The sequence below is a fragment of the candidate division KSB1 bacterium genome (assembly GCA_034506335.1).
Classification (GTDB): domain Bacteria; phylum Zhuqueibacterota; class Zhuqueibacteria; order JANLFK01; family Oleimicrobiaceae; genus Oleimicrobium.
On record JAPDPR010000034.1, the window covers coordinates 1 to 41,450 of the forward strand.

40 protein-coding genes are annotated in these 41,450 nt (G+C 60.0%); 8 read left to right on the forward strand and 32 right to left on the reverse strand.

Annotated features, from left to right (window positions below):
- Positions 1-1,975 (forward strand): hypothetical protein (locus ONB25_10320; GenBank protein MDZ7393274.1); only part of this gene is annotated, 1,975 nt, incomplete at its 5' end.
- Positions 1,976-3,008: 1,033 nt separating this feature from the next.
- Here the strand turns inward: ONB25_10320 and hisD are convergent.
- The 26 genes from hisD to ONB25_10450 all read right to left on the reverse strand — a co-directional run bounded on the left by hisD (position 3,009) and on the right by ONB25_10450 (position 28,259).
- Positions 3,009-4,274: a histidinol dehydrogenase gene (gene hisD, locus ONB25_10325; GenBank protein MDZ7393275.1), complete on the reverse strand. Its 1,266-nt coding sequence runs from the start codon at positions 4,272-4,274 to the stop codon at positions 3,009-3,011.
- Positions 4,262-5,554, reverse strand: coding sequence for a phosphoribosyl-AMP cyclohydrolase (gene hisI / locus ONB25_10330; GenBank protein MDZ7393276.1), 1,293 nt, complete (start codon positions 5,552-5,554; stop codon positions 4,262-4,264). Before hisI ends, hisD begins: the two co-directional genes overlap by 13 nt.
- On the reverse strand, positions 5,551-6,303 hold the full coding sequence (hisF, locus tag ONB25_10335; protein ID MDZ7393277.1) for an imidazole glycerol phosphate synthase subunit HisF: 753 nt from the start codon (positions 6,301-6,303) through the stop codon (positions 5,551-5,553). The genes hisI and hisF overlap by 4 nt, the downstream gene beginning before the upstream one ends.
- A complete protein-coding gene (hisH, locus tag ONB25_10340) occupies positions 6,297-6,893 on the reverse strand; it encodes an imidazole glycerol phosphate synthase subunit HisH (GenBank protein MDZ7393278.1) in 597 nt (198 codons plus the stop codon). Before hisH ends, hisF begins: the two co-directional genes overlap by 7 nt.
- Entirely contained in the window at positions 6,877-7,482 is a 606-nt protein-coding gene (gene hisB / locus ONB25_10345; GenBank protein ID MDZ7393279.1) for an imidazoleglycerol-phosphate dehydratase HisB, read from the reverse strand. The genes hisH and hisB overlap by 17 nt, the downstream gene beginning before the upstream one ends.
- Entirely contained in the window at positions 7,479-8,159 is a 681-nt protein-coding gene (locus ONB25_10350; protein MDZ7393280.1) for a TIGR01548 family HAD-type hydrolase, read from the reverse strand. Before ONB25_10350 ends, hisB begins: the two co-directional genes overlap by 4 nt.
- Positions 8,156-9,211, reverse strand: a complete 1,056-nt coding sequence (gene hisC / locus ONB25_10355; GenBank protein MDZ7393281.1) for a histidinol-phosphate transaminase — start codon at positions 9,209-9,211, stop codon at positions 8,156-8,158. Before hisC ends, ONB25_10350 begins: the two co-directional genes overlap by 4 nt.
- Entirely contained in the window at positions 9,208-10,062 is an 855-nt protein-coding gene (gene hisG / locus ONB25_10360; GenBank protein MDZ7393282.1) for an ATP phosphoribosyltransferase, read from the reverse strand. Before hisG ends, hisC begins: the two co-directional genes overlap by 4 nt.
- Positions 10,055-10,531 (reverse strand): type II 3-dehydroquinate dehydratase, encoded by a 477-nt coding sequence (aroQ, locus tag ONB25_10365; GenBank protein ID MDZ7393283.1) that lies wholly within the window; start codon positions 10,529-10,531, stop codon positions 10,055-10,057. The genes hisG and aroQ overlap by 8 nt, the downstream gene beginning before the upstream one ends.
- Positions 10,518-11,630 (reverse strand): 3-dehydroquinate synthase, encoded by a 1,113-nt coding sequence (aroB, locus tag ONB25_10370; GenBank protein ID MDZ7393284.1) that lies wholly within the window; start codon positions 11,628-11,630, stop codon positions 10,518-10,520. Before aroB ends, aroQ begins: the two co-directional genes overlap by 14 nt.
- Positions 11,593-12,144 (reverse strand): shikimate kinase, encoded by a 552-nt coding sequence (locus ONB25_10375; GenBank protein ID MDZ7393285.1) that lies wholly within the window; start codon positions 12,142-12,144, stop codon positions 11,593-11,595. Before ONB25_10375 ends, aroB begins: the two co-directional genes overlap by 38 nt.
- Complete coding sequence (aroC, locus tag ONB25_10380) at positions 12,128-13,297, reverse strand: chorismate synthase (protein ID MDZ7393286.1); 1,170 nt, start codon at positions 13,295-13,297, stop codon at positions 12,128-12,130. Before aroC ends, ONB25_10375 begins: the two co-directional genes overlap by 17 nt.
- A gap of 1 nt (position 13,298) precedes the next feature.
- Positions 13,299-14,177 (reverse strand): shikimate dehydrogenase, encoded by an 879-nt coding sequence (locus ONB25_10385; GenBank protein MDZ7393287.1) that lies wholly within the window; start codon positions 14,175-14,177, stop codon positions 13,299-13,301.
- Complete coding sequence (gene aroA, locus ONB25_10390) at positions 14,170-15,450, reverse strand: 3-phosphoshikimate 1-carboxyvinyltransferase (protein ID MDZ7393288.1); 1,281 nt, start codon at positions 15,448-15,450, stop codon at positions 14,170-14,172. Before aroA ends, ONB25_10385 begins: the two co-directional genes overlap by 8 nt.
- 4 nt (positions 15,451-15,454) lie before the next feature.
- Complete coding sequence (locus tag ONB25_10395; protein ID MDZ7393289.1) at positions 15,455-16,558, reverse strand: prephenate dehydrogenase; 1,104 nt, start codon at positions 16,556-16,558, stop codon at positions 15,455-15,457.
- Positions 16,555-17,580, reverse strand: coding sequence for a 3-deoxy-7-phosphoheptulonate synthase (gene aroF / locus ONB25_10400; GenBank protein ID MDZ7393290.1), 1,026 nt, complete (start codon positions 17,578-17,580; stop codon positions 16,555-16,557). The genes ONB25_10395 and aroF overlap by 4 nt, the downstream gene beginning before the upstream one ends.
- 35 nt (positions 17,581-17,615) lie before the next feature.
- On the reverse strand, positions 17,616-18,977 hold the full coding sequence (locus ONB25_10405; protein ID MDZ7393291.1) for a TrpB-like pyridoxal phosphate-dependent enzyme: 1,362 nt from the start codon (positions 18,975-18,977) through the stop codon (positions 17,616-17,618).
- Between the two features lie 55 nt (positions 18,978-19,032).
- Positions 19,033-19,860, reverse strand: coding sequence for a hypothetical protein (locus tag ONB25_10410; GenBank protein ID MDZ7393292.1), 828 nt, complete (start codon positions 19,858-19,860; stop codon positions 19,033-19,035).
- A 13-nt stretch (positions 19,861-19,873) separates the two neighbouring features.
- Positions 19,874-20,137 carry a chorismate mutase gene (locus tag ONB25_10415; GenBank protein MDZ7393293.1) on the reverse strand — a complete coding sequence of 88 codons (264 nt, stop codon included), beginning with the start codon at positions 20,135-20,137 and terminating at the stop codon, positions 19,874-19,876.
- Between the two features lie 652 nt (positions 20,138-20,789).
- The gene (locus ONB25_10420) at positions 20,790-21,161 is read right to left on the reverse strand and encodes a nitrous oxide-stimulated promoter family protein (GenBank protein ID MDZ7393294.1); all 372 of its coding nucleotides are present in this window, start codon (positions 21,159-21,161) and stop codon (positions 20,790-20,792) included.
- A gap of 79 nt (positions 21,162-21,240) precedes the next feature.
- Positions 21,241-23,517, reverse strand: a complete 2,277-nt coding sequence (locus tag ONB25_10425) for a cbb3-type cytochrome c oxidase subunit I (GenBank protein ID MDZ7393295.1) — start codon at positions 23,515-23,517, stop codon at positions 21,241-21,243.
- A gap of 42 nt (positions 23,518-23,559) precedes the next feature.
- Positions 23,560-24,999, reverse strand: coding sequence for a DUF438 domain-containing protein (locus tag ONB25_10430; GenBank protein ID MDZ7393296.1), 1,440 nt, complete (start codon positions 24,997-24,999; stop codon positions 23,560-23,562).
- Positions 25,000-25,075: 76 nt separating this feature from the next.
- Positions 25,076-26,230, reverse strand: a complete 1,155-nt coding sequence (locus ONB25_10435; GenBank protein ID MDZ7393297.1) for a hypothetical protein — start codon at positions 26,228-26,230, stop codon at positions 25,076-25,078.
- A gap of 105 nt (positions 26,231-26,335) precedes the next feature.
- Positions 26,336-26,881 carry a hemerythrin domain-containing protein gene (locus tag ONB25_10440; protein MDZ7393298.1) on the reverse strand — a complete coding sequence of 182 codons (546 nt, stop codon included), beginning with the start codon at positions 26,879-26,881 and terminating at the stop codon, positions 26,336-26,338.
- A 172-nt stretch (positions 26,882-27,053) separates the two neighbouring features.
- The gene (locus tag ONB25_10445) at positions 27,054-27,386 is read right to left on the reverse strand and encodes a cupin domain-containing protein (protein ID MDZ7393299.1); all 333 of its coding nucleotides are present in this window, start codon (positions 27,384-27,386) and stop codon (positions 27,054-27,056) included.
- A 12-nt stretch (positions 27,387-27,398) separates the two neighbouring features.
- Entirely contained in the window at positions 27,399-28,259 is an 861-nt protein-coding gene (locus ONB25_10450) for a 4Fe-4S binding protein (GenBank protein ID MDZ7393300.1), read from the reverse strand.
- A 136-nt stretch (positions 28,260-28,395) separates the two neighbouring features.
- On the opposite strand from ONB25_10450, the gene ONB25_10455 reads away from it, so the two are divergent.
- Positions 28,396-29,046 carry a Crp/Fnr family transcriptional regulator gene (locus ONB25_10455; protein MDZ7393301.1) on the forward strand — a complete coding sequence of 217 codons (651 nt, stop codon included), beginning with the start codon at positions 28,396-28,398 and terminating at the stop codon, positions 29,044-29,046.
- A gap of 270 nt (positions 29,047-29,316) precedes the next feature.
- On the opposite strand, the gene ONB25_10460 is transcribed toward ONB25_10455, so the two are convergent.
- The 6 genes from ONB25_10460 to ONB25_10485 all read right to left on the reverse strand — a co-directional run bounded on the left by ONB25_10460 (position 29,317) and on the right by ONB25_10485 (position 31,805).
- Positions 29,317-29,556 carry a zf-HC2 domain-containing protein gene (locus tag ONB25_10460; protein MDZ7393302.1) on the reverse strand — a complete coding sequence of 80 codons (240 nt, stop codon included), beginning with the start codon at positions 29,554-29,556 and terminating at the stop codon, positions 29,317-29,319.
- Complete coding sequence (locus ONB25_10465; protein MDZ7393303.1) at positions 29,553-30,143, reverse strand: sigma-70 family RNA polymerase sigma factor; 591 nt, start codon at positions 30,141-30,143, stop codon at positions 29,553-29,555. The genes ONB25_10460 and ONB25_10465 overlap by 4 nt, the downstream gene beginning before the upstream one ends.
- 118 nt (positions 30,144-30,261) lie before the next feature.
- Positions 30,262-30,600, reverse strand: a complete 339-nt coding sequence (trxA, locus tag ONB25_10470; GenBank protein MDZ7393304.1) for a thioredoxin — start codon at positions 30,598-30,600, stop codon at positions 30,262-30,264.
- A gap of 3 nt (positions 30,601-30,603) precedes the next feature.
- Positions 30,604-31,038 carry an OsmC family protein gene (locus ONB25_10475; GenBank protein MDZ7393305.1) on the reverse strand — a complete coding sequence of 145 codons (435 nt, stop codon included), beginning with the start codon at positions 31,036-31,038 and terminating at the stop codon, positions 30,604-30,606.
- A 3-nt stretch (positions 31,039-31,041) separates the two neighbouring features.
- A complete protein-coding gene (locus tag ONB25_10480; protein ID MDZ7393306.1) occupies positions 31,042-31,275 on the reverse strand; it encodes a DUF1858 domain-containing protein in 234 nt (77 codons plus the stop codon).
- Positions 31,272-31,805 (reverse strand): TlpA family protein disulfide reductase, encoded by a 534-nt coding sequence (locus ONB25_10485; protein MDZ7393307.1) that lies wholly within the window; start codon positions 31,803-31,805, stop codon positions 31,272-31,274. Before ONB25_10485 ends, ONB25_10480 begins: the two co-directional genes overlap by 4 nt.
- A gap of 377 nt (positions 31,806-32,182) precedes the next feature.
- Here ONB25_10485 and ONB25_10490 point away from each other — a divergent pair, with 377 nt between their 5' ends.
- From ONB25_10490 to ONB25_10515, 6 genes are all read left to right on the forward strand, one after another.
- Positions 32,183-32,941 (forward strand): helix-turn-helix domain-containing protein, encoded by a 759-nt coding sequence (locus ONB25_10490; GenBank protein MDZ7393308.1) that lies wholly within the window; start codon positions 32,183-32,185, stop codon positions 32,939-32,941.
- Between the two features lie 399 nt (positions 32,942-33,340).
- Positions 33,341-34,705 (forward strand): HAD hydrolase-like protein, encoded by a 1,365-nt coding sequence (locus tag ONB25_10495; GenBank protein ID MDZ7393309.1) that lies wholly within the window; start codon positions 33,341-33,343, stop codon positions 34,703-34,705.
- 91 nt (positions 34,706-34,796) lie between these two features.
- Complete coding sequence (locus tag ONB25_10500) at positions 34,797-37,781, forward strand: TonB-dependent receptor (protein ID MDZ7393310.1); 2,985 nt, start codon at positions 34,797-34,799, stop codon at positions 37,779-37,781.
- Positions 37,782-37,820: 39 nt separating this feature from the next.
- Positions 37,821-39,650, forward strand: a complete 1,830-nt coding sequence (locus ONB25_10505) for a hypothetical protein (protein ID MDZ7393311.1) — start codon at positions 37,821-37,823, stop codon at positions 39,648-39,650.
- 18 nt (positions 39,651-39,668) lie between these two features.
- Positions 39,669-40,616 carry a PorV/PorQ family protein gene (locus ONB25_10510; GenBank protein MDZ7393312.1) on the forward strand — a complete coding sequence of 316 codons (948 nt, stop codon included), beginning with the start codon at positions 39,669-39,671 and terminating at the stop codon, positions 40,614-40,616.
- A 38-nt stretch (positions 40,617-40,654) separates the two neighbouring features.
- Positions 40,655-41,450 (forward strand): hypothetical protein (locus ONB25_10515; protein MDZ7393313.1); only part of this gene is annotated, 796 nt, incomplete at its 3' end.

The window sequence follows — 41,450 nt, forward strand, 5'->3', positions numbered from 1 at the left end:
TCCCCTGGACACATCTGCGCGCTTTGCCTGGCCCCCCAACTTTTTTCTCGGGCTGGAGATGTCACCCGAACCAGGCAATCCCGATTCCGTCTCGCTGAGCGCAGACCTGAGTGTGGTGCGCGTCCACAATCTTCACCTGTCAGCGGATACTCGCTACGTGCTGGCAATTCTGGGTGCGCGAAGCAGCACTGGAGCCCTCTTGCAGACGCCGACGGTGATGACTTTTACGACTGGCTCCACGTTACCCACCGCCACCGTCAGCGGCAAGGTCACTCTCCCGGGCGGTGACGCCTCAGGAACACTTGTGGCCCTGTTCAGCAACCTCGGCATGGGGCCGGAAGCTTTGGCAGTGGCACTTCCACCCACAGGAAACTTCACAATCAACTACGTGCCCCCGGGGGTTTACTATCCAGTCGCCATCAAAGACGTGGACCACAGCGGGGACACGGACCCCAATCCAGCGGTGGATCTGATGGCCGCGTACGACCCCGACGGTGACGGCCTCCTCGACAACATTGTGGTCGAGGAAGGTGCCATGGTGACGGGGGTTGATCTGACACTCCACTCCTTTGCGCCTCTGACCGCCAGGCAGCGTTTTGACCAGGTTGTTGCACTAGCGCAGACCGGTGGACAGGACCCGCGCCTAGTGATGGTCGGTTGCCAGCATTTCTCTCCGTCCGGCGAGGCACCGCTGTGGTTCTACGTCTTCTGGGCACCAGGGGCAGACGCTGCTCTCGGGGTGATGGCAACATCCTTCTTTTTGGCCCCTTTTCCTTGGGAGGAAGAACTTCCGGACACGACTGCCCTTCCTGTGGACTGGGTGGACAGCGGGGTGGCTGCAGATTCGGCGGAAGCCAACGGGGGCGCCGAGTTCCGGGAGACCCACCCGGATGCAGAGGTTGAGGCTTTCCTGAGCCACATTGAGCTGCCGGGATCCGCCTCCCTGCTGAGGCCGTTGCCCAAGAATGGCGCCAGCGCCGCAACTGGACATCGGAGAGGCCTTCTCCAGCACGTGGACTTCCTGGTACAGCGGGGTGGACCGCCGCACTCGCTGCCTGCATCCTGCGCACTTGTCCAGGTGGGCGAGCTCCACCCTGCATGGCTGGTGCAGTACAACTCAGACCTCACCGGCGATTTTCTCGCGATCATAATGGACGCGCAAACTGCTCGTGTAATCTTCAGGTGGCCCCCACCAGTTCGCGTCACAACCGCCGCTTTCAACATCCCGGCCGCCGCTCAGGCCGCCCAGGGCTGGGCTTCAGATGCGCGGCTCGTTTGGCTGGGCAACCACCAGAGCAGCCTCACGCCTTCGGGCCAGTCGGAGATGTGGTACTACGCCTTTTACTCGCCGTCACTTGCCACCGGACACCTTTTCTTCTTCACTGGCGGGATGTTACTGGCGGACATGGATGCCGCGCTCCCCTTCACCGACCCGCTCCCTCAGGGTTGGATCGACAGCGACATAGCGGCAGCGGTAGCCGAAGCTCAAGGCGGCACCGCCTATCGCACGGCTCACCCGGACGCATGGGTCCAGGCTATGCTTGGACCAGGCTTCTACCCATGGGAGCCAGGCCGCCCTGTGTGGTGGCTGCACTATACCTCCAGCAGTCCCGAAGAGCTTTCATTGTGGATTGACCCTCTGAGCGCGCAGCTTCTCACCAACGTGGACAACCCATCAGAAGGCGAGACCATACCGCGAGCCTTCGCTCTGCTCCAGAACTTCCCAAATCCCTTCAACCCGCACACGGCGATTGCCTACCACCTGCCCCAAGCGGCAGAGGTGGAAATCCTCGTTCTTAACGTGAAGGGAGAAAAGGTGGCGACGCTGGCTGATGGTTTTCGCGCAGCAGGCTTCCACAAGGTCCTCTGGAACGGGACTGACGCCGCAGGCAAGCCGGTGGCAGGTGGCGTCTATCTCTGCCGCCTGAGCACCCCAGGCTTTGTGGCAGCGAGGAAGATGCTCTTGTTACGGTAGCAGACCCAGGGATGCGACGGCGAGACCGCTCTGCCAGCTCATCCCGATGAGGGAAGCGAATCTTCTGGAAAAGACGACATTAAGGAAGGGGGACTCACATCGTCGCAATGCGACCACGTGGGTGAACTAAGTTTTTGTGTGGGAAGCAAACGTGGGGACAGCTCTCTTCGGTGGTCTCATCTCTTGACGATGTTCGGATAGTAGCCCGGTCGCGCGGACCCATGTCCATCTCCGCAAGAGAAACCGATAGGCGCGCCGCATCTCCGGAAAGTATTTCGCTGCGAGCGTGCGATACAATGCCCCTGCGCTCTCACCGGGCCGAGAAGGCCACGCAAAGCGATGCGCGGCGCGATATTCCTGAAGCAACTGTTCGTCGAAGTGCTTTTCAGCCTCCCCGGCGATCGCGCGCACTATCCAAGCAACGCCGCCACAAGGCCCCTTCGGCGTTAGGTTTCGCCGCGTGCCGCACCGCGGAGACGGTCAGACTTACCCCTTTTGCGTCAATCTCCAACTTTCGGAAGGATCCACCAAGACACTAGTCGCTTCACACCTGCTATTCGTGGTGGGAGGCGCTTGCGCTTGACGGTCTTTTTTCGCCTAGGGCAGTTGGGGTCGAGTTGGGTGCGTGAATATGCCGGAGGCAGGTCAGGGATGATGCGGTCAGGTAAATGCCTTTATGCCCGCAGTCTACACTAACTGCATGGGTCTGGTGCGGAAGGCTTGAGCGCTCCACCCCAAGGACTTGCCTTGGGAGGAAGGCTCTATGCAGCCGTCAAGGTGCCCAAGCTGCCTCTTGACTGTGGACATAGGCACGGCGACCGAGTGCCGTCAGGCCGCGACCGCGGGGGCTTCGCAAGCGACGTTCGGTCTCCGGGCTGCGCCCAACAACTGAGAATGCGGCTCAATGCCGGTGTTGGCCTGAAGTACCAAGCCAACCATGAGCGCGCCGTCGGCGAGCGGGGACCATGATCTACCACCACGGGGGCACATGCGAGGTACCGACATCGGAGCTACGGGGCTGCCTCAGCGCCCTCTACCTTCTTTGCCTCATACGCAGAGAGCGCGCATGACCGGCGAGGCCTTCGGCTTCGGCCAGTCTTATTCCGTCTTCCAGGGGAGCTGTGGCGACCTTACCTTGAACCCTCAGCACCGTCTGCACCTTGAGAAAGTCGCGCACGCTCAGGCCACCCGTGTAGCGAGCCGCGCCATTGGTAGGGAGCACATGGTTAAGCCCACTGCTGTAGTCGCCCAAGGCCTCCGCGGCTCCCCCTCCGACGAATAGAGAGCCGTAGTTACGCAGCCCAGCAAGATAAGGTGCTGGATCGCACACCTGCAGCTCCAGGTGCTCAGGCGCCCGTTCGTTGGCCACCAGGATGGCCTCCTCGACCGAAGCAACCAGAATCATGGCTCCGTTTCTCTCCAGTGCCAGGCGGGCCGTATCAGCAGTAGGCAGGCTTTGCAGTTGACGCTCCACCTCATCGTGCACGCGGTTTGCCAACGTCGCACTGGTGGTGACGAGTAGCGGGCAGGCGTCAGGGTCGTGCTCGGCCTGGGCCAATAGGTCAGCTGCCAGCAGCTCGGGGCTTGCAGATTCGTCGGCGATAACCAATACCTCGCTTGGGCCCGCAACAAAGTCGATGCCCACCTGGCCGTAGACCTCTTTTTTCGCTGCGGTCACAAAGGTATTGCCAGGCCCCACAATCTTGTCCACGCGCCGTATTGTTTCAGTGCCGAAAGCCATGGCCCCAATCGCTTGCACTCCCCCGATGCGGTACACTTCGTCTGCACCGGCAATATCTGCCGCGGCCAATATCGCCGGATGCACGCTCCCCTGCCACGTGGGAGGCGAACAGACCACCACCTGCTCTACTCCGGCCACGCGTGCCGGCACCACGCCCATGTACACCGAGGAGATGAGCGGAAAGCGCCCTCCAGGCACGTACACCCCTACTCTGGCAATTGGCACGACCCGCTGGCCAATGAAGCACCCCGGCTCGATTTCCATGTCAAAGTCTTGGTAGGCAGCTAATTGGCGGGCGCAGAAGGAGCGCAGGCGCTCAACGCTCCGCGTGATGGCGGCGACCAACTCTGGCTCGACGCTTCTATAGGCTGCGGCAATCTCCTCGCGCTCCACCCGCAGACTCTGCAACTCGACACCATCAAAACGGCGAGTGAGTCGACGCACCCCTTCATCGCCGTGTTCCTTCACCTCCTCAAGCAAGGGGCGCACCGCCTCTATGGGCAAGGCCACACTTTTGGCGCTCGCCCGGCGAAACTCATCAGCAGTCACGACTCGCATCTCTTACCTTCACCGTCTTTTCGCTTTGCGTTCCGTGGAGCAATGCGTCGCCGCCGCAGCTCGCGGAAGACCGCCTCCACCGGCACGCCCTCCTTTGCCAAAAGCAGCGTCAGAAAGTAGAGCACGTCGGCTGATTCCCAGATCAACTCCTCGTGCGTGGCTGCACTCACCACCTCATTTGCCTCCTCAACGAGCTTTGCCCGCACCTGCTCGCCGGACAAGCTGGCTGAGTAAGAATCGGCTGGCGCCTCGGCCAGCCTCCGCACCAGCACATCGTAGAGCTCCTGCAGGGAAAAGCTTCGGCCACCGAAACAGGTATAATTGCCAGTGTGGCACGCGACCCCTTTCTGTTCAACAGTGAAAAGCAATGTATCGCGATCGCAATCCATCCGGGCGCGCACCAGTCGCTGCGCGTTGCCAGAAGTCTCCCCTTTTGTCCACAACTTTTGCCTGGAGCGGGAATAGTAGCAGGCGTTACCTGTGGCGAAGCTCTGCGCCAGAGAGTCGCGATTGCTGTAAGCGAGCATTAGCACCTGGCCGGATGTGTCGCACGCGATGGTGGGCACCAGACCCGTGCCCCAATCGACCGCTGCTGCGAAGGCTTCTGCAAGGGTCATCGCCCCGGTGTAGATGGCCATCCCCAACTGGACATCCGCATTCAGGGACGAAAGCCTGGCTACCTCCTCCGGCGAGGCGATGCCTCCCGCCACCGTGACCCGCATCCTTGCCTTCTCCACCACCTGCCGGACCATCTCCAGGTCGGTGCCGGACATCAGCCCTTCGCGCTCCACAGTGGTGAACAGAACCTCGCCTGCATATGCCTGCAACGTCTCCACCACGTCCAGAACCCGCACTCCTGTCCGGTGCCGCCATCCCCTGGTGACGACCTCGCCCTGGTAGGCATCCACCGCCACCACAACGCGGTCTTTACCCACCGCCTGGGCCAGTTCCTCCAAGAACGCCTTGTCGACCCCTTTGGCCGAAAAGGCTCTAGTGCCGACAATCACCTTGCTCGCCCCAGCCCCGAGGAGGCGCACGGCTTTCTCGACTGAGCGCACACCCCCACCAACCCGACAGTCAGCCACGGTGCATAGCTGCCGGATGAGGCGCTCGTTGTCGCCTTGCTCCAGCGCCCCATCTATGTCCACTACCGCCACCTCGCCATAGCGATCGAATTCCTTTGCCAGGGCGAGTGCATCGTCGCGCTCCAGCACCTTCTCCCGCCCCTGACGCAGTTGGACTACCTTCCCCTTGCTCAGATCAATAGATGGAATGATCATCGAATGGGCACACCCTTAGCTTTGAGATACTTCTTTATGTCCGCAACCGTGTATTCCCGGTAGTGCAAGAGCGAAGCAAGGAGTACCGCATCTGCGTGGCCGTCCACGATGGCTTCGTAGAGTTGCTGCAAAGTGCCTGCGCCACCGGAGGCAATGACGGGTACGGCGACAGTATCGGCCACGCGCCGAATCAGCTCTACGTCGTAACCTGCTCGTGTGCCGTCGCGATCGATGGAATTGAGGAGGATTTCACCGGCTCCTCGCTCTTCGGCCTCTTTGGCCCATCGCACGACGTCTATGCCGGTGTCCTCGCGCCCGCCTTTGACAAAAGCATGCCAGCCATTCCCAACCCGTTTAGCATCGATGGACAATACGATGCACTGAGAACCAAAGCGCATCGCTCCTTCAGTGATAAGGTTGGGCTCCTCCAGTGCGGCGGTGCAGATGGCAACTTTGTCGGCACCTGCCAGGAGCGCATCGCGCATGTCCTCAACAGTGCGGATGCCGCCTCCCACCGTGAGAGGCACGAACACGCGGTCGGCCACCCTTGCCACCACATCTAGGAGCGTGCGCCGGCTGCGATAGCTTGCGCCAATGTCCAAAAAGACAATCTCATCTGCACCCTGCTCGTTGTAGGCCATTGCCAACTGCACGGGGTCCCCTGCACGACGTACGTCCCGAAATCGCACCCCCTTCACCACATGGCCATCTTCCACGTCCAGGCAGGGGATGATACGCGTGGTCAACATCGTTCCACCCAATTGGCGAGCACCATGAGGCCGGCATCGCCGCTCTTCTCGGGGTGAAATTGTACGGCCCAAACGCGGCCACCTCCAACCGCTGATGCATAGCGCACACCGTACTCGGTCCACCCGATAACGTGGCGCTCGTTTTCGGGTTTGGCATAATAGCTGTGTACGAAGTAGAAGAACTCGCCTTGTGCCAGCCCTGCGAAGAGCGGACAATTCTCAAAGTTCACGTTGTTCCAGCCAATCTGTGGCACTCGTCGCGCATTGAACCGGTGACAGCCCCCGGCCAGCACGCCGAACCCCTCGACGCCGGGGGACTCGTCACTTCGCTCCAAGAGCAGTTGAAGTCCAAGGCAGATGCCCAGGAAAGAGCGCCCCTCTTGCACCCACGCGCGCAGCGGCATGAATAGTCCCGCATCGCGAAGCCGCTGCACTGCCTGACCGAATGAGCCCACGCCTGGAAGCACAATCCTATCCACTTCTTCCAGTTCGTCTGAGGTGCGCACTAGGCGGTGGGCCACACCAAGGTGAGAGAAAGCTTTGCTTACCGAGCGCAGGTTGCCGGCGCCATAGTCAACAATCCCGACCATCGATGATTCCCTTCGTGCTGGGGATCTGACCTGCAGCCCGGGGGTTGAGCTGACACGCCATGCTGAGGGCCTTACCGAACGCCTTGAAAATGGCCTCCATCTTGTGGTGATCGCTCCGCCCATACGGCATTCGCACTACCACGTTTGCACCCGCGTGCACCGCAAAGGCATAGAAAAAGTCCTCCAGCAAGTCAGTGTCGAGGTCCCCACAGAACTGTCGGCTAAAGTGGGCGTCGTACTGCAAGTAGGGGCGGCCGCCCATGTCCACTGCCACCACCGCCAGCGCCTCGTCCATGGGATAGACGAAGTAGCCGGCGCGATTGATGCCGCGCGCGTCGCCCAGGGCCTGCGCGAAGGCTTTGCCCAGAACCAGACCACAGTCTTCCAGCAAGTGGTGTTGGTCCACGTGTAGATCGCCGCTGGCGGTCATGACGAGGTCAAACAGCCCGTGGCGCGCCATGGCCTCCAGCATGTGCGTGAGCAACCCGATCGGGGTCGATACCTGTGCCTGTCCCGAGCCGTCAATCACGAGTTCAACGACAATGTCTGTTTCTCGTGTATGGCGCTCCACGCGCGCTGATCGCTTCACAAAAGTGCCTCCCGTACGCTGTTGACATCCGCGAGCACCAAGTGTGCACCGCGCTGAAGAAGAAGCCGCTTGTGGGCCTCACGCTCCTGCTCCGTACCGAACTGTGCGACACCTACTGCCATCAACCCTGCGCTCGCAGCCGCGGCAATGTCGTCGACCGAGTCGCCGAGGTACCATCCTTCAGTTGCCTGGAGTTCCGCCAACGCACGACATAGACCGTCCGGCTTGGGCTTTTGCCGTTCTGGCGGCAAGTCGTCCATGGTGACCACCGTGCCAAAGAAGGTGCGCATGCCGGCCCGCTGCAAGGTCCATTCCGCCTCCGCTCGCGGTCTGCCTGTGACTATGCCCAGGGCATACATGGCTGCCAAGCATTCGGCTACCTCACGCCGCAATAGCCACCGCTCGTTACAGATCAACCCGTCAAAGTTCTCGCCCAGGTACAGTCGCTGAAAAACGCGTACGACAACTTCGTAAGGGACCTCTACGCCCAGATCACGCAGAGCCTGCTGGGTCAGTTGCCAGTCGTTGTTGAAGCCCCCCGCGTCCTTGTATGCCTGGATGCGCACGGGGGACAGTTCTCGTCCCGAAAAGTACGCCACCGTCTGGGCGATGGCGAGCCGATAAGAGCGGGAGACATCCACGAGCACCCCGTCCATGTCAAACAGGACGGCCCTCACCCCAATTCCTCCAGGGAAGCAGAAAGTGCTGCGACAAACTGCTGGTTTTCCGCGGCAGTGCCGATGGTCACGCGCAACCATTGGCTTAGCGCTCCGCCGAAGGAGCGCACCAGCACGCCGCGCTCACGCAGTGCGCCGAATAGACGTGTTGCCGGCACATGTTCGTGGCGAAAGAGGAGAAAGTTCGCCCGCGATGGCACCACCACAAGCCCCCGCATCTGTTGCAACCTAGTAAGGAGTTTCTCGCGCTGATTGACCACTTCTCGAGTTGCCTGCTGCATGAGGGTCCTATGGGCGAGCACCACCTGGCCGGCAACCTGTTGGAAGACACCCACCGAGAACGGAAGTCGTGCCTTACCGATTTCTGCCACAAGCCCGGGAGGGCCGACCAGGTACCCCAATCGGAGCCCTGCAAGTCGCCAGCCCTTGGAAAAGGTACGCAGCACCACCAGATTGCCATGGTGTCGGAGCAGAGGCACGGCGCTCTCCCCGTGGAACTCGAAATAGGCTTCGTCCACACACACCAGGCAGTCGACGCGTGCCACGAGCCGCTCCATTTCATCGGGAAGCATGGACGTGCCGGTGGGATTGTTTGGCGAGGCAAAAATCACCAAGCGCGTCCCCTGAGCGGCCTCCGCCATGGCCTCCGCATCAAAGGAAAAATCCTCCCGCAGAGGTACCTCCCGCACCGAGACACCGAGTGTCGTCGCCACCCTGCTGTACACGGCAAACCCTGGCGACACGGTGACCATCACGTCGCCGCTCTCGCAGGTGGCGGCCACCACCGCTTGGATGAGCTCATTGGAGGCATTCCCCACCAACACCCATTCCGCCGGTACTTCCACATACTCGGCGATGGCCTTGGTCAATTCTTTCGCTTGGCCGTCGGGGTAGCGCTGCCAGGCGGTGGCGGCCAGACGCGCCAGAATCTCCTGCTTCACCGGTTCCGGAACATCAGCCGGGAATTCGTTCTGGTTGAGTTTGACAATCTGTTGCTCTTGCGGCACCTCATAGCGCGACAGCGCCAGCACCTGCTGCTTGATCAGCGTCATACGATCACTTTCCTGAACTCGTACTCCAGGATGTCGGTGGCGCCTAGTTTCTTCAGCATAGGAATAAGGCGAATAGTCTCTGATCGGCGTACGGCGGCCTTGACTGCGTAGCCTTGCTCACCGTAAAGCTGGGCCACTGTGGGGGCACGCATGCACGGGAGCAGTCGCACCACTGCCTCCAATTTCTCCGCCGGCACGTTCATCTCCAACATGACCCGCTCGCGCGCGTTGCGCACCGCCTCGAAAAGCGTTGCCAGCTCCTCGATCTTTTCCCGCTTGCGCTCATCGCGCAATGCCTGGGGATTGGCGATAAAACGCGTAGATGATTGCATGATGGTCGCCACCACTCGCAACCCATGTTGGCGGAGGGTTTGGCCGCTGGCCGTATTGTCGATGATCATGTCTGCGTCTTCCGGGGGAAATGCCTCGGTGGCCCCATAGGTGCGCAGCAGGATAAAGTTGTAACCCTGCTCTTCCAGGAATTGGCGAGAGATCCGCTCGTATTCCGAGGCAACCACGATGCGCCTTCTGCGAAGCTCTGTCTTTTTCATTGCCGCTGGCACCGCAGCAACTATGCTCACTGGGTCAAGGCCCAGGTCGATGACCTCTTCCACCTGCGCGCCCGTCTCCACGATCCAGTCAAGACCAGTGAAGCCACAGTCGTGCGAACCCAGCTCCACGAGCTGCGCGATGTTCTGCGGCTTCATGATCTTGACTTGGAGCTCCGGATCGTTGACTTGCGGCACATAATGGCGATCGTTCTCGCGCAAGGTAAAGCCAGCCTCGGCGAGAAGACGAACCACACCGTCGTGAATGCGCCCCTTAGGAATAACAAGCTTAATTCTACGCATGTCCTCCTCTGCTCTTGACAATCCGTATCAACTCGTCCAGCCCTCTGAGGTAGCTTTCTGCGCCGAGTCCGGAAATCTGCGCTGCGCACACGGGCGCGATGACCGAGACCCGGCGAAACTCTTCGCGGGCGTGAATATCAGAGAGGTGCACCTCCACTGCCGGCAAGGCCACGGCGCTCAACGCATCGCGCAGGGCATAGCTGTAGTGCGTCAGCGCGCCGGGATTGATGAGAATCCCGTCCGCCCATCGGCGCAGTCGGTGGATAAGGTCGATGAGCTTTCCCTCGTGATTGGACTGCACAATCTTCACGCGCACACCCACGCTGCGCGCGTGGCGTTTGATGAGCGCGTTGAGCCGGCGCAGGCTCATGGTGCCGTAGATTTCCGGCTCACGTTCTCCTAAAAGGTTAAGGTTCGGCCCGTGGAGCACCAGCACGCGCAGCATTCTTTCACCCCTAAGCCAGGACATGGGCAATCGCCCCTCGCAGCTCCTCGGCGCGCAGGTCAGTGACAACGTGCGGCCACCCCACATCTCGAACTGCTACAAAGTGCATGATTCGCGCCACATGCTTCTTGTCGCTGGCCACAAAGCGCAGCACCAGATCCGGGTCGATGCCGGCGGTGCGCACAGCGCAGGGCAGACGCGCCAAAAGGGCGTCGACCTGCTTGTAACGATCCTCCGAAAGCAGCCCTCGCTGCGCGGAGATCCAGGCGGCAGCGCGCATACCCAGCAATACCGCCTCACCGTGGCGAAAGGTCTTGAACCCCGTGGCTGCCTCCAACGCGTGGCCCACGGTGTGGCCAAAGTTTAAGACGCGCCGTATCCCGTTCTCCCGTTCGTCTACCCGGACAATACGCGCCTTGATCTGGCAGCATTCCTGAATGACCCAGGAAAGGAGTTCCTTTTCCTTCAAGGACAGCAGAATATCGAGCTTCTCCTCCAGTACGTGGAAGAGCTGCGGGTGCGCTATCACCGCGTACTTCAGCACTTCGGCAAAACCCGCACGGAGATCGCGCCTGTTGAGCGTACTCAGCACGGAGGGATCGCTCACTACGCATCGGGGGTGGTGGAAAGCCCCGATCGCGTTCTTTCCTGCAGGGTGGTTGATCCCGGTCTTTCCGCCGACTGCACTGTCAACTTGGGCCAACAGGGTCGTGGGCAGTTGCACCAGTGCTACACCACGCAGGAAAGTTGCCGCTACAAAGCCCGCAAGGTCGCCAATAACACCGCCTCCTAAGGCCACGATCGTCGCGCTCCGGTCAAAGCGCCACTCGAGCAATTTGCCCCACACACTCACGCACCGGCGAAGCGATTTACTCCTTTCCCCTGCGGGCAAAACTAAGGTGTGCACTTCTAGACCGGCGTTTTGGAGCTGCTCCGAGACCAGCGGAGCATACCGCGGCGCCACATTGCTGTCGCTCACCAGCGCCACCTGCGGCCCGGACAGGTGTGGTACCACCAATTGGGCCAGGTGCTGGAACGCGCCGGGCTCCACCCACACCGGATAGGCCAGCGTTCCTATTTTGACCTCAAACGCCCCCATAGTGGCGATGGAAGACCTCCACAAGTTGTTCCACCAACTCTTCGACCGTGGTATCGTCCTGCACCCCGATCACCACCTGGGCCCGCATGTAGCGCGGCTCGCGCAAGGCCAGCAGGCCACGGATGGCCTCCGCGCGTCTCTCCCCGGCTCCCACCTGCAGCAGAGGACGTGAGGTGTCAGCGTCAAGTCTCCGCTCCAGAGCTGTCGGAGAGCATTTCAGGTAGACTGTCACCCCGGTCTGTTGCATCCTCTGCCAGTTCTCGTCGTCCATAACAGCACCACCCCCCACTGCCACCACTTGCTTCCCTTGCCGACTCACCTGCTCAACCACCTTCCGCTCCAGGGCACGGAAGTATCGCTCTCCCCGCTCAGCAAAGAGCGCCGCCACCGTTTGACCGCTCTGCCGCTCGATGAGCTGGTCGGTGTCGACGAAGCGCAAGCCAAGTCGTTTCGCCAGGGATTGCCCAACGGTCGTCTTGCCTGCGCCCATGAAGCCGATCAAGTAGAGGGTAAGGCGCTTTCTACCTCTTGAAGACACGGCGCAGCTCCGGGAGTGAATCGCCACCAAATGCGTCGAGTATCGCGTCGGCCAAGACCAGGGCAACCATGGCCTCGGCCACCACGGCGGCTGCCGGGACTGCACAGACGTCTGCGCGTTCGCGGTGCGCTGGTCTTGCTTGGCCGCTCTGCAGGTCCACCGAGCGCAAGGGCCTGCCCAACGTAGGGATAGGTTTCATCGCCGCACGCACCACCACCGGTTGGCCGTTGCTCACGCCCCCCTCGATGCCGCCAGCGCGGTTGCTTGTCCGCTTTGGCGTGCCACCTCGCCCTGGGAGAATCTCGTCATGGAGCTGAGAGCCCAGCAGTGCAGCACCCTCCCACCCCATCCCCACCTCGACGGCTTTTATGCCGGGAATGGACATAAGCGCCATGCCCAGGAGTGCATCCAGACGGCGGTCCCAGTGCACGTAGCTGCCCAGCCCCAGGGGTACCCCGACGGCCACAACCTCCACCACGCCGCCCAGCGTATCACCGGCCTCACGCGCGCTGTCGATGGCCGCAGTCATGCGCCGGGCTGCCTGCGGGTCCAGGCAGCGCACTGGAGAGGCATCGGCCTTGGCACTGAGCCTTTCGCACCATTGCACTGCCTTGCGTCCCGCCAAGGCAGGGACCTTCTCAACCGCACGCCAACAACTCCAGTGCCCACCGATGGCACATACGTGTCCGGCTATGCCCACACCGAGCTCCGCAAGCAGTTGTCGAGCCACTGCCCCCAGTGCCACGCGCATAGCCGTCTCCCGCGCACTTGCCCGCTCGATAACATCGCGCAGGTCCTTGTGGCGGTACTTGGCGGCCCCTGCCAAGTCCGCGTGCCCAGGCCGAGGCACCGTCACAGGCTCCGGAGCGGACTCGCTTTTTTCCGCGTCCATGATCGTGCGCCAGTTTTCCCAGTCGCGATTGCCCAGGAGCAACGCCACCGGTGCACCGGTGGTCAAACCGTGCCGCACTCCTCCCACGATTTCCACCCGGTCTTGCTCGATCTGCATGCGCGCGCCTCGGCCATGGCCGGCCTGCCGCCTTTTGAGCTGCCGGTCGATCTCCTCCCCACTTACGGGCACCTGTGCAGGCATCCCCTCCAGGATCCCCACCAGCATCTTTCCGTGCGACTCCCCCGCAGTCAGATAGCGCAGCCTACCCATGAGCTCCTAACTCCTTGCTCAATCGCGCACGCAGGCGGTGGTAGAGACCATCCTCATCCGCCGGTCGCCTTCCGGACCATAAGGCCATCGCCTCCAGCCCCTGGAAGATGAACATCTCCAGGCCCGAGATAACCTGCGCGCCTGCCTTCTCTGCCTGCCTTATCATCGCGGTCCGGAGAGGATTGTAGACCAGGTCAAATGCCACCATACCGGAATGGAAAAAGGAACCCGGCACCGGAGACTGCCCGTGGTGGGGCCACATACCCACCGGGGTGGCGTTGACTACCAAGCCGGCCGTTGCAAGGCTCCTCCGCAACGCTTCCTCATCCCAGGGGAGAACCACCAGTTCGGTAGTATGACTGGTGCTGGAAAGTTCATGCACCAGCTGCTGCCCCCGTCCGATGGAACGAGCGTGCACCCGCACCCCAGCTGCTCCCTGCTGGGCGAGTGCCCACACAGCGGCACGTGCCGCGCCCCCTGCACCTAACACCACGACATTCTTACCTTGCGCACTCACGCCGTGGAGGCGCAAAGCTCGGGTAACGCCCACCACATCAGTGTTGTATCCGACAAGTCGCCCCTGCTCGTTGACTACCACGTTCACCGCGCCCAACGCGCGCGCCTCTGGTGCAAGCTCGTCCAACAGCGGCACGATGGCTTGCTTATGCGGGATGGTCACGTTCACCCCCATCACGCCGAGGGCCCTCAGACCCGCCACCGCCGCCGGTAGGTCGGCGGCACGTACGCGAAACGCGTGGTAACACCAATTGAGGCCCAGCGCCTCGATGAGCAGCCCTTGGAGCAGGGGGGAAAGCGAGTGCTCCACAGGATCGCCCACCAGGCCCAAAGTCCTCGTGCACGCGTCAACCATGCCGCAGTGCCTCAAGAAATGCGAAGAATCCCGGAAAGGAAATGTCCACGCATTCTGCCGAGCGAATCACGGTGGGGCCCTTGGCCACAAGTGCTGCCACGGCAAAGCTCATGGCGATGCGGTGGTCGCCAAAGCTCTCCAGACTTGCACCCCGGAGCTGCTGAGGACCGGGTATGGACAGCCCATCCTCCAGCTCTTCCACCTGGGCCCCCATAGCGCGTAGATTTGCAGCTACGGCCCTGATCCTGTCGCTCTCCTTGACGCGCAGCTCTTTGGCGCCACGGATGCGTGTGAGCCCCCGGGCCTGCGTGGCCACCACCGCCAGCACGGGCAGCTCGTCGATGAGCCTTGGCACCAGCGAGCCGTCCACCTCAGCCGCCCGCAGCGGAGCCCCCTCGACCAGCACATCGGCCACCGGTTCGCCCTCCCCGCGTTCATTGTGCACGGTGATGCGAGCCCCCATTGCGCGCAGAACGTCCAGGGCACCGGTGCGTGTGGGGTTTACCCCTACCCCCAGCACCTCCACGCGCGCACCAGGGACCATTGCAGCGGCAGCGATGAAGAAAGTGGCCGCAGAAATGTCACCTGGGACAGACAGACTAGTACCGCGCAGCACTGCTGGCCCGCGCACTCCTATGCCCCCGCCATGTCCCACCAGCTCTGCGCCAAAGAGAGGCAGCAGGCGCTCGGTGTGGTCACGCGTCTGTGCCGGTTCCACCACCGTAGTTTCGCCCGAGGCGTAAAGGCCAGCCAGGAGCACTGCCGACTTAACCTGTGCGCTGGCCACGGGCATGTGGTAGTCGATGGGACTGAGCGGTCCGCCCTCAATGACGAGCGGTGCCAGGCCACCCGGCTGCGATTCGATGCGCGCCCCCATGCGGGTAAGGGGCTCGATTACTCGCGCCATCGGTCGTTGCCGCAGGGAGGAGTCCCCGGTGAGCGTGCTCCTAAACCGCTGTCCCGCCAACACCCCGGCCAACAGCCTCAGCGTGGTGCCTGAGTTGCCGGCGTCCAATGGGCGTGAGCAAGGTTGCAGCCCTCGCGGTCCCACGCCGTGAACCACCACCTCTTCGCCATCGTGCTCAATGCGCACACCGAGATCCCGCAGGCAAGTCATCGTGCTCTGCACATCGCGCCCCGGGCAGAGGTTGTAGATGCGCGTCTTGCCCTCGGCAATGGCACCCAGAATCAGCGCCCGATGAGACACGGACTTGTCCCCTTGCACCATCATCTGGCCGCGCAACGTCCCGCCGGGGATGATCTCGTAATCCATGGGTCTACTCCACCCTCCTCGTGCGAAAGCCCAGTCCGCTGATCAGCTCTTCGGCGCGAGTGCGGCACCTTTCTGACTCAAACGCCAAACGGATGCTTCCGGCCTCCCCTTCCCGGACCTTGAGCACCTCTATATCCTTGATGTTGATCTGCTCGGCGGCCAGCGCTCCTGCCATAGCCGCGATCACACCCGGCCTATCTTCCACCTGCACCACGAGGTCAAAGTGAGGCTTGAGGAACCCTTTGGTGTCGCGTGGGATTGACAACCTGCTCCTCGCAGCGCTCTCAAACTCTGCCTCCAGCTCGCCGGCCAGCAGCTTGGCCCTTATGTCCTGCAGTGCGGCAATGTATTCGTCCACAAAAGGGACGATTTGTTCGAGGTTGGTGGCGAGCACGTCTTCCCACATCCGGTAAGGGCTGGAAGCAATGCGGGTCATGTCCCGGAACCCTCCTGCAGCCAGTTTCAGGACATGCGGCATGTCTGTCTGATGACGCGCCACCATGTTCATTAGTGCCACGGCCAGCAGCTGAGGAAGATGGCTCACGGCTGCTGCCACCCGGTCGTGGAGAGCAGGACTGGCGATCAGGACCTTGGCCCCAACCTTTTCCAACAGCCTGCCTAACGAGCGCACCACGTGGGTGGGCGTCTGATTTGCCGGCGTGAGCACCCACACCGCGTTTTCGAACAGAAGCGGGTCGGCGGCGCGTAGGCCTTGCCGTTCCGACCCAGCCATTGGGTGCCCCCCGACAAAGTACTGCCCGGGGGACAGCACCTCTTCAGCCCTTTGCACAATCGCCCGCTTACTGCTCCCCACATCGGTTACAATAGTGCCTGGCCGCACTGCCGCCGCCACGCGGGGCAACAGCCGCAGAATCTCGGCGATCGGCGTGGCCAACACCACCAGCTCCGCCTCGGCCACACACTGCTCAGTCCCCTCTTTGCCAAAGGCGACATCAACCGCGCCAAGCTCCTTAGCCAGGGCGGCAATAGAGTCCTCGTCCACGCCCAGGACTCTTGCCGTGGGGATCTTGCGTTTCAAAGCCATGGCCAGCGACCCCCCGATCACACCCAATCCGATGATCCCCACCTTCAGCTTATCCTGGCTCATGGTGCCTCCGCCACCCGCCTGCCGATGGCCCAGGCGATGATGCGCAGCTCCTCCATGAGGTGCGCGAACTGCTCGGGGAGCAGAGACTGAGCGCCGTCCGCGAGCGCCTCATCGGGTCTGGGGTGCACTTCGATGAGCAACCCGTCTGCCCCTGCCGCGACCGCTGCTCGAGCCATGGGCGCCACCTTGTCGCGCAACCCGGTGCCGTGGCTCGGATCGGCGATGATGGGCAAGTGGCTGCGTTTCTTCACCACCGGTATGGCGGAGATGTCCATCGTGTTGCGGGTGTAGGTCTCGAAGGTGCGAATGCCTCGTTCGCACAGGATAACCTCCGCGTTGCCGGCCGCCATAATGTGCTCTGCCGCCATGAGCCACTCCTCGATGGTAGCGGCCATGCCTCTTTTGAGCAGCACCGGCTTACCAGCGCGACCAGTCTCCTTCAAGAGGGAAAAGTTCTGCATGTTCCGCGCGCCTATCTGCAGGATATCCACGTACGAGGCTACTAGCTCCACATCGCGCGCCTCCATCACCTCAGACACGGTGGCCAGCTCATGCGCCCGCGCCGCCTCGTGCAGGTAGCGCAACCCTTCCTTGCCCAGGCCTTGGAAACTATAGGGCGAGGTGCGCGGCTTGAACGCTCCGCCGCGCAGGATGCGCGCACCCGACTTCCTCACCAGGGCCGCCACCTCGTGAATCTGCGCCTCGCTCTCCACCGCACAGGGGCCCGCCATCACCACTACCTCGTCCGCGCCAATCTCCACATTGCGCACCCGTACCACCGTATCCAAGGGGTGAAAAGCGCGGCTGGCCAGCTTGTAGGGCTCGGTGATGCGCAGCACCTCGTGCACCCCGCGCATGACCTCCAGCTGGCGCGTGTCCACCCCACGCTTGTCGCCAATGGCACCGAGGATAGTACGGTTCACCCCGGTGGAGCGATGCACGCGAAATCCCAGGGCGACCAGCTTTTCTTCTACTGCTTGAATCTCCTCGGCCGTGGCATTGTCGTCCATGACGACGACCATCACGCACCTCCGCCGCGTTGCTCCGATGGCGGCTCTCAGGACACCGCCGGCAGGCGCTTGAGCGCCTCCTGGACCTTTTCGATCGGGTAAGCGTAGTCTTCCAACTTGCCGCTGAGATAGCCCTCGTAGGCCGCCATGTCGAAATGACCGTGACCGCTGAGGTTAAAGAGGATGGTCCGCGCCTTGCCCTCCTTCTTGCACTGCAATGCCTCGTCGATCACCACTCTGATGGCGTGGTTGCTCTCCGGTGCCGGCACGATGCCCTCGTGACGGGCAAAGGTCACACCCGCTTGGAAGGTCTCCACCTGGTTTACCGCGCGCGCCTCCACTAGCCCCAGGCGATGCAGGTGGCAGACAATAGGGGCCATCCCGTGGTAACGCAGGCCACCGGCATGCACCGGCGGCGGCACAAAATCGTGCCCTAAGGTGTACATTTTGAGCAACGGCGTCAAACCGGCCGCGTCGCCATAATCGTAGGCATAGAGGCCCTTCGTGACGGTGGGACAACTTGCCGGCTCCACGTTGATCACCCGTAGGTCCGGGCGTGTGCCGTCGATTTTGTCCTTGACAAAAGGCAGGTAGAGGCCGGCGGCGTTGGATCCTCCTCCGATGCAGCCGACGATGATATCCGGGTACAAGCCGGCGAGCTCCATCTGGCGTTTGGCCTCGAGCCCGATCACTGTCTGGTGCAGCAGCACATGGTTGAGCACGCTGCCTAAGGAGTAGTGGGTGTCGTCGCGTGTGGCCGCCTCCTCTACGGCCTCGCTGATGGCGATGCCCAAGCTGCCGGGGCTATTCGGATCGCGCGCCAGCACCGCACGCCCAGCCTTGGTTTCGGTGCTGGGACTGGGCACACAGGTGGCACCCCAGGTCTCCATGAGCACGCGGCGATAGGGCTTATGCCGGTAGCTGACTGCCACCATGTACACCTTGACCTCCACGCCGAACAGCATCCCGCCCAGCGCGAGGGCACTCCCCCACTGGCCGGCCCCCGTCTCGGTGGTGATGCGTTTGATCCCCTCCTTCGCATTGTAGTAGGCCTGCGCCACCGCGGTGTTGGGCTTGTGACTACCAGCAGGGCTCACCCCCTCGTATTTGTAGAAGATACGTGCTGGGGTATCTAAAGCCTTCTCCAGACGTCTGGCCCTGTACAAAGGCGTGGGGCGCCAAAGGGCGTAAACGTCCCGCACTTCATCGGGAATATCAATCCAACGCTCAGTGCTCACCTCCTGCATGATGAGCGCCATGGGGAAGAGGGGCGCCAGGTCATTGGGCCCCACGGGTTTGCCTGTGGCCGGGTGCAGCACCGGCGGCAGCGGCTCCGGCAAGTCCGCCTGGATGTTGTACCATTGCCGCGGTATCTCCTTCTCCTCCAGCTGGTACTTGATTCGGTCCATCACGCACTCCTTTCGGCTTTACTACCCGTCTAACCTGGGTGCGTCCCAGGGCCAGTCACTCGTCGAAAATGAACGTCGGTTCCTGATAAAACCGGATAGATTTGCTCCTGATCTTTTCCGTCAGGTGTGCCTGCAACCATTGATTGAGCTCGGCCGTACTCTTGTCCCCCGCCAATACCCCCAAGGGTAGATTGAAAAACAGGGCCCTTTTCGGAACCAACACCCGCGTGATCCCGCTGGGTACTTTCACGTTATTGGTGGTCAGTTCGACAATTTCGGTCTTGGTAAAAGTACGGAAGGAGACCAATGCGCTGAACTCCGCATAGTTCCGGCGAAGGTGGTCAAGGTTGGTGTAGCTGACGCGATCCATGTAAGCGGAACCGTGGTAAAGCCGCGTCACCGCCCCTAGTAAGTGCACGATGTGGAAGACGTCCCCATTGGCGCATAGTGGCAATGTCGTGCCGTCCGGAAATTGGAGGCGGGCTATAACTTCCTCATTGGTCCCGTCACCAACCGCGAGCCCGTCGATCTTGGCCAGCTCGCGCGCAAAGTAGCTCCTGTCCAGCCGTTCCACCGCGTGATGCCACTGGGAAACCACCAACCCCGGATCAAAAAGGTCGATCTCTTGAACCAGGACATGCCGGAACCCGAGCCTGCGAAGCGCGGTGATGCGGTTGGCGCCGTCCAGCAAAATCCGCCGCTTGGCGCCGTTCACATCTGCCACAATGGGCGGGTTCCTGAGGATGCCGTCTCTTTCTATCTTGGACACCAGGAGTTCCGCGCGCTCCTCATCCGGTTCCTCGTGAAAAAGTATGTCGTCGATGGGAAGGATGGCAAGCCGCGGGAGCTCGCCAATCTTCAGCTGGTCGTTGATGTGCACCACGCGACCTCCTCCGTTATCTCTCCTGCAGGCCGCGACATGCGGCCACAATTGCCATGAAGATCTGCCGCAGCGCCAACGGTGGGAAGGGACCTTCTGCCTGCGTCTCTATCCGCGCGAGGATTGCCGCCTCCCGCTCCGGGTCGTGCGCTGCCAGTCCAAGGCGGCGCTTCTGTGCGCCGATGGCAATGGCGCAACGAGCGCGCTCATGAAGCAACCTGACAAGCTCCCGGTCGATCGCATCAATGCGCGTGCGCATCTCAGTTATCGATTCATCCATCGATCGCCTCCGGTGGGGGAACCTCAACCCTCGCAAAGCTCGAACACTAACCACAGATAACACAGGTTTTCAAAGACATCGGGCCGTTCGCCGCGCCGGCAGTGTCGTCCCTGTGATGCGCGCGACTCTGCTCGCCGTTGGCGGAGGCGACCCTGCGTCCAGCCCGATGGAACCACTCACCCGTACCGGTCACTTACGCCGGCAAAATCGATGTTGCCCCCATGGCTGCGTACACCCGTCCCACAACCCGCCCATCCAAATACTCTCAAGCAAAGAACATCTGTGAGTATCTGGGCCCATCTGTGGTTTCGCTTTACTCCGGGCTTCTCAACGATGCGTAAGAAGCCCCAAAAACAAAAGCCCACCACTTTGTGCTGTGGTGGGCTGAACTTGTGTGCCTTCTATCTTGGGGTGCTTCAGGTCAGGGACAAATTCCTCCCACCACTGATATGATAATACCAGTACCAAAACCAGTGATGAGAGAAATGTCGCTGCACCCGTTGCATGTTCCGTACAGTCCTGCTATTTCCGTCACAAACTTAGCCAAATATACGCAATCCCGCTGAAGATGTCAAGCTTTTTTTGCGTTCGCCTGAGCATCGCTTGCGTACTTGCCCCACCCCTCTGGGGGCAACGAGGCAGACCAGGAGGTTTACTCAGCCGCTTGGCCCGCCCCTGGTGCCGGGTAATCCACCGCTTGCCAGAGTTCCGCCACCGGCCGCAGGGTGTGCACCAGGTGGAAGAAGGCCAACACCGGGTGCCGGAAAAGCATGCGAGGCCCGGCATATCGCATGACCGCACGAATCCTGGCCCTCATCTCCGGCCGATAACAGTGCACCGCGCATTTTGCGCATGTCGGCTTATCTGCGCCAAAGGGACACCGTGCAAGCCGCTGGCGAGCATACGCCAGAAGCTCGGTGCACTGGCAACACAGGCCCTGCCATGTCCAGTGCACGCCGGCGCAGTACAAGTGGATCATCGCCGCTACCGTCTTTTCTTCGCGACGCATCCGCACATCACCCATATTCGCCTCGCGCACTCGATGCCCATCATACATGAGCCGGGGAGGCGCCGATTCACACCGGCTACCTCCCCGCAGTGCCTCACAACTCGGTGCCCAGCGCCTTCCACACAGAGTCGCCACCCTTGAGCGCGGGCGCCTTAAGCTTGGTATAGGTGGTGACCAGAAAACAAGCCAGCGGAATCACTCCCAGGACGATGATCACCAGGTCGGGTATCACGCGCACCTGTCCGAGCACCATCACCGGTCCGCGCTCGAAGAACGAAGCGTCCCGCGCCACGTGCAGGCCTTCCTTGAAGCTTGTCCACACCTGCATCACCCCCACGGGAAGCAGCGTCGCCAATGACATGAGCATCAGGCCACCGTTGAGCCCCCAGAAGGAGACGCGGAGGAGGCGGTCATTCCAGTGTGCCTTGCTGACCAAGCCCCGCCATGAAAAGAGCAGCAGCGCGATGGAGAGCATACCGTACGTGCCAAAAAGTGCGGTATGTCCATGGTTCATGGTGAGATAGGTCCCATGCTCAAAGTAGTTGACAATGGGCAAATTGATCAGGAAACCAAACACCCCGGCCCCCAGAAAGTTCCAGAAGGAAGAAGCCACCAGGAAGTAGAATGGCCAGCGATAAGGGAACTCCTTCCCCTGGGCGCGTACCGCTTTGTATTCCTTGAGTGCACGCACGACCAGGCCAAACAGGGGCACCGGCTCCATCGAGGAGAAGATGGCGCCCCACCCAAGCCAGAAGGAAGGCCCGCCGTACCAGAAGTAGTGATGCGCCGTCCCGATGATGCCGCTGATGAAGACGAGGGCAGCGGTGAAGTAGGCTACACGCAGAGCTGCCTTAGCGGTCACAAGCCCCATGGCCACCAACAAGGTCGAGATCACCCCAACGCCGAAGAACTCGAAGATGCTCTCCACCCAGATGTGCACCACGAACCACCGCCAGTAGTCGGCAAGGGTCAGGTGCGTGCCTCGGCCGTACATCAACCCAAAGCCAAAAAAGCCCACTACGAGAATGGCACTGAGCAGATAGAACCAGATGAGCGCAGTGAACTCGTCCTTGTGCTTCAGCCGCAGATGGTGGGCCACCGCCCTATAAACGATGAGAAGCCAAGCGATCAACCCCACGAACAGCATCACTTGCCACAGCCGGCCCAGCTCCAGATACTCCCAACCCTGATGGCCCAACCAGAACCAGGCATTCCCCAGCAAACCTTTGATGCTGAGCACCTCGCCAAACAAACTACCGACAGCCACCACGACTACCGCGACAAAAAGAATATTGACCAGCAGGCCCTGGCGCTTCGGCTCCCGCCCTCCCAGGATAGGCGCCAGATAGATTGCAGAAGCCACCCAGGTGGTGGCAATCCAGAAGATGGCCAGCTGCAGATGCCAGCTCTTGGCCCAGCTGTAGGGCATAAGCTTAGCGATCCATGAGACCCAAAAGCTGCCCGGATGTACTGTGTAGTGGGCTAAGAGCCCCCCGTAGGAGGTCTGCAGAAGAAAGAGAAGGATGACGACGACGAAAAACTTTGCCGCCATGAACTGGCTCTGCGTTATTGGCATGTCGATGAGCTTCTCGGCCAACGGCACCCCGCGCGCTTCCCCATACCAGAGCTCATAATGGTGGACCCAGTAGATGAACAAACCCAAGACGACAAACATTGCAAAAATGCCCCCAAGTGTCCACAGGTACACGCTGGTAGTCGGGACATTGCCGACACTCCGGTCCGGCGGCCAGTTGTTGGTGTAGGAATAGTCTTCACCCGGACGTTGCACCGAGGCGACCCACGCTGTCCAGAAGAAAAAGCGCGCGATTTGCAGCCGTTCTGCGGCATCTTTCACCGTCTGGGGCAAGAAACCGTAACGGGCATCACCCTGGCCGAGTGTCTGGTCCCAGTACTCCTGCACGCGGGCGAGAGCTTTCGTCTGTGCCACAGTGAGAACAAGGCGATCGGCTCGGGGGTCGTACCTGTTTTCTTTGACCTCCCACTTGGTCTTCAGGTCAACAAGTTCGCGATCTGCCCCCCCAAGGTCGGCGTAGCGGCGCCCGAACTCCCGGCTGGCTATTTCCTCGCGGAGCGTCTCGCCAATGAGATGAAGCGTCACGGCGGAGAACTCAGGTCCCCGTTGGGAGCCGTGTCCCCAGACGCTCCCATGGTCCATCAAGCCATGGCGTTGGTACACTTCCTGCCCTTGCAGAATGTCCTCACGGGTAAACACTACGTTCCCTCCATGGTCAGTGACGAGGCCCGGATAGGGCGCAAGCTGGCGCCTCGCCACCAATCCGCCACCCAGCAGAATAACCATTGCTACCACAAAGGCCGCGATGGCTGCCCACTTGAGCTTTGTCATTGACATGGCGCACCTCCAGAAGTTGATTTGTGCCTCTTGGGTTTGCCTTCACCAATCCAACAGCCGTTTTTCACCCTGGAGGGCCCTGATCTGGGTCACGTCCTGGGTTACCTCCAGGCACCCACGGTAGACACCCGCGGTATCCCTAATGGCGAAATAGCGAATATGGATAAACTTGCCGTTCATGGTGATCCAGAACTCTGCCATGTCCTTCTTGCCGGAGCGGAACTCGTCCAGTATCTGCTGCACGATGTGCACGCTCTTGGGCGGATGGCACTTCTGCACCTTACGACCGATCACCCCTGGGCTGCGTGGAAAAATACGTTCCTTACCTGCTGAATAGTAGACCACCTCATCATGCTGATTGACAAAGGAGATGTCTAACGGCAGGTGGGTCAGAATGAGGTTCACCTGCTCCGGGGTTAGGTTTCCGGTATCGAGGGAGAACGATTGTGCTGGTGGGCTTTCGGCCGCGGCGGGCTCAGCTGCCCTGGGCGTCCACGGCGGTGGGGGCGTAATCCAAGCAAAACCGATTTCCTCCTCGCCAGCCTTGACCCGTGCCCACTCCTCCGGGGTCAAAATTTCTAGGGCCAAAGGGAAAAGGACATGCTCTTCCTTGTAAATCATGTCGCTGATTTCCTGCAGGGCGCGCTCCAGTGTTGCCACGCCCTCCTGCGTTTGGCCTGCCCCCAGCTGCTGCGCGGCACTTTTCAGCGCGGCGCGGATGTCGTCGTGAATTGCCCACATCACCTGCGAGGGCCCTGACACCCCGTGCTTTTCCAGGAGGGGAAAGAGCTGGTTTTCCTTGCGCAGGTAGTGGAGGTCAACTTTGGCCAACTCATCGAGCAGGGATCGAAGCGTGGGGAGACTTTTGGCTACCTCACCCCCGCCGGTAAGCCCGCGCATCCGCTCCAGCAGCTCTTCCATAGCGCGGTTCTCCTGCATAAAGGTGTGCACCGGGTGACCAGGGGGGACACCGGGGAGCTCATGGCGCTCCAGTGCCTCTTTGAAAACCGCCACGTGCACGTCGCACAGGCGCCTAACCTCTTCCGCTGGCATCCCTTCCTCGATGAGCCGCTGTTCCATGGCGGCAATCTCGCTGGCGTCCACGTCCTTGATCAGCGCTTGGAATCGTTGGCGTGCCGTCTCCACATCGCGATCCTCGTGCAAATCGCGGATGATGGCTTTAAGCATCTCCAGCCGCTCACCAGCTTCGCTCACCACAACCGGCGTGGCCGCTGAGCTTTCGACCACTACCTCTTCGCCGGTGACTCGCCTGATCTCACTGGCCAGCTCGCCCAAGAGAAGGTCCAGCTCGATCCCACCGAGAGCCGCAGCCTGCGCCAAGGTGGCCACCTGGCCCACTGTCCTCCTCAATACCGGATTGCGTAACAGGGTGAACTTTTCCCAACGCGCGCTCAAAAAATCCAAGAGAAATGGGTACTGCCTTAGCAATTCCCCCACTCGTGTCGCGCCAGAAAGGTGCATCTGTAGTTTCCTCCTTCAGACAAAACCCTTTATGCAGCGCTCCGAGAACGGTTAGGGTCGTAACGGTGGGAGCAGCCTAATCCTCCCAGTCGTCATGAATCCAGCGCTTGTAGTAGAATTCGTCATCTTCGTCGGGGTTCAGCCGTTGCATGACCTCATAGAACCAAAAATCCAACGATGCCTCGTGGAGATCAAGCCTGGGAAACAAGTTGTCCACGCCCTTTTCCAATACGCGGCCGATGCGGTGCAGGAAGGCGGCGGCCAGCTCCGGAATGTCGATGAACGGCAATTCCTCGCGGCGACGGAGCTCGTCGTAGAGCAAGGCCATCAAGCGTCCACCGGGAATGTAAGCCAAGGCCCGCGTCTTCATCACCGGGAAAAAGACGTCGATGACTTTGCGTGAGGTCTTGTATGCGGCACGCGTTGCCGCCTGGACGATGTCTTTGGGCAAAAACAGGCTGGTGGAGTAGGGGCCATGCCTGCCGTACTCGGGCACGGCCGGATTCCGGCTGCAGTGGTCCAGACTGCCCCGCCAATCAGCGAATGCCGTCACCTCCACGTGAAAACCAGCCCTTTCCAGGGCGGAAGGGAACTGCACGGCGAGTAGCCCCATCACGTGCTTGGTGGTCTCGATCGCCTTGTCGCTGAGCGGCTCAAGCTCCCATTGGAAAAGGCCGTTGCGGTCAATGTCCTTCACGTAGACCGGCGGAAACCCGGGCAGCAATCCAGAGCTCGCCGAAGCCACGGTGTTGACATAGACCACCTCTTTTGCGCCCGCTTCGCGCAAGGCGGCAACAACGCGTTCGAAGGCCTGGCCCTCTGTAGCCAACCCATCGTTGATCCAGTGAAAGCGCGGGCCAAGCTCCAGTTCCCGGGCAATTCGCTGCATCTGTAGCCCAGTCTGGTAGCCCACCGAAAGGGAAAGGTCGCGGGCGATGACGGTAAGGCTCCCTTTCGCGCCCAGGCGGAACAAAGCCGCTACTGCCAAGGCTCCGCCAAGTCCTCGACCGGTGCCTCCAGCCAGCAGGAAGTGGCGGTTGGCCATCCAGTTTAGGTTGTAAATGCGCCGGTTCACCAGCAGCGTTTGCTCGGCCCGCGTTCTCTCGATGAATTCGCGCGCAACAGCTGGAAAACGCTCAGCCTCTGCCTTCGTGGGCCGACGCAAAGGGGGTGCACCGCGCCTGATGGGTAGCCCCGGTGCCGGCCGTGCAAATGGGCTCAGTATTTTCATCGTCAACGTCTCTCTCGAGTATCGACCCCTTCACACCCTAAGGCGAAGGGGCCCATAACAGAAACAACTTGTATACCTGCTCGCCAAGAACCCGGCGCCAGACCTTCAGGTCTTGCGCCCTACCAACTCCTGCGCCAGGCCATGGTATCTCTCATGCACCCCCTGCCCTATTTCCTCTTCTTCCACCCTCTCGAAGGTGGTGGCAAGTTCCCCCTCCTCGGAGGGAGTCAGAATCCTCTCAGCAAGAGGAAACAGAACCTGTTCCTCCTTGGCGATGTGGAAACGGAGGAGTTCAGCATAGTCGCGCAAGGCCTTGGCCACCTGCCTAGCTGCGGCCGAGTTGCCCTGACCCCAAGCCCTGAGACCCTCCTGGGCGCTGCGAAGAAAACCTCTACCCATTTCATGCTCTTGTAGCATCACCACCACAGGCCCGCGGGCAGAAGGTTTTGCACTCAGCAACTTGAAGAGGTGTTCCTCTTCCTTGCGATGGTGGCAGCGGTCGGCAAAGTTGCGGAAAAAGTCCACCATCTGCTCCACCCGTGCGTGGTCGACGTTTGCGGTGCGAACAATCCTCTCCGCTTCGAGTTCCGCTTGCTCCACCACCATCAGGATAATGCGGTGCTCTTCCATCAACGTCTGAGTAGGTCTCATCTGCCTCCCATCCATAGGTGCAGCAGCTCTGGTCTCTTTGTGCCACGGGCGGCGTTCCCTGGAGCCGGACGCCCACAAACCTGGTGCTCCCGCATCCTTCCCTGCAGGCAGGTGGCGGGACGCCCCGTTTTCTCTCCAAGTCAGTGGCCACAGCCCTCAGGCCGCTCGACTGTTAGGCGTGAATCATCGTCAGCACCATCTTGCAGCGTTCGTCCGCTTCGACCGCATGGGGCCGCCCAGCCGGCATGAGGATGGCCTGTCCAGCCGCTGTGCGAAACGCCTTGCCTTCAATGATAATGGTCGCCGCACCCTCGAGCACCTGGACGAGTGCGTCGAAGGGGGCGGTGTGTTCGCTGAGGCGTTGCCCCTTGTCGAAAGCAAATAGCGTGACCGATCCTCCTGCTGCCTGCACGACCGCCCTGCTAACGATGGCCTCAGGCTGGTATTCCACCAGCCCGGCAAGGTCACATGGCCACTGTGGGGATCCCTGCTCAGTCACCTTCATTTTACCTTCTCCTCATCCAGCCACGCGTGCTGCGCCTGGCACCAGCCAGTCCTCATGCAAAACCTCTCCTCGCAAACCGACTACGATATACTTGATACCGATCTTCCGCTGGGCCTCCGCGGCAGCGCGCTGGGCAAGGCGCACCAGGCCGCCACAACACGGCACTTGCATTACCATCACCGTCAGGGACTTTACCTGTGCCTCGTCAATAAGCACACGGACCTTTTCCACATAGATTTCTTGTCCCTCATCCAGCTTGGGACAGGCGATGGCGATAGTGTGACCACGGAGATAGCTGCGGTGAAAGTCACCCACGGCATAAGCCACGCAGTCAGCCACAAGCAGCAGGTCAGAGCCACGAAAGTGGGGTGCGCGCGGCGCAATGAGGTGGAGCTGCACCGGCCACTGCTGCAGGTAGGAAAAGGGTGCTGGTGACTTCTCATCCGCCGAGGGTTGTGGCGCGAAGCTCAGGGCGCGTGAGCCTGGACAACTGCCCTCGCGCGCTGGACCAGAGGACATACCCTCCGGCACCGGGATGTGGTGGAGACGCAGGTACTCCAGCGCGATATTCAGGCATTCCTCCTGACCATGCGCCGCGAGGTGCTCCAGGTGAGCTCTCACAGTGTTTGCGCCCTGAGCCACGATGGTGGCCATGACCGCGCGCTCGTCGTAGGCGCCTGATTCTCGTTCAATCACTGTGATTGCACCTTCCGGACAGTGCCCAATGCAGGCGCCCAACCCGTCACAAAAGAGGTCACTCACCAAGCGCGCCTTGCCATCGATGATCTGCAGCGCGCCTTCCGGGCAGTTGGGGATGCAAAGGCCACACCCCGTACACTTTTCCTCGTCAATGCTGATAATCCTACGCTTCATGAGCTCTCCATTTTGCCGTGGCATTTCTCCGATTGTCGTCGTAAATTTATGAGCGACAGGCAGGCCTTTCCTTGACGTGGGTCAAGAAAACGTCACTTTTTCTGCGGGGTGACAGGACAGGCCAAGGAGAACCACAATGGACCCTGAGCTTATTCTCAAAAAGATAGGGCTGTTTGAACGGTTCTCGCCGGAGAGCATACGGGCCTTGGCACAAATCTGCCTGCCCAAGCGAGTGGCAAAAAGGCAGGTACTGTTCTTGGAAGGTGACAGGGGGCACTCGCTCTACATCCTGGCCAGCGGGGCGGTCCAGCTTTACAAAACCGCCGCGGATGGTCGAGAGGTGGTCATCAAGGTGGTGAAGCCCGGCGAGTTATTTGCCGAAGCAATACTTTTCGAACAGGAATGCTATCCGGTGAGCGCAGTCGCCTTACGGGAAAGCGTGGTCTACCTCCTCCCCAAGCTTCAGTTCCACTGCCTTTTGGAGCAGGAACGCTTCCGTAACGAGTTCATCGCCAATCTTTTTGCCAAACTTCGCTTTCTCACCGAGCAGATGGTCCAGCGCTCCTCTGCCGACGCAGAAGAGCGGTTGTGGTGCTTTATTGAGGAACACTTCGGGCGTGTTACGCGCGTACTCTCTCCGCTTTCCAAGAAGACTGTGGCAGCAGCTATAGGCGCTACGCCGGAAACGCTCTCCCGTCTTCTGCTGAAACTGAGAAAAGAGGGAAAACTGCGCTGGGAGCGCCGGGTTGTCGAGATCGACCCACGTGTGTGGGAGCAGCGGCGATGAACCGTTTCTCGGTGCGTCACCCTAGCAGTTTCCAGTGCGCGCCTCCGCCAACACCTGCACGCTCAGGGCGATGCCACCTAGTTCACCCTGCTGGTCGAGCAGAGGTCATGCATCTTGCAAAAGGGCCTCGATGGCCGGCGTTCCAAAGGTAAGCACTTACGGGCCACGCTATTCTTTGTGCCGTGCCCGTCGCTGGGGGACCAGCCGTGTTCGAATGCAAAGGGGAGGAAAACGCCGGCGCTGATCTCGTCGGCTTGCCAGCTGCGGGCTTTAGCTCTGCGGTTTCTCCAGTTTGAGCACCTTCCACAATCTCAGGTCCACCTCTTCCGGCACATCCGCCTTGGGCAGGCACTGGAACAAGCGCACCGTCTTGCGCAGCGAATCCACCACCGCACAGCACTGCGGACACTCCTCCAGATGAGCCCTGATCATTCGACACTGCTCCGAATCCAGCTCCTCATCCAGCGCCGCGCAAATCTCATCCAACTTGTGCAAACATCTTGCGCTCACTTCTTACCCCTCTCCACATACTCAGCAAGACGATCGCGCAAAAATAACCTCGCCCGATGAATATGCGTCTTCACCGTCGCCACATTCAACTCCAACATCTCCGCAATCTGCTGCAGCGACAACCCCTCCATGTCCTTCAACACAAACGCCGTCTTGTACTTCGGCGGCAGCGCCTCAATCGCCTCCTCCATCACCCTCCGCAGCTCCGCATTCAACACCATCGCCTCCGGACTCTCAGCCAGCGAACGGTTGAACGCAGCAAGATCTCGACTCTCATCCAAATTGTACTCTTCCAACGAGTATACCGGCGTCCTCCGCTTGCGCAGCTGCATCAATGCAAAATTGGTGGCAATGCGATAAATCCACGTGCCCAACTGCGCATCCCCGCGAAAGCTGGGCAGCGCCTCCAGCACCTTGATGAATGTCTCCTGCATCACCCCCTCCGCCTCCTCCACGTTCCCCGTCAGTCGCAGCGCCACATTGTACACCATCTGCTCGTACTTCCGCACGATGGCCGCCTGTGCGCCACGATCACCCGCCTTGGCCCGCTCAATAAGCTCAGCTTCGCTTTCCTGCACCAACACCATGCGCCTTTACCGCAAACTCCGACTGAGTGCCTTGTGCGCAAGATACACAAACATTGGCAAAAAAGCAAGGCCAAACTCGGTTGGGTGCAGTAAAGGCGCAGGCGTGGATACCTTGGCGCTAGTTCTTTGCAGGGGTCAGGTGGCGGTCAACCATCTTTTTCAGTTCCTTTTCCGGCACGGCCCCCACAATCTTGTCTACCACTTGGCCGTCCTTGAACAAGATCAGTGTGGGTATGCCCGTGACGCCGTAAGTCATTGCCGCCTTGCCATGGAGGTCCACATTCACTTTGCCCACTTTCAGTCTCCCGGCATAATCCGCGGCCACCTTCTCCACCACCGGCGCCACCATGCGGCACGGCCCACACCATTCCGCCCAAAAATCCACCAAGACCAAACCCTTGTGTTCAGTCACCTCGCTTGCGAAATTAGCATCTGTCAGTTCTACTGGTTTTCCCATCTGTTACCTCCCTTGTTCTGCTTGTTTTGGTCGAATCTCTACATCAACAGAGATCTCACAGGCCTGGCGCAGCATCGCCGATACCGAGCAATAGGTGCTTTGGGAGAGCTGCACTGCCCTGTTCACCGCTTCCGGAGGGATATTGTCGCCGACCAACACGTACTTGAGTCGAATCGCTGTGAAAGTCTTTGGATGTTCCTTGGCACGATCTGCCTCCACTTCCATGTAGAAATCGTCGTATTTCACCCGCATCTTATCAAGGATGGAGGCCACATCCATACCAGTACACCCGGCCAGAGCCACCAGGAGCAATTCCATGGGCCGAGAACCGGCGTTGCTACCTCCCACTTTCGGGTCAGCATCCATCGCCACCCAGTGGTTGGAGTCCGCTTTGCCTACAAAGGTCAAACCTTGTACCTGCCGCACTATGGCCTTCATACCCTATTCCTCTGCAAGGTAGAGATTGAGCTCATGGACAAGGGCAGCTATCTCGGCCTCAGAAAAGCCCTTGTCGCGAGCACTGCTAGCCACCGTACCCCACACCGGTTCCCCGCATGCCAGGCACTTGATTCCGTGCTCCATCAAAAAGCGCACGGCGCGCGGGTACCTATTCACCAGCTCCTCGATGGGCGTCTGGCCCTCTACCAACGGCGCAGGCGTGCGCTCCTCACTCATCGTGCATCCCTCATCTTTTTCCTCCGCGCAAGGAGCGTCTTGATGTCGCGTTCAAACATTTGCTTCGGCGTGTAGCCCACGTATTTTTGGTGGATGTACCCCTCGTGGTCAATGACAAAGGTAGTTGGGATGCCCTCGATTGGTCCATAGCCCCTGAAGACCTCGTCCGTGGCAATTAGGTTGAGGTAAGGCACCCGGTGCTCGCGGACAAAAGAGCGTACGGCATCCACGCCATTGCGCGCCGCCGCAACCCCGATCATCACAAAACCACTGTCCGCGTACGCGCGATGTAGCTCCGCAAACTCTGGAATCTCCCTGCGACACGGTGGGCACCAAGTATCCCAGATATCCACAATGACCACTTTGCCGCGAAAGTCCGACAGACTGTGGGTCTTGCCGTCGAGATCCTTGAGCCGAAAGTCATAGGCCTTCTTCCTGCCCTCTTGCGCCTGCGGGGCGTCGTCTACCCAGGCCGCCGCCAGAAGCGCGACAACCAGCAACAAAGCCCTTGTGATGCTCAATGCCTTCATCTGGTTTGCCTCCCCTCGTTTCTCCCTTATCTGTCTGGCCAAAGGGTGCGTGTTGACCTCGGACCGCGACCTAATGAACACCGCACGACTCACATAAGCTCTTCCATTAGATAACGCGCGTTGGCAAAAGTTTCACCGGTACCACAGCCGGGAGAGACGGTATCCTGTGCCGAGCAACGCGCATGCGACTGCCTCCGGAGGCCCCCTTCACCGCGGAAAGGGATTCAGGCGCCAGGGGACTCTGAGAGGGAGGATGCATGGTATACAAGGAACTAAGGGGTTGAGGTATATGAGGGAAGAATTGCTTGAGGGGTTGCGAGCAATTAGTGTTGGGATTTAGGTTTTGTAGCATAATCCCTCTAAACACGGAGGGAGAGATGACCTACTACGGTGTGATGAGAGGCGTGGAGAACATATTCAACCTACGGCTGGCAATGGTCGAGCTTGCCACGGAGAAGGGAAGATCTGAGGCAGTCCGCCAGTACAACACGACCCGCAGGACAGCGCGGAAATGGGTGAGGCGTCACGAAGAGCAAGGGCTTACGGGACTTGATCAGAACAGGGCGCCGAAGCATATTCCTCACAAAACCCCGAAGGCGATGGAGGATCGGTTTATAGAGTTACGGAGGAATCATCCGGCGTGGGGGCCGGAGAGGTTAAAGATGCATTACGAGCTTCGCATCTCTGCCAAGGCAATAGCACGGATCATTCGCCAGGCGGGTCTTGTGAGGAGGAAGAAGAGAAAGTGGCAAAAGCAAAGGGACTTGAGGGAGGTGAAAAAGCAATCAAGACCTTTCCGGCTTATTACCATAGATGTCAAGGACCTTTGCGATGATATGGACAAGCACTGGCCGCCGATGATGAGGCTTCACCTGCCACGCGATGAATACAGTGCCAGAGACGTGCGGACCGGTGGGGGCTGGTATGCGTATGGGAGGACAAAAGAGTCCACCAATGCCGCCATATTTGCCAGCTATCTACTTTCTTCCCTGAAGCACTATGGGGTGGATATGAAAGGATTGACAATCCAGACTCCCAATGGGTCAGAGTTCATCGGGAGTGTGCGCAAGAGAGGTGAGAGCGCGTTTAAGGAGGTTCTTGATGACTTTGGGGTGAGGCATTGCCGGATATACTAGGCAGAGCGATGTGGAGACTTTTCATAAGCTGATAGAGGGTTCAGAAGGCTACAGGGACATGGATGAATTCATAGGAGAGTGCTCTGCCTATGAGCTTTATTTCAATTTCAGGAGAAAGACCCGGCATAGGGCACGGCGGACACCGGTAAACAGATACTCAAGGACAGTGGCGACAATACCTGCCCGCACGTGTTCAATCTCCCACCCGTGATTCTCGATCACTATCTCCACCACTTCACAAAGGGTGGCATGATGTGGGGTCAGTGACCACGCATCAACAATTTCCTACTTGAATTTGTGGAACCGGAGTTGTATCTTTGTCCCAACCGAAAAGCAGCAGGACAGGGGTCGTACCGGGTGGCCATCGGCCCCTTTTTTGCGTGGTCTTACGGGTGACTTGTGATAACCATACATCCTTCCGAAGCCCCAACCTTACTTGAACCGCTTGGGCAGGAGTTCGCGATCATCGAGAATCCGGCGTACGTGTTTCCCCCTTACGACGTGGTACCCCTTGCGCCAAAGATCCTCACGCCGAGAGAGCGCCTGGTAGCCGTGGTGCAGGATATGGACGGGACCACCACTACCACCGAGAACCTATGCCTTCATTCGCTGGAGACCATGGTCAGACGCGTGACTAATCGCCCCAGGCGGGAGGAGTGGACGGGGCTTGACCGCCAGCGAGATTACCCGCACATCATTGGCAACAGTACCACCAAGCATGTAGAGTATTTGCTCAAAACCTACGGCGACGCGATAGACCTTGAGGCCTTTCGTGAGGCTTACCTGCAGGCAGCGCTGTGGACGGTGGCCAACCGTCCGGACGAGCGCAGAACCGAAGAGGTGCTGACAAATCTCCGCCACTTCGGCTGCGCAGATCTCCTTGAGGTTGAACCGGTGCGCTCATGGCTGGCACGAGCCAGCGATTGCGGTGCACTGGCGGGGGTACCCGAGGAGGCACGGCCTTCGATTCAGCGGGTGGCCCAACGCATCCCGCTGGCCGACTTCACCGACAGGGTGCGGGCAGCGATAGACATCTATTACCAGCGCTATCACGAGATCCTCATCCACGTGCGCTTGGGAAAAGCTGAGCAGTTCCGCAACCTCTTGCCTGACCCGAGTAGGAGGCTCATCGAGCCTATGCCGGGGGTCGCCGTTTTTCTGGCGGCGGTGAAGGGCTGGCTAGGGGCGGAGCTAGCCCTTTTCTATGAGTTACTGTGTGGGCACTGCCCCGATCCCGGCGACGCGGGTCCCCAACGCCAGACCCTCGCCGCCCTCGGCCACCACCTCGAGGAGCATCCCCTAAAGGTTGCAGTCGTAACCTCATCCATCGCTTACGAGGCGAACATTGTGCTGTGCGAAGTGTTTCGTGTCATCTGCGAAGAGGTGGAGGCCTGGCCTGTATCGGCGGATCGGCGGCGCTGGCTCCAGGAACAGTTCGCCGATTACCATCGGGTCTTTGACGTGGTGGTCACAGCGTCCGATTCCAGCGAGATCAGGCTCAAGCCCCATCGCGACTTGTACAGCCTGGCGCTGCACCAGCTTGGGGTGGCAAAGAGCGATTTCAACAAGGTGATCGGATTTGAAGACAGCGAGTCGGGGGTGATTGCCATTCGGGCTGCGGGGGTTGGGCTGTGCGTAGCAGTGCCTTTTAGCGACACGCGCGGGCATAACCTTGAGCAGGCCGCCTATGTGCTGCACGGCGGGCTCCCGGAGGCGCTGCTGCGCCACGCGCTATTCCTTGACCCGCGCCTACTTCAGGGGTAAATTGAGGACAGGGACCATAGCTCGGTGACTGTTAGCCTTTCGAAGCACAATTGTGCAGGGAACACGGCCAGAATCAAACAGGAGGAAGGCGATGACATCGTTTCGCCGGATGTTTCGTGTGGGCATCGCCAGTGAGCTTGGCGTGCTTGTGCTGATGGCGTCCTTGACTTGGGCAGGGACCACCGGCAAGATCGCGGGGGTAGTCAAGGACGCCGACTCTGGGGAACCGCTCCCGCTGGCCAATGTGACCCTTAAGGGTACCTATCTCGGCGCCGCGACGGACGTCAAAGGACGCTATCACATCCTGAGTGTACCGCCAGGCACCTACACCTTGGTGGTCACCATGATGGGATACACCCGCGTGGAGGTGACCAACGTCCGGGTGAGCATAGATCAGACCGCGCGGGTGGACATCAGCCTGCGGCAGGCCGTGCTGGACCTCGGCACCTCAGTGGTGGTAGAAGCATCGCGGCCAATCATCCAAAAGGACTTGACCACTAGCATCGAGGTCATCGGCGTCGACCGGCTCTATCAAGCCCCTGTGTCGCAAGTCTACGAAGCTGTGCACTTGCAGACGGGCGTCTTCTTTGACCCGATACCCGTGGAAGGGAACCTTTCCGGCACTGGCAGAGGTGAGCCGCGCTACTCCGTGAGAGGAGGCGAGCAGGACGAAGTAGTGTGGTTCATAGACGGCACGCGGTCGGCGGCCTGGGCTGAGGCAAAGGCGGACGCCGGCGGGTCTTTCACGCGCATCAACCGCGAGGCGGTCAAAGAGGTTCAGGTCATCACTGGCGGGTTCAACGCCGAATATGGCCAGGCGCAGTCGGGCATCGTGAACGTCATCACCAAGGAAGGTGACCAGCGCTACTCCTGGTCTGTCGATTACCAATATGGCCCACCGCACCAGCGGCACTTTGGCACCTACCTTTACGACCGGGAGAAGAATATCGAGTTCAAGCGCCACACGCTGGTGGATTCGGCCACGGGCGCCACCTATCTGGACCCCGCCTGGTGGACGCCTGAGCGCCAGAAACAGGTGTACGACTACCGCGCCTTTGCTGATCACCAGGTTCAGCTCTCTTTCGGGGGACCAGTGCCAGGTAAGTTCATCCCCTTGCTGGGTGGCGAGTTGGCAAAGATGACATTTTTCGCCACGGCCCGCTACCAGCAGGAGGCCTACGACCTGCCCCGTCCGCGCGACACCCGCAACCTGAGCGAGTTCACCCTCAGCGGCAACTATGGGGTGCGTCCGGGGCTGAACATCAAGTTCGGTGGCCTGTACAGCCACGATGCCCACGCCACCAACGGCGAGGAGAGTTTTCCTTACTTCGCCAAGTACTATCGAGGCTATGGCACCCTCCTGGATAACTATGTCACGCAACTTCGCCTTGGGGTCATTCACGTGCTAAGCCCCCGGCTTTTTTACGAGCTCAAGCTGAGTTCCTATACCCTCAGGCAGGATGAGACGCCCAGTCCCTACCGCGTGCTGGGGCAATCCAAGAACCCTGACATCTGGGGCTGGCATCGATACGATGGGTTCGAGGATGAGCCGTTTCTCGCCCATCACTTTAGTTCTCTGGCACACAATGTAACCAGTGATTTGGCAGCGGTGGGAAACGTCAGCTGGCAGGTAAATGAGAGTAATCTGCTCAAGACAGGGTTTGAGTTCCATTACAACACCTACAAAGAAGACAGCTGGGTCCTCTCCGAGTGGAGTTCCGACCTGCGCGATTGGCGGTGCCGTGGACTGAATGAAACCTACCACCCATTGCAGCTGGCGTTCTACGTCCAGGACAAGATGGAATTCGAGAGCATGATCCTCAACGTCGGCGTCCGCTATGACCTGTATGACGGGAACCGGGAGTGGTTTACCAAGGACAGCTTTGTGCTCAATCCGTCCCTTGACCCTGAATACAATCCGAACGCTGACCCTGACAAGGATGGCATCGATTCACTCGGGCACAAGAAATGGGACTTTGCCAACGTTCTGGCCAAACCCCGCTTTCGAGTGCCGGCGTTTCACTCCATCAACCCTCGCCTTGGCATTTCCTTCCCCATCACTGAGCGGAGCGTGTTCCACTTCAGCTATGGGCACTTCTACCAGATGCCACCCATCAACGCGCAGTATGAGTTCCTCTACTTCCGGCCGGTGTATGTGGTGAAGGGGCAGCCTTCAGTGGATACGGACCCGGAGCGGGTAATCAATCTGACCCTGCAGCCCTTGAAACCGGAGAAGACCATCCAGTTTGAGATGGGTTTCAAGCACCACTTCGAGAACCTGGCGGTGCTCAATGTGACAGGCTTTTACAAGGACGTCTTCGATCAGGTGGAACGCGCGAGGTTTTTGGACAAACGCATCTATGGTGTGGACCCGTACACGGGCAACGAATCGCGCGTGTTTTACAGCAGTCGCTACAGCGGTGACTACGGCGATGCGCGGGGGGTGGAGGTGAGCTTGCGCACGCTCTTCAGTACGGACTTTGTCTTGGACATGAACTATAGCTTTTCCAAGAGCACGCACGGCACGGCTACTCCCTGGCAAATTCACATCGACAAGGACGGGAAGGTGACGTACCAATGGTATGTGGAGGCCAGCGATAGGCTCCCCACCGAGCGATCGTTCAGTCGGCCCCACATCTTGCGCGCCAACGTTTTCTTGAAGTATCCAATGGGGTGGCGAGTGCCTGGGCTTTTCCAGCTGTTGGGTAACAGCGACCTGAGCCTCTTGTATACCTACGTCAGCGGTCAGGCCTTCACTTACCTGGAACCGGATGACCCACCAGACCTCTTGGACAACCATCGCATGCCGGCCCGCCAGCAGTGGGACCTGAGGTTCAATCGGTACTTCTCCTTGGGGGAGCACACCTTTACGTTCTACACGAGGGTGACCAACTTGTTCAACCAGAAGAACATCAAGACGTGGGGGTTACCTGCAGCGTTTGACCCGGAGGCCATTGACCGTTTTGTGAAGACCGGGAAACCAAGTCTGGTTGATCCGGACGGCTTTGACATCAGCTATATGATCTACTATGCGCCGCGCAGCGTCTGGGTGGGCTTTCGCTATAACTTCCGCTGACCCAAAGCGGTGTGAGGGTCATAAACCAAGGAGTTGAGGATGCGCAAGGGAATGGTCCTTTTCGGGCTGACTGCTCTGTCGGCGCTGCTTATTGCAAGCACGGGTGCCGCGCAGGTGCGGGTGCCTCTTTTTAAGATCCATGACCGCGGGGAGCTGTGGGAGACCATGAAGGACAATGGGCAGCTCGGTGGTCTGTTTTCCCCTTTCGAGTACTATCCGAGCATGGACTGGCCTGGTGGTCCGGCGGTGCTCCCCAACAAAGACGAGCAACGCTCTTATAGCCAGGGCGGCGGGGTCTGGATTGGCGGCAAGAAGGCAAATGGTACCATCTTCTTCAACGAAATGGGGCCGTTTGACTTTGTGGACCTGGGGACCTTCTATCCGATGGAGGAGGTGGAGAATTTCATCGGCTCGCCAGGGTTTAACCCACACGAGGCCGAGGAGAAGATCACCGCGCGATGGCGCACCAGTGATGGCATCGAGGTGACCCGCCTCAGCAGGGCGTGGAGCTACCCCGCCTATGCAGATTTCATCATCATTGAGTACCTCTTCGTGAATAGGAGCGGACAGGCGCTTGGCGACGTCTACTTCGGGTTTGCTTACCTGCTGAGGCCTAGCTACCAGGATATACTCGTGCACGGTTTCTGGGGCGACAACCTGAACGTGGACGATGAGCTGGTTGGGTATGATGCGCAGCGCAGGCTCTTGTACGCATACGACTATTATCCCACCCAGGACATCAAATGGGATTGGGGCAATTATTGGGAGAAGCGGGGGGAGCTGCGCACTCCTGGATATGCTGGTTTTGGGCCCCTCTATTGGGACCCTCCCAGCAACGGGGCGGACCAACCGGCGACGGTGTTCTACGCACAGGTCATCAACAACGCCCATCGCCTGACCATAACCAGCCGCACCGCGGCAGACCTCTACGCCATTCTCAACGGGAGCGACAAGAGCCTCCAGGCGCCGGAGGGTGAGCAGTTGTCGCCCTTCATGCTGCAAGGCTTTGGACCTTACGACATGGCCGCTGGCGACACGGTGCGCATCGTCATGGTGGAGGCCGTGAACGGTATTGGCCTGGACCAGGCAGTGAAGGGGCTCGCCGCGCAGAACCTCCTGCCCGCCGGGCTGGATTCACTCAAAAAGACCGTGGACCGGGCTCAGCAGCTTTTCGCCCGCAACTACGCGCAGACCGCGCTGCCCCCGCCGGCACCGGAGGTTACCTACTACGTGCTGCCTTCCACGCAGGAAATCGTGCTCACCTGGGGGCCGGAGCTGGAGACGTGGGTGGACCCGCTCACTGGCGCTGCGGACCTGGACATCTTTCGCGTCTACCGCAGCGATCGTTCCTACATTGGGCCTTTTACCAAGGTGCGGGACATTCGCATCAGTCGCAGCACCGACCGCAGCCGCTTCTTTGACGCGGAACTGGGCAAGTGGAAGTACAAGGACAACACGGTGCAAGTGGGCGTGGGCTACTACTATGCCGTCACCTCGGTAGACAAAAGTGGGCTGGAGAGCGGCATGACCAATCGCAACACCAAGGCGCTGGTCACTGCGCGACAACCGGCCGAAAACGCACTCCATGTGAGCGTGTTCCCCAATCCCTTCCGATTGGTCTCTGGTCTTCCCACCTCTGGGGAGGAGAGCTCCATCGTCTTTACCAACCTGCCGGCCAAGTGCACGATTCGAATTTACACGGTAAGCGGCGAGCTGGTGCGTACCTTGGAACATGACAATCCCAACTCCGGCGAACACGTGTGGGACCAGCTGAGCGATTCTCGCCAGAAGACTGCCGCCGGCGTGTACCTATACACGGTGGAGTCCGAAGTGGGGAACGCCAAAGGGACATTGCTGCTCATCAAGTGAGCGACGGGAGACGTGGCGATGAGACGCGCGATTCTGCCTTGCATGATCATCCTCTGCCTCGGCACGGTGGGAGCCTGGGCACAGTGGGACTACGGATTTGAGTTCACAAAGGCTGGCTCCGCGGGTTTGCAGTTCTTGAAGATCGGCTTGGGCGGTCGCGAGACCGCCATGGGTGACGCTGGCTTGGCCACCGTGAGAGGGGTTAATGCCATCCATTGGAATCCGGCGGGAATAGCATACGTGGAGAAGGCTGAGGCTGGATTCACCCATCGCACTTGGCTTCTGGACATTCGCCTGAGCGCGGCAGCGGCGGCTGTCTCTTGGCGACACGTGGGCGTCTTTGGAATCAGCGTGGTGCATATGGGCATCCCAGAGTTTGAAGAAACCACGGTGCTCGCCCAAGACGGCACCGGGCGCAAGGTTCACGCCGGTGATCTGGCTGTCGGGCTGGCCCTCGCCCGCCGCTTCACGAACAAGCTCTCCCTGGGAGGACAGGTGCGGTACGTGAGGGAAGAGTTAGACAGAGACTCCTTCAGCAACGTCTTGCTCGACTTTGGTGCAATCTACGAGACCGGCTTCCGTCACCTGCGGCTGTCGGTGGCCGCGCAGCACTTTGGTCCCGATATCAAGTTCCTACGCGACAAGTTCCGCATGCCGCTTCTTTTCAGAATTGGCCTCGCAGACGACCTGTTCCACACCAGTGCCAATCAATTGACCGTGGCCGTGGACCTTCTCCATCCCACCGATAACCGCGAGCGGGTCAACGTAGGACTTGAATACGGCTTCATGGAGACCTTGTTCGTGCGTGGCGGGTACCGGGGCAATTCTGATCTCGGCGCGTGGTCCTTTGGCGCAGGAGTGCGCCACGAACTGTTCGGCGTGGCCGGTTCTCTGGACTACTCCTATGCAGACTATGGGCCAATTATGGGCGCAGTGAATACCTTCTCCTTTACTTTCGGCTTTTGAACAAGGATCGGGACGAATCAGAACGCCAGAGGAGACCTGTGAAAGGTAAACAAAGACACTACGAGTTTCACGTTATTTCCAACACCCATTGGGATCGGGAATGGCGCTACCCAGCGCAGGAGACAAGATTACACCTGGTTGAGCTCATGGATTGGTTGCTGGAGATGTTTGCGCGCTACCCGGAGTACAAGCACTACCACTTGGACGCGCAGACGATCCCGTTGGAGGACTATCTGGAGGTACGCCCGGAGAAACGCGAGGAGCTGAAAAAATACATCAGCGAAGGGCGCCTGCTGGTGGGGCCGTGGTACACCTTGCCCGAGATGAACACCGTCAGTGGCGAAGCCATCGTGCGCAATTTGATGCGGGGCCACAAAATTGCCAGCCAGTTCGGCGCAGTGATGAAGGTGGGCTACACGCCCACTTCCTACGGACAGCTCTCACAGATTGCTCAGATCTATGCCGGTTTTGGCATCGATGGCATCATGTTCTATCGCGGCATTGTCAAGGATGAGTGCGCCACCGAGTACATTTTGGAGGCCCCCGATGGGACGCAGATTCTGGGCCTTCGTCTCAGCGCACTCTTCAGCAGGGCAGCTTTCTGGATTCACCTGCTGCGCCCCACCATGTACGAGAATGCCTATCATGACGGCCACTATCGCTGGGCTCTGGGCCAAATGCCGTTCCGGAGGTGCGACACCGCGGCAGGGGACCAGGACTATTGGCTGCTCAAGCCCTCCTCCCTCCAGTTCTTCAACACCGCGTTGTTGGATGAGGGAATGAAAAACATCCGGGACGACGTGGCGGCCGATGCCACTACTCCCTACTTGGTGG

Coding starts and splice junctions, on each gene's coding strand:
- ONB25_10430 (MDZ7393296.1), bottom strand. CDS start 24,999: ATGCACCTTTCTGGCGCGACACGAGTGGGGGAATTGCTAAGGCAGTAC.
- aroA (MDZ7393288.1), bottom strand. CDS start 15,450: ATGGATTACGAGATCATCCCCGGCGGGACGTTGCGCGGCCAGATGATG.
- ONB25_10475 (MDZ7393305.1), bottom strand. CDS start 31,038: ATGAAGGCCATAGTGCGGCAGGTACAAGGTTTGACCTTTGTAGGCAAA.
- ONB25_10435 (MDZ7393297.1), bottom strand. CDS start 26,230: ATGAAAATACTGAGCCCATTTGCACGGCCGGCACCGGGGCTACCCATC.
- ONB25_10445 (MDZ7393299.1), bottom strand. CDS start 27,386: ATGAAGGTGACTGAGCAGGGATCCCCACAGTGGCCATGTGACCTTGCC.
- ONB25_10490 (MDZ7393308.1), top strand. CDS start 32,183: ATGACCTACTACGGTGTGATGAGAGGCGTGGAGAACATATTCAACCTA.
- hisH (MDZ7393278.1), bottom strand. CDS start 6,893: ATGGTCGGGATTGTTGACTATGGCGCCGGCAACCTGCGCTCGGTAAGC.
- ONB25_10465 (MDZ7393303.1), bottom strand. CDS start 30,143: ATGGTGTTGGTGCAGGAAAGCGAAGCTGAGCTTATTGAGCGGGCCAAG.
- ONB25_10420 (MDZ7393294.1), bottom strand. CDS start 21,161: ATGGGTGATGTGCGGATGCGTCGCGAAGAAAAGACGGTAGCGGCGATG.
- ONB25_10485 (MDZ7393307.1), bottom strand. CDS start 31,805: ATGAAGGCATTGAGCATCACAAGGGCTTTGTTGCTGGTTGTCGCGCTT.
- ONB25_10440 (MDZ7393298.1), bottom strand. CDS start 26,881: ATGAGACCTACTCAGACGTTGATGGAAGAGCACCGCATTATCCTGATG.
- ONB25_10500 (MDZ7393310.1), top strand. CDS start 34,797: ATGACATCGTTTCGCCGGATGTTTCGTGTGGGCATCGCCAGTGAGCTT.
- aroQ (MDZ7393283.1), bottom strand. CDS start 10,531: ATGTCCTGGCTTAGGGGTGAAAGAATGCTGCGCGTGCTGGTGCTCCAC.
- hisC (MDZ7393281.1), bottom strand. CDS start 9,211: ATGACGCTGATCAAGCAGCAGGTGCTGGCGCTGTCGCGCTATGAGGTG.
- hisI (MDZ7393276.1), bottom strand. CDS start 5,554: ATGATCATTCCATCTATTGATCTGAGCAAGGGGAAGGTAGTCCAACTG.
- ONB25_10415 (MDZ7393293.1), bottom strand. CDS start 20,137: ATGGATGAATCGATAACTGAGATGCGCACGCGCATTGATGCGATCGAC.
- ONB25_10510 (MDZ7393312.1), top strand. CDS start 39,669: ATGAGACGCGCGATTCTGCCTTGCATGATCATCCTCTGCCTCGGCACG.
- ONB25_10455 (MDZ7393301.1), top strand. CDS start 28,396: ATGGACCCTGAGCTTATTCTCAAAAAGATAGGGCTGTTTGAACGGTTC.
- ONB25_10505 (MDZ7393311.1), top strand. CDS start 37,821: ATGCGCAAGGGAATGGTCCTTTTCGGGCTGACTGCTCTGTCGGCGCTG.
- hisF (MDZ7393277.1), bottom strand. CDS start 6,303: ATGTTGACCACGCGTATCATCCCCTGCCTGGACGTGGAAGATGGCCAT.
- ONB25_10425 (MDZ7393295.1), bottom strand. CDS start 23,517: ATGTCAATGACAAAGCTCAAGTGGGCAGCCATCGCGGCCTTTGTGGTA.
- aroF (MDZ7393290.1), bottom strand. CDS start 17,580: ATGGTCGTCGTCATGGACGACAATGCCACGGCCGAGGAGATTCAAGCA.
- ONB25_10385 (MDZ7393287.1), bottom strand. CDS start 14,177: ATGGTTGACGCGTGCACGAGGACTTTGGGCCTGGTGGGCGATCCTGTG.
- hisG (MDZ7393282.1), bottom strand. CDS start 10,062: ATGCGTAGAATTAAGCTTGTTATTCCTAAGGGGCGCATTCACGACGGT.
- ONB25_10395 (MDZ7393289.1), bottom strand. CDS start 16,558: ATGAGCCAGGATAAGCTGAAGGTGGGGATCATCGGATTGGGTGTGATC.
- ONB25_10450 (MDZ7393300.1), bottom strand. CDS start 28,259: ATGAAGCGTAGGATTATCAGCATTGACGAGGAAAAGTGTACGGGGTGT.
- trxA (MDZ7393304.1), bottom strand. CDS start 30,600: ATGGGAAAACCAGTAGAACTGACAGATGCTAATTTCGCAAGCGAGGTG.
- ONB25_10405 (MDZ7393291.1), bottom strand. CDS start 18,977: ATGGACCGAATCAAGTACCAGCTGGAGGAGAAGGAGATACCGCGGCAA.
- hisD (MDZ7393275.1), bottom strand. CDS start 4,274: ATGCGAGTCGTGACTGCTGATGAGTTTCGCCGGGCGAGCGCCAAAAGT.
- ONB25_10480 (MDZ7393306.1), bottom strand. CDS start 31,275: ATGAGTGAGGAGCGCACGCCTGCGCCGTTGGTAGAGGGCCAGACGCCC.